This window comes from Chryseobacterium salviniae (assembly GCF_035819015.1).
Lineage (GTDB): Bacteria > Bacteroidota > Bacteroidia > Flavobacteriales > Weeksellaceae > Chryseobacterium > Chryseobacterium salviniae.
The window spans coordinates 171,099-228,769 of the sequence record NZ_JAYLAA010000039.1; the positions used below are offsets into that span (position 1 = coordinate 171,099).

General features: G+C 37.2%; 57 protein-coding genes and 1 tRNA gene (2 of these 58 cut by a window edge). 23 read left to right on the forward strand and 35 right to left on the reverse strand.

The window, feature by feature from the left end:
• The 7 genes from SOP96_RS11075 to SOP96_RS11105 all read left to right on the forward strand — a co-directional run.
• Positions 1-323, forward strand: partial view of a hypothetical protein gene (locus SOP96_RS11075; protein WP_326320998.1) — the 3' end only. The gene continues 1,222 nt to the left of window position 1, outside the view; the window shows 323 of its 1,545 coding nt (coding positions 1,223-1,545); the start codon falls outside the window, past its left edge; the stop codon is at positions 321-323.
• Between the two features lie 150 nt (positions 324-473).
• Positions 474-2,393 (forward strand): threonine--tRNA ligase, encoded by a 1,920-nt coding sequence (thrS, locus tag SOP96_RS11080; RefSeq protein ID WP_326320999.1) that lies wholly within the window; start codon positions 474-476, stop codon positions 2,391-2,393.
• Between the two features lie 149 nt (positions 2,394-2,542).
• Complete coding sequence (gene infC / locus SOP96_RS11085) at positions 2,543-3,043, forward strand: translation initiation factor IF-3 (RefSeq protein ID WP_326321000.1); 501 nt, start codon at positions 2,543-2,545, stop codon at positions 3,041-3,043.
• A 150-nt stretch (positions 3,044-3,193) separates the two neighbouring features.
• Positions 3,194-4,963: a glycosyltransferase family protein gene (locus SOP96_RS11090; RefSeq protein ID WP_326321001.1), complete on the forward strand. Its 1,770-nt coding sequence runs from the start codon at positions 3,194-3,196 to the stop codon at positions 4,961-4,963.
• A gap of 90 nt (positions 4,964-5,053) precedes the next feature.
• Positions 5,054-5,251: a 50S ribosomal protein L35 gene (gene rpmI / locus SOP96_RS11095; RefSeq protein WP_326321002.1), complete on the forward strand. Its 198-nt coding sequence runs from the start codon at positions 5,054-5,056 to the stop codon at positions 5,249-5,251.
• 120 nt (positions 5,252-5,371) lie between these two features.
• Positions 5,372-5,716, forward strand: a complete 345-nt coding sequence (rplT, locus tag SOP96_RS11100) for a 50S ribosomal protein L20 (RefSeq protein WP_283422862.1) — start codon at positions 5,372-5,374, stop codon at positions 5,714-5,716.
• 103 nt (positions 5,717-5,819) lie between these two features.
• On the forward strand, positions 5,820-6,992 hold the full coding sequence (locus SOP96_RS11105) for a M28 family peptidase (RefSeq protein ID WP_326321003.1): 1,173 nt from the start codon (positions 5,820-5,822) through the stop codon (positions 6,990-6,992).
• Positions 6,993-7,052: 60 nt separating this feature from the next.
• Here the strand turns inward: SOP96_RS11105 and SOP96_RS11110 are convergent, their stop codons facing one another.
• The gene (locus tag SOP96_RS11110) at positions 7,053-7,409 is read right to left on the reverse strand and encodes a YybH family protein (RefSeq protein ID WP_326321004.1); all 357 of its coding nucleotides are present in this window, start codon (positions 7,407-7,409) and stop codon (positions 7,053-7,055) included.
• A gap of 5 nt (positions 7,410-7,414) precedes the next feature.
• On the reverse strand, positions 7,415-8,014 hold the full coding sequence (locus SOP96_RS11115; protein WP_326321005.1) for an NADPH-dependent F420 reductase: 600 nt from the start codon (positions 8,012-8,014) through the stop codon (positions 7,415-7,417).
• Positions 8,015-8,120: 106 nt separating this feature from the next.
• Between SOP96_RS11115 and SOP96_RS11120 the strand changes: the two genes are divergently transcribed.
• Entirely contained in the window at positions 8,121-8,483 is a 363-nt protein-coding gene (locus tag SOP96_RS11120; protein WP_326321006.1) for a winged helix-turn-helix transcriptional regulator, read from the forward strand.
• Between the two features lie 274 nt (positions 8,484-8,757).
• Here SOP96_RS11120 and hisIE read toward each other — a convergent pair whose 3' ends face one another.
• From hisIE to amaB, 24 genes are all read right to left on the reverse strand, one after another.
• Positions 8,758-9,345 carry a bifunctional phosphoribosyl-AMP cyclohydrolase/phosphoribosyl-ATP diphosphatase HisIE gene (gene hisIE / locus SOP96_RS11125; protein WP_326321007.1) on the reverse strand — a complete coding sequence of 196 codons (588 nt, stop codon included), beginning with the start codon at positions 9,343-9,345 and terminating at the stop codon, positions 8,758-8,760.
• On the reverse strand, positions 9,342-10,094 hold the full coding sequence (gene hisF / locus SOP96_RS11130) for an imidazole glycerol phosphate synthase subunit HisF (protein WP_326321008.1): 753 nt from the start codon (positions 10,092-10,094) through the stop codon (positions 9,342-9,344). The genes hisIE and hisF overlap by 4 nt, the downstream gene beginning before the upstream one ends.
• The gene (gene hisA / locus SOP96_RS11135; RefSeq protein ID WP_326321009.1) at positions 10,087-10,809 is read right to left on the reverse strand and encodes a 1-(5-phosphoribosyl)-5-[(5-phosphoribosylamino)methylideneamino]imidazole-4-carboxamide isomerase; all 723 of its coding nucleotides are present in this window, start codon (positions 10,807-10,809) and stop codon (positions 10,087-10,089) included. Before hisA ends, hisF begins: the two co-directional genes overlap by 8 nt.
• 9 nt (positions 10,810-10,818) lie before the next feature.
• Entirely contained in the window at positions 10,819-11,397 is a 579-nt protein-coding gene (gene hisH, locus SOP96_RS11140; RefSeq protein ID WP_326321010.1) for an imidazole glycerol phosphate synthase subunit HisH, read from the reverse strand.
• Positions 11,397-12,491, reverse strand: coding sequence for a bifunctional histidinol-phosphatase/imidazoleglycerol-phosphate dehydratase HisB (gene hisB / locus SOP96_RS11145; RefSeq protein WP_326321011.1), 1,095 nt, complete (start codon positions 12,489-12,491; stop codon positions 11,397-11,399). The genes hisH and hisB overlap by 1 nt, the downstream gene beginning before the upstream one ends.
• 65 nt (positions 12,492-12,556) lie before the next feature.
• Positions 12,557-13,582 carry a histidinol-phosphate transaminase gene (hisC, locus tag SOP96_RS11150; protein ID WP_326321012.1) on the reverse strand — a complete coding sequence of 342 codons (1,026 nt, stop codon included), beginning with the start codon at positions 13,580-13,582 and terminating at the stop codon, positions 12,557-12,559.
• Positions 13,579-14,862 carry a histidinol dehydrogenase gene (gene hisD, locus SOP96_RS11155; protein WP_326321013.1) on the reverse strand — a complete coding sequence of 428 codons (1,284 nt, stop codon included), beginning with the start codon at positions 14,860-14,862 and terminating at the stop codon, positions 13,579-13,581. The genes hisC and hisD overlap by 4 nt, the downstream gene beginning before the upstream one ends.
• Before the next feature lies 1 nt (position 14,863).
• The gene (gene hisG / locus SOP96_RS11160; RefSeq protein ID WP_326321014.1) at positions 14,864-15,721 is read right to left on the reverse strand and encodes an ATP phosphoribosyltransferase; all 858 of its coding nucleotides are present in this window, start codon (positions 15,719-15,721) and stop codon (positions 14,864-14,866) included.
• Positions 15,722-15,970: 249 nt separating this feature from the next.
• Positions 15,971-17,065 carry a glycosyltransferase family 4 protein gene (locus tag SOP96_RS11165; RefSeq protein ID WP_326321015.1) on the reverse strand — a complete coding sequence of 365 codons (1,095 nt, stop codon included), beginning with the start codon at positions 17,063-17,065 and terminating at the stop codon, positions 15,971-15,973.
• Entirely contained in the window at positions 17,062-17,838 is a 777-nt protein-coding gene (locus tag SOP96_RS11170) for a polysaccharide deacetylase family protein (protein ID WP_326321016.1), read from the reverse strand. The genes SOP96_RS11165 and SOP96_RS11170 overlap by 4 nt, the downstream gene beginning before the upstream one ends.
• A gap of 1 nt (position 17,839) precedes the next feature.
• Complete coding sequence (locus SOP96_RS11175; RefSeq protein WP_326321017.1) at positions 17,840-18,769, reverse strand: glycosyltransferase family 2 protein; 930 nt, start codon at positions 18,767-18,769, stop codon at positions 17,840-17,842.
• Positions 18,770-18,774: 5 nt separating this feature from the next.
• The gene (locus SOP96_RS11180) at positions 18,775-19,944 is read right to left on the reverse strand and encodes a glycosyltransferase family 87 protein (protein ID WP_326321018.1); all 1,170 of its coding nucleotides are present in this window, start codon (positions 19,942-19,944) and stop codon (positions 18,775-18,777) included.
• A 29-nt stretch (positions 19,945-19,973) separates the two neighbouring features.
• Complete coding sequence (locus tag SOP96_RS11185; RefSeq protein ID WP_326321019.1) at positions 19,974-20,786, reverse strand: 2,3,4,5-tetrahydropyridine-2,6-dicarboxylate N-succinyltransferase; 813 nt, start codon at positions 20,784-20,786, stop codon at positions 19,974-19,976.
• Positions 20,787-20,870: 84 nt separating this feature from the next.
• Positions 20,871-21,443: a C40 family peptidase gene (locus SOP96_RS11190; RefSeq protein ID WP_326321020.1), complete on the reverse strand. Its 573-nt coding sequence runs from the start codon at positions 21,441-21,443 to the stop codon at positions 20,871-20,873.
• A 149-nt stretch (positions 21,444-21,592) separates the two neighbouring features.
• Positions 21,593-21,964: a hypothetical protein gene (locus SOP96_RS11195; RefSeq protein WP_326321021.1), complete on the reverse strand. Its 372-nt coding sequence runs from the start codon at positions 21,962-21,964 to the stop codon at positions 21,593-21,595.
• A 304-nt stretch (positions 21,965-22,268) separates the two neighbouring features.
• Positions 22,269-22,342, reverse strand: a tRNA-Ala gene (locus tag SOP96_RS11200).
• Between the two features lie 179 nt (positions 22,343-22,521).
• A complete protein-coding gene (locus SOP96_RS11205; protein ID WP_326321022.1) occupies positions 22,522-23,937 on the reverse strand; it encodes a TolC family protein in 1,416 nt (471 codons plus the stop codon).
• Between the two features lie 83 nt (positions 23,938-24,020).
• Complete coding sequence (locus SOP96_RS11210) at positions 24,021-27,164, reverse strand: efflux RND transporter permease subunit (protein ID WP_326321023.1); 3,144 nt, start codon at positions 27,162-27,164, stop codon at positions 24,021-24,023.
• 3 nt (positions 27,165-27,167) lie between these two features.
• Complete coding sequence (locus SOP96_RS11215; RefSeq protein WP_326321024.1) at positions 27,168-28,355, reverse strand: efflux RND transporter periplasmic adaptor subunit; 1,188 nt, start codon at positions 28,353-28,355, stop codon at positions 27,168-27,170.
• Position 28,356: 1 nt separating this feature from the next.
• Complete coding sequence (locus SOP96_RS11220) at positions 28,357-28,809, reverse strand: transcriptional regulator (protein WP_326321025.1); 453 nt, start codon at positions 28,807-28,809, stop codon at positions 28,357-28,359.
• A gap of 117 nt (positions 28,810-28,926) precedes the next feature.
• Positions 28,927-29,439: a GNAT family N-acetyltransferase gene (locus tag SOP96_RS11225; protein ID WP_326321026.1), complete on the reverse strand. Its 513-nt coding sequence runs from the start codon at positions 29,437-29,439 to the stop codon at positions 28,927-28,929.
• A 255-nt stretch (positions 29,440-29,694) separates the two neighbouring features.
• The gene (locus SOP96_RS11230) at positions 29,695-29,925 is read right to left on the reverse strand and encodes a DUF2007 domain-containing protein (protein ID WP_326321027.1); all 231 of its coding nucleotides are present in this window, start codon (positions 29,923-29,925) and stop codon (positions 29,695-29,697) included.
• A 62-nt stretch (positions 29,926-29,987) separates the two neighbouring features.
• Positions 29,988-31,310: an L-lysine 6-transaminase gene (gene lat, locus SOP96_RS11235; protein WP_326321028.1), complete on the reverse strand. Its 1,323-nt coding sequence runs from the start codon at positions 31,308-31,310 to the stop codon at positions 29,988-29,990.
• Between the two features lie 110 nt (positions 31,311-31,420).
• Positions 31,421-32,971 (reverse strand): L-piperidine-6-carboxylate dehydrogenase, encoded by a 1,551-nt coding sequence (gene amaB / locus SOP96_RS11240; RefSeq protein WP_326321029.1) that lies wholly within the window; start codon positions 32,969-32,971, stop codon positions 31,421-31,423.
• A gap of 387 nt (positions 32,972-33,358) precedes the next feature.
• On the opposite strand from amaB, the gene SOP96_RS11245 reads away from it, so the two are divergent.
• A complete protein-coding gene (locus SOP96_RS11245) occupies positions 33,359-33,667 on the forward strand; it encodes a type II toxin-antitoxin system RelE/ParE family toxin (protein ID WP_326321030.1) in 309 nt (102 codons plus the stop codon).
• Here the strand turns inward: SOP96_RS11245 and SOP96_RS11250 are convergent.
• From SOP96_RS11250 to SOP96_RS11265, 4 genes are all read right to left on the reverse strand, one after another.
• Positions 33,647-33,943 (reverse strand): hypothetical protein, encoded by a 297-nt coding sequence (locus tag SOP96_RS11250; protein WP_326321031.1) that lies wholly within the window; start codon positions 33,941-33,943, stop codon positions 33,647-33,649. The genes SOP96_RS11245 and SOP96_RS11250 overlap by 21 nt on opposite strands.
• A gap of 52 nt (positions 33,944-33,995) precedes the next feature.
• On the reverse strand, positions 33,996-34,184 hold the full coding sequence (locus tag SOP96_RS11255; protein ID WP_326321032.1) for a type II toxin-antitoxin system antitoxin: 189 nt from the start codon (positions 34,182-34,184) through the stop codon (positions 33,996-33,998).
• A gap of 45 nt (positions 34,185-34,229) precedes the next feature.
• Positions 34,230-35,096, reverse strand: coding sequence for an SPFH domain-containing protein (locus tag SOP96_RS11260; protein ID WP_326321033.1), 867 nt, complete (start codon positions 35,094-35,096; stop codon positions 34,230-34,232).
• A 305-nt stretch (positions 35,097-35,401) separates the two neighbouring features.
• Positions 35,402-38,647, reverse strand: coding sequence for a cytochrome c biogenesis protein CcsA (locus SOP96_RS11265; RefSeq protein ID WP_326321034.1), 3,246 nt, complete (start codon positions 38,645-38,647; stop codon positions 35,402-35,404).
• Positions 38,648-39,067: 420 nt separating this feature from the next.
• Between SOP96_RS11265 and SOP96_RS11270 the strand changes: the two genes are divergently transcribed.
• The 5 genes from SOP96_RS11270 (at position 39,068) to SOP96_RS11290 (ending at position 45,631) form a co-directional block, all read left to right on the forward strand.
• Positions 39,068-41,578, forward strand: coding sequence for an FtsK/SpoIIIE family DNA translocase (locus tag SOP96_RS11270; RefSeq protein WP_326321035.1), 2,511 nt, complete (start codon positions 39,068-39,070; stop codon positions 41,576-41,578).
• A 150-nt stretch (positions 41,579-41,728) separates the two neighbouring features.
• Positions 41,729-42,376 (forward strand): LolA family protein, encoded by a 648-nt coding sequence (locus SOP96_RS11275; RefSeq protein ID WP_326321036.1) that lies wholly within the window; start codon positions 41,729-41,731, stop codon positions 42,374-42,376.
• 87 nt (positions 42,377-42,463) lie between these two features.
• On the forward strand, positions 42,464-43,924 hold the full coding sequence (locus tag SOP96_RS11280; RefSeq protein ID WP_326321037.1) for an LptF/LptG family permease: 1,461 nt from the start codon (positions 42,464-42,466) through the stop codon (positions 43,922-43,924).
• Between the two features lie 95 nt (positions 43,925-44,019).
• On the forward strand, positions 44,020-44,658 hold the full coding sequence (locus tag SOP96_RS11285; protein ID WP_326321038.1) for a hypothetical protein: 639 nt from the start codon (positions 44,020-44,022) through the stop codon (positions 44,656-44,658).
• A gap of 109 nt (positions 44,659-44,767) precedes the next feature.
• Complete coding sequence (locus SOP96_RS11290; RefSeq protein WP_326321039.1) at positions 44,768-45,631, forward strand: hypothetical protein; 864 nt, start codon at positions 44,768-44,770, stop codon at positions 45,629-45,631.
• A 68-nt stretch (positions 45,632-45,699) separates the two neighbouring features.
• On the opposite strand, the gene frr is transcribed toward SOP96_RS11290, so the two are convergent.
• The gene (frr, locus tag SOP96_RS11295) at positions 45,700-46,254 is read right to left on the reverse strand and encodes a ribosome recycling factor (RefSeq protein WP_326321040.1); all 555 of its coding nucleotides are present in this window, start codon (positions 46,252-46,254) and stop codon (positions 45,700-45,702) included.
• 135 nt (positions 46,255-46,389) lie between these two features.
• Positions 46,390-47,097, reverse strand: coding sequence for a UMP kinase (gene pyrH, locus SOP96_RS11300; RefSeq protein WP_326321041.1), 708 nt, complete (start codon positions 47,095-47,097; stop codon positions 46,390-46,392).
• Positions 47,098-47,499: 402 nt separating this feature from the next.
• On the opposite strand from pyrH, the gene porQ reads away from it, so the two are divergent.
• The 5 genes from porQ to SOP96_RS11325 all read left to right on the forward strand — a co-directional run bounded on the left by porQ (position 47,500) and on the right by SOP96_RS11325 (position 50,668).
• A complete protein-coding gene (gene porQ / locus SOP96_RS11305; protein ID WP_326321042.1) occupies positions 47,500-48,492 on the forward strand; it encodes a type IX secretion system protein PorQ in 993 nt (330 codons plus the stop codon).
• 171 nt (positions 48,493-48,663) lie between these two features.
• Entirely contained in the window at positions 48,664-49,338 is a 675-nt protein-coding gene (gene cmk / locus SOP96_RS11310; RefSeq protein ID WP_326321043.1) for a (d)CMP kinase, read from the forward strand.
• A 94-nt stretch (positions 49,339-49,432) separates the two neighbouring features.
• On the forward strand, positions 49,433-49,780 hold the full coding sequence (locus tag SOP96_RS11315) for a YtxH domain-containing protein (protein WP_326321044.1): 348 nt from the start codon (positions 49,433-49,435) through the stop codon (positions 49,778-49,780).
• Between the two features lie 78 nt (positions 49,781-49,858).
• On the forward strand, positions 49,859-50,167 hold the full coding sequence (locus SOP96_RS11320; RefSeq protein WP_326321045.1) for a phage holin family protein: 309 nt from the start codon (positions 49,859-49,861) through the stop codon (positions 50,165-50,167).
• Positions 50,168-50,170: 3 nt separating this feature from the next.
• Positions 50,171-50,668 (forward strand): phosphoribosyl-ATP pyrophosphatase, encoded by a 498-nt coding sequence (locus SOP96_RS11325; RefSeq protein ID WP_326321046.1) that lies wholly within the window; start codon positions 50,171-50,173, stop codon positions 50,666-50,668.
• 80 nt (positions 50,669-50,748) lie between these two features.
• Here the strand turns inward: SOP96_RS11325 and SOP96_RS11330 are convergent, their stop codons facing one another.
• Positions 50,749-51,480, reverse strand: a complete 732-nt coding sequence (locus tag SOP96_RS11330; protein ID WP_326321047.1) for a TrmH family RNA methyltransferase — start codon at positions 51,478-51,480, stop codon at positions 50,749-50,751.
• On the opposite strand from SOP96_RS11330, the gene tamL reads away from it, so the two are divergent.
• Positions 51,466-54,063: a translocation and assembly module lipoprotein TamL gene (gene tamL / locus SOP96_RS11335; protein ID WP_326321048.1), complete on the forward strand. Its 2,598-nt coding sequence runs from the start codon at positions 51,466-51,468 to the stop codon at positions 54,061-54,063. The two genes, SOP96_RS11330 and tamL, sit on opposite strands and share 15 nt — an antisense overlap.
• Here tamL and SOP96_RS11340 read toward each other — a convergent pair.
• The gene (locus SOP96_RS11340) at positions 54,060-54,677 is read right to left on the reverse strand and encodes a SanA/YdcF family protein (protein WP_326321049.1); all 618 of its coding nucleotides are present in this window, start codon (positions 54,675-54,677) and stop codon (positions 54,060-54,062) included. The two genes, tamL and SOP96_RS11340, sit on opposite strands and share 4 nt — an antisense overlap.
• A complete protein-coding gene (locus tag SOP96_RS11345; RefSeq protein ID WP_326321050.1) occupies positions 54,674-55,798 on the reverse strand; it encodes an iron-sulfur cluster-binding domain-containing protein in 1,125 nt (374 codons plus the stop codon). Before SOP96_RS11345 ends, SOP96_RS11340 begins: the two co-directional genes overlap by 4 nt.
• 28 nt (positions 55,799-55,826) lie before the next feature.
• Between SOP96_RS11345 and SOP96_RS11350 the strand changes: the two genes are divergently transcribed.
• The 3 genes from SOP96_RS11350 to SOP96_RS11360 form a co-directional block, all read left to right on the forward strand.
• The gene (locus SOP96_RS11350; protein ID WP_326321051.1) at positions 55,827-56,381 is read left to right on the forward strand and encodes a TlpA family protein disulfide reductase; all 555 of its coding nucleotides are present in this window, start codon (positions 55,827-55,829) and stop codon (positions 56,379-56,381) included.
• A 13-nt stretch (positions 56,382-56,394) separates the two neighbouring features.
• Complete coding sequence (locus SOP96_RS11355) at positions 56,395-57,366, forward strand: iron ABC transporter permease (RefSeq protein ID WP_326321052.1); 972 nt, start codon at positions 56,395-56,397, stop codon at positions 57,364-57,366.
• A gap of 241 nt (positions 57,367-57,607) precedes the next feature.
• Positions 57,608-57,671 carry the start of an ABC transporter ATP-binding protein gene (locus tag SOP96_RS11360; RefSeq protein ID WP_326321053.1) on the forward strand. 860 nt of this gene lie beyond the right edge of the window, so the window shows 64 of its 924 coding nt (coding positions 1-64); its start codon is at positions 57,608-57,610; its stop codon lies off the right edge, out of view.

Sequence of the window (57,671 nt, forward strand, 5' to 3'; positions counted from 1 at the left end):
TGGCAAAGTATGAATCGGGAAATGATGAAGATTACGATGATTTTATAAAAGCTACTTTAAAATTCACTAAAAAAATGAAAAAGCCGGATGAATTCCATTTTGAAAGCATCAGTTTTTTTAAAAATTTAAATAATAAAACTCCGCAGCAGCAGATTGAATCTTTTCAACAATTCGACAAAAAACTGGAACTTTTTTCCCAAAACGAATACTACAGGAGATCATTGCTGTACATTGATATTCACGGATGGGTACAATCCAGGCTAAGAAATGTAGATGTTATTGAAATTATCAAACAAAAAGTAAAATATAAAAGAAAGCTTTAAACTTTTATAACCGGTTTTTTTGACGTAGGCTTAATCATTAAAAACGGAATTCTATGATTTTTAGTATTAAATATTGCTTCAAATATGTGGGAATATAGCATTTTAAATAAAAATTCTGTATTTTTGCATCTTAAAATTTCTTAGTAAACAATGATAAAAATTACACTTCCAGACAGTAGTGTCAAAGAATTCGAAGCAGGAGTTACTCCGCTAGACGTGGCAAAATCTATAAGCGAGGGATTGGCTAGAAACACCATTTCCGCAATTGTTAATGACAGACAAGTAGAGACGACCACGCCTATCACCACGGATTCTACAATACAGCTGCTTACCTGGAATGATGATCTTGGAAAGAAAGCGTTCTGGCATTCTTCTGCGCACCTTTTGGCGCAGGCAATCCTTGAATTTTATCCCAATGCTAAGTTAACCATCGGTCCTGCCATCGAAAGCGGATTCTACTATGATGTAGATTTCGGGGACGAAAGCTTATCTGAAAAAGACTTCGAGAAGATTGAGAAAAAAGTATTGGAAAATGCTAAAAAAGGCTCAACATTCTCGTTATATCCGGTTTCTAAAGAGGAAGCTTTAAAAGTATACGCAGATAATCCTTATAAGGTAGAACTGATTTCCAATCTCAACGACGGAGAAATCACTTTTGTAACCCACGACGACTTTACAGATCTTTGCCGTGGGGGGCATATTCCGAATACAAGTATCGTAAAAGCTGTGAAAATTTTAAATGCAGCCGGAGCATACTGGAGAGGAAATGAAAAAAATCCTCAGCTGACAAGAGTGTACGGTATTTCTTTCCCAAAACAGAAAGAGCTGACCGAATATCTTGAAAGATTGGAAGAAGCTAAAAGAAGAGACCATAGAAAATTAGGTAAAGAATTAGGAATTTTTGCTTTTTCTGAAAAAGTGGGAGCTGGCTTGCCGCTTTGGCTGCCCAAAGGGACCGCTTTGAGAAGAAAATTGGAAAATTTCCTTTCTGCAGCTCAGAAAAAAGGAGGCTATGAATTTGTAATGTCGCCACACATTGGCTCCAAAGAATTGTATGTGACTTCCGGGCATTGGGATAAATACGGTGCAGACAGCTTCCAGCCAATCAAAACACCGAATGAAGGTGAAGAATTCATGCTGAAGCCGATGAACTGCCCGCATCACTGTGAAATTTATAAAACTTCACAATGGAGTTACAGAGATTTACCAAAAAGATATGCAGAATTCGGAACGGTTTACCGATATGAGCAATCGGGAGAACTTCACGGATTGACCAGGGTTCGTGGATTTACTCAGGATGATGCGCACTTATTCTGTACCCCAGATCAGTTGTTGGGAGAATTTGAAGCGGTAATCGATTTGGTATTGTATGTTTTCAGATCGTTAGGTTTTGAAGATTTTGTTACCCAGGTTTCTTTGAGAGATCCTGATAACAGAGAAAAATATATCGGTTCTGATGAGAACTGGGAAAAAGCAGAAAATGCAATCATCACCGCAGCAAAAAACAAAGGTCTGAAAACTGTTGTTGAGTATGGTGAAGCCGCATTCTACGGTCCGAAACTTGATTTCATGGTGAAAGATGCGTTAGGAAGAAAATGGCAGCTGGGAACGATTCAGGTAGACTATAACCTGCCGGAGAGATTTGATCTTCACTACATAGGTAACGATAATGAAAAGCACAGGCCGGTAATGATTCACAGAGCCCCGTTTGGTTCTATGGAACGTTTTATTGCTATTTTGCTTGAAAACACCGCAGGAGACTTCCCTCTTTGGCTAAGCCCGGATCAATTTATTATTCTTCCCATCAGTGAAAAATATGCAGATTATGCTAAAAAAGTTTCAGAATTTTTAGAAAATCACGATATTAGCGGTCAGATTGATAACAGAAACGAAAAGACCGGGAAAAAGATCCGTGATGCGGAATTAAATAAAATCCCATTCATGCTGGTTGTAGGAGAAAATGAAGAAAAAGATGGCACAATTTCTGTAAGAAGACGGGGTGAAGGAGACCTGGGCGTAATGAATTTAGAAGATTTCGTTTCTTATTTCAAAAAAGAATCTGCGATATAAAAATCAAAGATTTAAAATTCAGAATTAAAATAAATTTTTGAGTTCTGAATGACAATTAAATTAGAATTAACCAATAAAATTATAATACAATAGCACAAAGATTTAACAACAGGGGCCCACAGAGACGTCCGGTACAGGAGGACGCTCACTTGATCAACGATAAAATTCGTGTGAGAGAGCTTCGTTTAGTGGGCGATAACGTAGAGCCGGGAGTATATCCTACAGAAAAAGCAAAACAGATTGCCCAGGAGCAGGAACTGGATCTGGTGGTGATTTCTGATAAGGCTGAACCGTTTATTGCTAGAGTTTTGGACTATAAAAAGTTCTTATACGAGCAAAAGAAAAAACAGAAGGAACTTAAAGCCAAGCAGGTGAAAGTAGTAGTGAAAGAAATTCGCTTCGGACCTCAAACCGATGAACACGACTACGAGTTTAAGAAAAAGCATGCTGAAAAATTCCTTGAAGAAGGTTCAAAGCTAAAAACCTACGTATTTTTTAAAGGACGTTCGATTATCTTTAAAGACCAGGGAGAAATCCTTCTTTTAAAGCTTGCCCAGGAACTGGAGCACGTTGGAAAAGTAGACCAGCTTCCTAAGCTTGAGGGAAAAAGAATGATTATGATGATGAGTCCTAAAAAACCGGCTAAATAATCAATAGCAGGGATCATTTGATCCGAAAAACATATCAACTGTAAACCGCTTCTTTACTGAAGCGGTTTTATTTTGAATTGTACTTTTTATTTTTTGTTATTTTGCATTCTGATCTTAAAAAGCTTAAGAAATTTATTATAATTCAATTCCATGAAAGCAGGGTATCATTCCTTTTTCTTATTCATCCTGATTGTTTTTGCGCTGGGCTGTTATTACCATTACCCTTTTCTTTCTGATGACAGTTTAATATCGCTTCGATATGCACAGCGTTTTATTGAGGGAAAAGGACTTACCTGGAACGACGGACATCCTGTAGAAGGCTATTCCAATCTGTTGTGGATTCTCATGATTTCTCTTTTAGGAAAATTGGGAATGAATCTTATCCTTGCAGCAAGAATATTGGGAATTGCATGTTCAGTAGGGACGCTTGCCGTAATCTTTTCTTATTTTACAACAAAAAATATAAGGAAAGAATACGTTTTTGCCGCTATATTTCTATTGGCGACCACACCGTGTTTTACGGTTTGGGCGATTGGCGGACTGGAGCAGCCGCTCTACATTCTTCTGCTTACGCTCACTTTAGTTAAAGTTTCAAAGATCATTAACGATAAAAATAAAACAGCCATTTACTTTCTGGCTTTGTGGCTCGGTCTTTTGGCAATTTCAAGGCCGGATGGTTTTCTGTTTACCATTTTAACAACATTATTTTTAGGAGCTGCTTTCAGAAAGAACAGAAAATATCTTATCCTGATTTTTATTTTCGCAGGTGTTGTTCCGGCTTTATTTTTATTGGGTCAGCTTATTTTCAGGTATCAGTTTTATGGAGAACTGGTTCCGAATACAGCGTTGGTTAAAGTGAAAATAACTTTACATCATGTTTTACGGGGTGGCTTTTATATTTTTAAAGCTTTTTTCGGAACATTATTATTGTCTGCTCTTGGACTGTACTGTTTATTTTATCTCGCTTATAAAAAGAAAAATCTTTTCGGGTTTTACTTGTTGCTAAATATTGCAGCATGGACCGCTTATGTAGTTACAGTTGGCGGTGATATTTTTCCGGCTTTCCGTCATTATTACGTAGTGTTAATTTTATTAATTTTTGCGATTATTTTAGGGTTAAATGAAATGCAGTTCAGCTTTAAAACAAAAAGCATTCAAACAGGATATATTGTTATTTTGCTGATTAATCCTTTTATCCAGCTGCTGATTCCTGATAATCAAAATGCAATTGACGAACGCTGGGAATTCCGCGGGATGAAACTTGGGGAAACATTAAAAAATACATTTCCTGAAAATACTTTGATCGCTGTTACCGCTGCCGGATGTATTCCCTACTCGTCTGAGCTTCCAACCGTTGACATGCTTGGCTTAAATGATTACTACACGCCCCGCCATCCACCAAAAAATTTTGGAACCGGAATGCTGGCTCATGAATTGGGCGACGCCAATTATGTACTCGGAAGAACCCCGGATATTATTATTTATCACATGGGTACTGCTCCCCGATTTAATGTGGGAGATCAGATGAAAACCCATCCGGTTTTTATTACTCATTATGTTGAAGTTCTTGCCCGACAAAGTAATGACGAACATATTTTATACTTTAATAAATATGGAAAAAGTACCGGAATCAGAAGAGAAGAAAATAAAATTGTCATTCCGGCTTACCTTATAAGCTCAGATACACATAATGAAAGCATTTTTAAAGGTAAAAAATTACTGAAGCATCTTGAGAAGGGAAAAATCTATATTCTTTCTTTAAAAAACCCTGATAATGAACAATGGGAAATTAGCAATTCGGCTACCAGCTTATTTTCTACCGAGCCTACAATAAGTTATGAAAATGATACAATGATCATTACTGTTATTCCGAATAAGGAAATATTTTTAGAAAGTCTGGAATTGCAAAGGAAATATTAATAATTTTTTGTAATTTTGCACCCTATTATTTCCGGGAATCTACGGAAACCGATAACAGATATTGATAACAAAACAATAAAAAGCAAAACAATGCCAAAATTAAAAACGAAATCAGGTGCTAAGAAACGTTTTGCTCTTACCGGGTCTGGTAAGATCAAAAGAAAAAACGCTTACAAAAGCCACATCTTAACAAAGAAAGAAACGAAGCAGAAGAGAAATCTTACGCAAACTTCTTATGTTGCTAAAGTGGACGAGAAAAGTGTTCAACGTCAATTAGCAATTAAGTAGTTTTTATAAATCTATATCCGGTTTATAAGAATTCAAAACAAATTCAACATTTTAACCCTGAAATGGAGCACCTAAGAGTAATGAAAAAAGTACCGCACATTTCAAAAAAACAATTTAATTATGCCAAGATCAGTAAATTCGGTAGCTTCAAGAGCTAGAAGAAAGAAAATTTTTAAGCACGCTAAAGGTTATTTCGGAAGAAGAAAGAACGTTTGGACAGTAGCTAAAAACGCGGTGGAAAAAGCAATGCAATATGCTTACCGTGGTAGAAAAGAGAAGAAAAGAAACTTCAGAGCACTTTGGATCACTCGTATTAACGCAGGAGCCAGAGAGCACGGAATGTCTTACTCTCAGTTTATGGGAGCTCTTAAGAAAAACAATGTGGAGCTTAACAGAAAAGTTTTAGCAGATTTAGCAATGAATCATCCTGAAGCTTTCAAAGCAGTTGTAGATCAAGTAAAATAATGTAAAATTTTTGTTATCAATATTAAATCCCGGTTTTTTTGCCCGGGATTTTTTTATTATTTACATTTGTTGAATTATTAAATATATAAAAATTTATCTAAGGGTGAAAAAACTAACTACTTTTCTGCTTATTTCTTTGGTTTCTTACAACCTTCATAGCCAAAGTTTTATTCAGGCATATAAAAACAGGGCAGACCAGGTTTCCCAGACCAATATTACCACGATGCTTCAGGAATTTGAAAATCTTGGGGTAAAAACTACAGGTTCTGTCGCCAATACCAATGCCCTGAACTGGCTTAAAGCAAAATACCAGTCGTACGGCTATGCTGTGAGCCAGATGGTGGAAGATCCTTTCACTTTCGGCAGCACCACCTCAAAAAATCTTGTGATTACGAAAACAGGAACATTGTATCCTAATATTTATGTGATTATCTGCGGGCATTACGATACGATCACCGGAACCGGTGTGAGTGACAACGGAAGCGGAACATCCATTATCCTGGAAGCAGCAAGGATCTTAAAGGATATTCCTACGGATTATTCCATCAAGTTTATTCATTTTTCCGGGGAAGAACAAGGGTTGATTGGAAGTACGCATTATGCTGATAATGTTGTGTTCCAGAATAATGTAAGACAGCTGAACATCAGAGTAGTTTTTAATATTGATCAGGTTGGAGGCAAAATCGGGAACAACAATAATGCGATTAAATGTGAGAGTGACCAGTCCGGACAATCCGGAAACAATGCCCAATCTCTTTCTTTTACCCAGCAGCTGGCCAATTGTACTACATTATATTCTCCGCTACAGACTGTAATGTCTAATGCTTATGCTTCAGATTATATCCCTTTTGAACAGAACGGAGATATTATTACCGGGTTTTATGAAAATGTAAGAAGCTTCAATGAGCATACGGTAAATGATACTTTTGCGAATGTAGATCCGGCTTATGTTTTCAATGTAGGAAAAGCGGCTGTTGGGGCATTACAGCATTTTGCAACGGCTTCGACCACCCTATTGGCTACGGAAGAAATAAATATGAACAGCCTTGAAACAGTAAAAGTTTATCCGAATCCTGCAAAAGATATCCTGAACATCGAACTTCCGAAAGATATTAAAGATTTCAATATTGAAATTACGGATATGAATGGAAGGCTTATCCTAAGTAAAGCAAATGAAACGAAAATAAATGTTTCAGGCCTGGCAAACGGAGCTTATTTAGCAACGATAAAAACCAGAGATAATAAGGCAGTCAGAAAAATAATTATCGGAAAATAATTTTTTGTATAAATTAAATCCTGAGTTACTGCTCAGGATTTTTTATTGAAAGATTTATGATTAATACTTAATCGGCATCGACCAGGTATGACATTGGATTTTCCATATTGAATTTTCCAGAACCCAGGTGACAGAATAATGACCTTTCCCCAATACTTTCCCATCAGATAATTCTGCATCTTTAAAAATTCCGTGTTCAAAAGCTAACGTTTCAGAAATCATCAATTCTTGCGGTTCAAAAAATACGTCTACTTTTCCCAAGCCTCCTTTCATAAAATCCAGGATATTTTCATTTCCCTGGACAACAGGCTTATTAGGAGGAAAAATCAAAGCATTATCTGCATATACATTTTTGAAATTTTCCGGCTCTGAATTTCTCCAGCTTTCTGTCCAGATTTGCATTGTCGGATTTTCCATTTCTTTTAATTTTTATTTTGAACATAAATAAATCCGGCATCAGTTCCACCGCCGCTCAAGGCAACCGCAATATTTAAATGTGCCATTGCTTCCAGATGCCTTGCATTTTTAATTCCTCCCACTATCAAACCGTTGAAACCTGCATCATCAGCTAATTTCTTTACCGTAAGTGCAGCTTCCTGATCATCAGAAGCAATAAAAGCGGTTAATTTTTGTCCGTTAAACTGTTTATCCAACTTCATTGCATCTGCAAAAATGGTGTTGAATGCTTTTACAACCTTACTTTCAGGCACCAACCGTGCTGTCTGTTCTCCCCCGCTGTCTTCCCCTAAAAATACGGGTGACCAGTCTGAAATATTAATGGCATTGGTGATGTCTACAACAATTTTACCTTTCAGATGCTCTCTGTTCTCTGTTAAAACTTCTTTCATCGCAGAAAAAGGAATAGCAAAGCAGATAATTTCGCCGAAAGAAATTGCATCTCCCACAGAAAGCTGATCATCTTTAGGTTGATGTGTTCCGAATCGTACCGAATGACTTGCATTCGTAAATAAATTCCCAAGATTGGATGCTACATTTCCAGCACCGATAAAACTTATATTCATGAGTTTAATATTATTAAAAAAATTAAAGTTGCAAACTTAGTTTTGTATCTTTACTTTTGCAAGTAGTTACCTAATTGTATGGTAGTTACCAAAAAGTAAGTGTCAAATGATGAGAAAAGAAAGTTCTGTAAACCTGGAAAACGAAAAGACTTTGGAAGCAGAATGTCCGTTTATATTTGCATTATCATTAATGGGTAAACGCTGGAAACCCGCCATATTATGGAAAATGACGGAAGGAATTTGTCGTTTTGGAGAAATGAAAAGAGCAATCCCACAGATCAGCGAAAAAATGCTCGCCCAACATTTAAGAGAGCTGGAAACAGACGGACTGATTACCAGAACCGTTTATCCCGAAATGCCGCCACGCGTTGAATACGCATTAACAGAACTGGGATTATCGCTTCAGCCGATTTTGAAACAGCTGAATGATTGGGGAGAAAACACTAAGAAAATAAAAAACATTGCATAGAAAAAGCCAACCGAATTTTTTGGCTGGCTTCTGATTTATACGGTTCTTATGTGATTTTAAAGATAGCGTTCCTACGGAACGCCAAACATTTTCCGAATATGATTTCTACACAGATAAAACTCCATAGAGTTTTCTTTTTAAATTTAAACAATTTTATATACAATCATTAAGAGCTTAAAATATTAACTATGAAAATAAGACTTTGCGTCTGAAACTTCTAATGAGAATGAAAAAAATTTAAAATAGATTTAAACCTTAAATATAAAAAACAACTTTATCGGTTTCTGGACAGCAGAATTTCCTCAATATCTTTTAGCGTAAAATTTTTAGCTTTCAGTAAAATTAAAAGGTGATACAGCAGATCTGCGGCTTCATTTTTAAACAGATCGTCATTGCTGTCTTTGGCTTCGATTACCACTTCTACCGCTTCCTCTCCCACTTTCTGAGCCATTTTATTGATTCCTCTCTGAAACAGTGAATACGTGTAGGAACCTTCGGTCTTTTCATCAATTCTCCGGCTTATTTTCTCTTCAAGCTCATACAGAAAACCTTTGGACTCCCTTTCCCCGAAACAGCTGAAGCTTCCGGTGTGGCAAACAACATTGGTCGGAATTGCTTTAATTAAAATAGTATCCTGATCACAGTCTACAGAAATATTTTTAACGGTTAAAAAATTTCCCGACTCCTCACCTTTTGTCCAGAGTCGGTTCTTGGAACGGCTGAAAAACGTTACAACTCCTTCTTTTTTAGTTTTTTCAAAAGCTTCTTCGTTCATATAGCCCAGCATCAAAACCTGCAAGGTTCTGTCATCCTGAATAATCACCGGAACCAAGCCTTCGCTTTTATTAAAATCGATATTCATCGTACTGCCAATTTTTTAAATTTTAAATTACTTTTAAGATCCTCAATCTGTACTTCTCCAAAATGGAAAATACTTGCAGCCAAAGCGCCTGTTGCTTTGGTCTGATTAAAAACTACCTCAAAATCTTCCAATTTTCCGGCACCCCCGGAAGCAATGACGGGAATGTTGATGCTTTCGGAAATTAATTTTGTGATTCTTAGATCAAAACCATTTTTCGTGCCGTCACCGTCCATCGAAGTAAGAAGAATTTCTCCGGCTCCCAGTTCTTCCGCTTTTTTTGCCCAGTCTAATGTCTTCAGATCCGTTATTTCCCTTCCCCCTTTCACATGAACCCAATCTGATCCGTTTACTAATTTGGTATCAATAGCAACCACAATACACTGACTTCCAAATTCTTTTGATAAATCTGAAATTAGTGCCGGATTTTTAACCGCCGAAGAATTAATGCTGATCTTATCGGCTCCGGCTTCCAAAAGTTTTCTTACATCTTCAATGGTAGAAATTCCACCACCAACGGTGAATGGAATACTCAGTTCCGCTGAAATTTTCTGTACAAGTTCCGCAAAAGTCTTACGCTCTTCTATCGTTGCGGTAATATCCAGAAAAACCAATTCGTCTGCACCTTCTTTTTCATATTTTTTGGCAAGTTCTACAGGATCTCCCGCATTTCTTAGTCCTTCAAAATTAATTCCTTTCACCGTAGTTCCGTCTTTGATATCCAGACACGGAATGATTCTTTTTTTAAGCATTTTCAATACAATTTTGGAGTTGCTGCAAACTGATTCTGCCTTCATAAATCGCTTTCCCGATAATGATTCCGGAACAGCCTATTGTTTTCATTTTAGATACATCTTCCATACCCGAAATTCCGCCGCTTGCAATGAGCCGGATGTTTGTTTTTTGTAGAATTTCTTCATAAAGTTCATCCGAAGCGCCCTGAAGCATTCCGTCTTTGGAAATATCCGTACAGATCACGTTTTTAATTCCTTTATTTTTATATTTGAGAATAAAATCAATCACATCAAGCTGACTTTCTTCCAGCCAGCCCGAAGTTTTTATCTTACGGTTTTCGCAATCGGCTCCGAGAATGATTTTATCCGGACCATATTTTTCAATCAGATCAAAGCAAAAATCGGGATCCTGAACAGCAATGCTTCCAATCGTAATCTGCTTTGCTCCTGAATTAAAAGCAATTTCAATATCTTCTAAAGTCTTCAGTCCGCCCCCGAAATCAATTTCCAGAGAAGTCTCTTTTGCAATGGTTTCCAAAACTTTTTGGTTAACAATATGCTTAGATTTTGCACCGTCAAGATCCACCAGATGAAGATATTGTATGCCAAAACTTTCAAATTCTTTGGCAACTTCAAGAGGGTTTTCATTGTAGATTTTTTTAGTATCATAATCTCCTTTCGACAAACGGACGCATTTTCCGTCGATAATATCTATAGCGGGAATAATTTTCATATTCAGGTTTTATTGTTTTAAAAAGTTTTCCAGTAAACGGCTTCCCACATCTCCTGATTTTTCGGGGTGAAACTGCATCGCATAAAAATTATCTTTTTGCAGAGATGCACTGAACGGCAGAATGTAATCGCATATTGACGTCGTATTTTCCGATAATTCGCAATAGAAACTGTGAACGAAATATACATCGCTGTTTTCTTCAATCCCCGAAAATATCCCGGATTTAAAATCTGAAATCGTATTCCATCCCATGTGCGGAACAATATTCTTTGCAGGAAATTTTTTTACATTGATGTCAAAAATTCCCATCCCGACTGTATTTCCTTCTTCATTGTTTTTACACATCAGCTGCATTCCCAGACAAACGCCTAAAACCGGTTGTTTTAAGGTTGGAATTAGCTGATCCAGGCCTTTTTCCTTTAGTAATTTCATGGTGGACGAAGCTTCACCCACTCCCGGAAAAATCACTTTGTCGGCTTTTCTTATCATGTCAAAATTATCGGTTACCACAGATTCTACATTTAATCTGTTCAATGAATTTTGTACGGAACTGACATTTCCGCCGTTGTATTTGATGATGGCAATCATTATAAACTTCCTTTGGTTGATGGTAAATTAAAATTCGTATCCGTCTGCTTTACGGCCATTTTCACCGCTTTGGCAAATGCTTTAAACACAGATTCGATCTTGTGGTGTTCATTGTCTCCTTCCACTTTAATGTTGAGATTGCATTTTGATGAATCGGTAAACGATTTAAAGAAATGATAAAACATTTCTGTGGGAACATCTCCAATTTTTTCACGGTTAAAGTCTGCTTCCCACATCAGCCACGGTCTTCCTCCAAAATCGATCGCCACCTGTGCCAGACAATCATCCATTGGGAGGAGAAATCCGTAACGTTCAATTCCTTTTTTCTTTCCCAACGCTTTTAAAACAGCTTCGCCAAGAACAATTCCCGTGTCTTCAATGGTGTGGTGTTCATCAACCTGCAAATCTCCTTTGACGTTAATTTTTAAATCTAGATTGCCATGTTTAGAAATCTGCTCGAGCATGTGATCAAAAAAGTGTAATCCGGTTGAAATTTCAGATGTTCCGCTTCCATCAAGATTGATTTCAATTTCAATTTCTGTTTCATTGGTTTTTCTTAAAACTTTTGCTTTTCGTGGAATATTCGCCAAAAATTGTGCGATTTCGCTCCAGCTTTCCGTTGTTAAATCAGCTTCCTCATTTTGGATTTTACTGATCAATATGGATTTTGACCCTAAGTTTTTTGCCAGCTGAATATCTGTAAGCCGATCACCAATCACAAATGAATTTTCCAGATCGTAATTTCCATAAATATATTTTGCCAACATTCCGGTTCCCGGCTTTCTTGTGGGCAAATTTTCGTTTTCAAAGCTTTTATCAATCAGAATATCACTGAAAAGAATTCCTTCATTTTCAAATGCTTTCAGCATTTTTTCCTGTGGTTTGATGAAATCTTCGTAAGGAAAACTTTCAGTTCCCAAACCATCCTGATTGGTTACCATTACCAGTTCAAAATCAAGTTCTCTGGCAATTCTGGAAAGATTCTGGAAAACTCCGGGATAAAATTCGAGCTTTTCAAGAGAATCAACCTGAAAATCTGTTGGCGGTTCTATGATTAATGTTCCGTCGCGGTCTATAAATAATACTTTTTTCATTTTACTTTTCTTTTACTTTTTCTACACCTCACAGGTTTTAAAAACCTGTGAGGTTCCAGATTTAATTAAATACTTTTTAAGACGTTAATCAGCTTATTGTTTTCTTCCCTTTTACCCACATTAATTCTAATGCAATCCGGAATCTGAGGACTTCTTTTGCTTGTCAGTATTTCATTTTTCAGTAACTCCTGGTACACATTTTCTGCGTTGTTAAATTCAATTAAAAAGAAATTAGCATCTGTAGGAAATACTCTTTTTACACATTCAATATTAAGCAATTCATGTTTTAATCTTGAAATTTCACTTAAAGTATTTTTTATATTTTCTTCTATAATATTTTTATAATTAATTAATTGCATGATTTTATTTAAACTTAATGAATTAACGTTATAAGGTGATTTCACGGTATTAATCAGCTTTATGATTTCTTGCAATGCATAGGCAATACCCACTCTTGCTCCGGCCATTCCCCATGCTTTTGAGAAGGTCTGAAGAACAATCAGGTTGGGATATTTTTCCAACAGCTCAATGCAGGATGTCTGTTCTGAAAATTCAATATACGCTTCGTCCACAACAACAATTCCATCAAAATTCTGAATGTAAAATTCAATATCTTCAATAGAATTTCCGGTAGGATTGTTGGGAGAACATAAAAAGAAAACTTTTGGTTTTTCTTCGTTTGAAATTTTTAAAAACTCTTCTTTATCAATTCCAAAATTTTCATCCAGATTCAGTTTGATCACTTTATTTTCATTCACAGAAGCATAAAATCCGTACATCGCAAAAGAAGGATTCATCATCAGAATAGCATCTTTCTTCGGTTCACAAAAAACTTTCACGATAAGATCGATCAGCTCATCGCTTCCGTTTCCTACTGCAATCTGTTCTGCCAAAACATTTTTCAGTGCAGCCAATTTCTCTTTCAATTCTTTCTGGGTAGAATCCGGATAGCGGTTGCATTCTCCGAATGCGCTTTCATTCGCATCCAGAAAAACAGGGTTTTCAAATGTATTGTTGTCCCTGAAACTCACATAAGGCTGAAGTTCCAGAATATTTTTTCGTACTAAATCTTTGATATTAAATTCTTTCATTTTTGTTTTTTTAATCTGATACTTACTGCATTTTTGTGAGCGAATAATCCTTCAGCTTCCGCCATCACTTCAATGGTTTTTCCTAAATTTTTCAATCCCAGTTCCGACAGATTCTGAAACGTGATTTTCTTTACGAAACTGTCGAGAGACACACCACTGTAGCTTTTTGCAAATCCGTTCGTCGGAAGGGTGTGATTGGTTCCGCTAGCATAGTCTCCTGCGCTTTCACAGGAATAATTTCCTAAGAATACAGAGCCTGCATTGTGAATTTTCGGAATATAATTTTTAAAATCATTGAGTGCTAAAATCAAGTGTTCCGGAGCGTACAAATTGCTGAATTCCAAAGCCTCATCAATTGAATTAAGCAAAATAAAATAACTGTTTTTTAAAGATTCTGCTGCCATTTCATTTCTTGGAAGTGCTTCAAGCTGTTTTTGGGTTTCCAAAATCGTTTCATTAAGAATTTTCTCATCTGTGGACAGGAAAATCACCTGACTGTCACTCCCATGTTCTGCCTGAGAAAGCAAATCTGCTGCACAGAATTCAGGAACTGCCTTTTCGTCGGCAATCACAAGGACTTCACTCGGTCCGGCAGGCATATCGATCGCAACATTGTAATTTTGAGCATATTCTTTCGCCGCTACAACATATTGATTTCCGGGGCCGAAAATTTTATACACATTCGGAATGCTTTCTGTTCCGAATGTCATTGCTGCAATCGCCTGCGCGCCTCCTGTTTTGAATATTTTTGTAACTCCGCACAATTTTGCGGTGTATAAAATGGCAGGATTTACGTTTCCGTTTTTATCGGGCGGCGTACAGAGAATAATTTCTTTACAACCCGCCAACTGAGCCGGAACGGCAAGCATTAGAACCGTGGAAAACAAAGGAGCTGTTCCGCCCGGAATATAAATTCCTACTTTTTCGATCGCACGGTTTTCTCTCCAGCATACTACTCCTTTCGTCGTTTCTATTTTTTCTATACCGGAAATTTGAGAAGCGTGGAATGTAGTGATGTTTTCTTTAGCTTCCTGAATCGCTGCTTTCAGTTCTTCGCTGATCAGATTTTCAGCGGTTTCAATTTCTTCTTCAGAAATTTTAATGTTGTTTATTTCAGCGGAATCAAATTTTTTAGCAAAATCAATCAGTGCCCGATCTCCGTTGTTCTTTACTTCATTAAAAATTCCGGCAACTATTTCGGTTAGCTGTTCTCTTTTTATAATAGGTCTTTTTGTTAATTCAGACCATTTTTCCCTTTCAGGATATATTTTTACCTGCATATTAAATCACCATTTTATCGATTGGAATTATTAAAATATCCTGCGCTCCTTTATCTTTCAGTTCATCAATCACTTCCCAGAAACGCGCTTCATCTATCACGGAATGGATGCTGCTCCATCCTTCTTCCGCCAACGGAATCACCGTCGGACTTTTCAGCACAGGAAGCGCTTTTGAAACTTCTCCGATCTTGTCGTTCGGAACGTTCATGAGAATATATTTTGAATTTTTTGCTTTAAGGACGGCTTTAATTCTGAAGAGAAATTTTTCAAGAATTCTGGTTTTTTCTTCATCCAGCCTGAATGTTTTTGCCAGAACAGCTTCAGAAGTAAGAATGGTGACGGTTTCTCTTAATCCGTTTTTGAAGAGGGTGCTTCCTGAGCTAACAATATCGCAGATTCCGTCGGCAAGTCCGATGTTCGGAGCGATTTCTACAGAGCCAGAAATGATGTGGATTTCTGCGGAAATATTGTTTTTATCCAAAAAGTTTTTCAGGGTATTCGGATAAGAAGTGGCAATTTTTCTTCCCTGAAAATAAGTCAGGTCATTGGTTTCAATTTCTTTCGGAACTGCCAGAGAAACTCTGCATTTTGAAAATCCTAAAGGCTGAACGATTTCAATTTTTTTCTGTTTTTCTGCCAGAAGATTTTCTCCAACAATGGCAACATCTACTACTCCATCTTCCAGATACTGAGGAATATCCGAATTTCGGAGGTACATAATTTCCATGGGGAAATTATCTACGGAAACTTTAAGCTGGTCTTTTCCGTTGTTAACGAAAATACCGCAGTCTTTCAGTAGCTGAAGTGATTCTTCGTAAAGCCTGCCGCTTTTCTGTATGGCTATTTTTAATTTACTCATTTTACTTTTTGTTGTGTCTGAGTAAAAAAGGGTGGTTTGGAAATAAATTGCCCGGGATGAATTTAGAAACAAAAAACCGCCTGTTTACTCAGACGGTTTTAATTATTTTTGATTTTTAACATAAGTACCTATCAATCAATTCCGTCTTAGCAGAGATGATGATAATGATGTACTGTTAAAAAATTCGGTTTCATTTTGTTTGAATTGTATGATGCAAATTTAAGCCAATAAATTTTAATAATGCAAATATTATTTTAAAATATTTTCATAAAGTTTTATTAATTGTTGTGCAATGGGCTGATCATTAAACTTTTGCACAAACTCAAAACCCTTTTCAGCACGGCGTTTCCTTTCGGATTCGTTTTGCCATAAAAATTTAATTTTTGCCTGAATATCAAGATGATTATTGGGATCTACGTACACAGAATCTGGTCCGCCGGCTTCCGGCAAACAGCTTGTATTGCTGGTGATCACCACGGTTTTGGAAAATAATGCTTCGATCACAGGAATGCCGAATCCTTCAAATAAACTTGGATAAATGAAGATATCTGCGAGCTTGTAGATTACAGCTAATTCATTCATTGAAACATCTTCCAGAAAATAAGCTTTGATTTTATTATCACGGACAAAGCGTTCTACTTTTTTGGAATATTTTGTTTTTTTGCCAACTACCACCAGTGGAATTTCCGTGCCTTTTAAAGCTTTAACAACGCTTAATAAATTTTTACGTTTTTCAATGGTTCCTACATTCAGAATGAAACGTTCGGGAAGATTGAATTTTTCCTTTGTTTGCTGAATAAATTCGCCAGATTGCTCTTCTTTAAAAGCTTTATGACAGCCCTGGTAAATCACCTCAATTTTAGATTCCGGAACGTTGAGGAAGTGAACGATATCGCTTTTCGTCTGTTCGGAAATCGCTATGATTTTATCTGCTGAATCTGCGGCTCTTTTAAATTTCCAAAAATGAATTTTACGGTCGAAAAAGGAATAATACTGCGGAAAACGCATGAAAATAAGATCGTGAATGGTAACGATTTTTTTAATAGGTTTTTTATCCCATTTTAAAGGCAGCTCGCCCGATAATCCATGAAAAATATCGGCGTTTTGATGCTGTGCATCTTTCCCCATTTTCAGCTGGCGGGAAAGGCTTCCTTTTGTTGTTTTGATGAAGTCGACGTTGGGAAGATCCAGAATATCAGATCCTCTTTCGGATTTGTTCTTATTTAGCAAAAGATATTCATTTTCAGGAAAATAAGTTGCCAGAATTCTTACGAAATCTCTCGAATAGTTCCCTAACCCGGAAGTGTTGTGGAAAAAACGTTTTGCGTCGAAAGCTATTTTCATGAGCTGATCTTTTTTTGAAATTCCTGAAATGTACCGAATGTATAGTTTTTACTTTTTAGCCAGGATAGAAATTCGTCGAAACGTTTTACCATATCCTGTCCTGAATTTTTTACCGTAAAGCCCGGTAATTTAAAGGCTTCTTCCTTAATTTCCGCAAACTCCCAGGGATGAAAATAGATGTTGAGATAGTTGTCTTTTTTTAAAGTATCTGAAGCCAGTTTTTTATAAAAAGATAAAGGGAAATTATGAAAGCTCAGCCAGAATAAAGGAATTCTGAAATTGGGCGAAACCGAAGCGGGAATCTGCATCACATTTCCTTCTATGAAGTACGTTCTGGATACTTTCAGATTATTATATCTTCCCGGAAGAAAAGTGGGATTGATGGAGGAATTATACGAATATCCCGCATTTTCAACAGCATTTTTACTTACCGGCATCATTCTGGGCATTCTCAGTCCGGTCACTTTTGTGCTGAATAATTCTTCAAGTTTTTCCTTAGACTGCTTCAGGTGTTCTTCTTTAAAATCCGAATGGTACCAGGTGTGAGAAGCCAGTTCGTGGCCTTCATTCAATAATCTTTCGATTAAATGTTTACTATTTTCTGCAAACACAACGGTTGAAAAAAAAGTTGCTTTTGCATGATGTTTTTTAAGAATATTTAAAATATTTTCCAGTCCTTCCTGAGAAATGGAGATCTGTTTCTGAAAAGAAATCTCCCCTTTGTATTCCAATGGCATATCAAATTCCTCGATGTCAAAACTTAATAAAACCATGTTAAAAATTTTTGTTTTTGATGATATAGTTGGGTCTGTTTTTTACCTGCTTAAAGATTTTACCTAAATACATTCCGATGATTCCCAAAATGATTAACTGCAGTCCGCCAAAAAAAACGATCGTCATAATCAGTGATGCCCATCCGGAAATTTCTGTTTTGGTAATGAAAGAATGGATGACATACACTGCATATCCGATCACTGAAATTCCCGAGAATAAAAATCCCAGATAAGCGGCAATGTAAAGCGGTTTCACGCTAAAAGCCGTAATTCCGGTAAAGGCAAAGGTAACCATCTTTTTAAGATTGTAGCTGCTTTTCCCGGAAAGCCTTTCATTCGCGGTAAAACTGATTCCGATTTGTTTGAAGCCCATCCAGCTGGTGAGTCCTCTTAAAAAAAGATCATCCTCATTGAGATTTCTCATGACTTCTACGGCACCGGCATCCATCAGTCTGAAATCTGAACCACCGCCTTTTGTTAAATCAACATCCGATAAGCCAGATAAAATTTTATAGAAAAAATCCGAAGTTTTTCTTTTGAATACCGAAATTTCTTTAGGGTATTTTCTTACCGTGAATACAATATCGTAGCCTTCTTCCCATTTTTTAATCATCTCCGGAATAAGTTCGGGAGGATGTTGAAGATCGCCGTCCATCGAAATGACCGCATTTCCGGTGGCGTTGTCCATTCCTGCTTTTACCGCTGGCTGGTGTCCGAAGTTTCTTGAAAATTCAATAAATTTTACTTCTTCATGCTGTTGTGATAGCTCCTCCAATTTTTGCTGGGTATTGTCCCTGCTGCCGTCATTAACGAATATGATTTCAAATGTGTAATGCTCAAGACTATCAAAAACTTCCTTTATTTTTTGATGGACCAAAGCAACGTTCCCTTCTTCGTTATGTGCAGGAATGACGATTGAAATTTTCTTCATACTGATTATTCAAGGCTGTAACTTTTCTCAAAATCTTTGGTGAGAAGCTCATAGGTAATTCTCAGCCAGACTACGATGCAAGGTACGGCTTTTAAAGAATATTTGATGATGTAGTTATGCTTTACATATTTCGGGAACAGATCGGAAGTTGAGAAGCAGGTGAAAATAATGACGAATACCAATAACCCGATAACGAGAGGTGTTCTTTCTTTCTTAAGGAAAAACCAGATCAGTACGCCAACAATAGCAATGATATACGTCGGAGATTCCGAACTTGAGCTGAACAATACCAGAAACAACAATGTTGAAGCGAGAATCATCAGCTGAAAAGCATAATGTTTGTATTGTTTAATTCTAAAATATGGCGCTGCAAAAAGCGGTAATCCGAAAGCAAGAAATACTAAATTTGAAATGGAAGCATCACCCAAAATTCTTCTGAAGAAGCCCATTAGCGAAATATCCTGCATATTTCCCAACACCTGGTTTTCATTGTTTTTTTCTACGATAGACTGAAACCAGTCTGCATAACACTGAACAACAAATTTGGGGCTTGAATAGGCCATAGGCAACACAAAGAAAACTGCGGCAATAACTAATCCTGAAAGAATAAATTTCGTTTTATTTTTAATAAAGAAAAACTGAGACAGTCCTACAATTCCGTAGATTTTTACGAAAACTCCGATCAATATTGCCGTTACCGATTTAACTTCTTTTTTCTCGTGAATATATACTGCTGATAAGAGTAAAAGTCCGGTTAAGGCAACATTAAATTGCAGACTTAAAGCTGCCGTGATGTATTCCTGCAGACAGAATAAACCGAATAATGCTTTTTTGGAATCTGAAAATGGAAGCTTATAAATACCATAAATAAGGATAAATGTATTGGCGGCATTCCACAGCGATATACCAAGCCAGTCGGGCATTACGGCAAAAGGGGCAATCAGCACACTGAAAAATACGCCGTAATGGTTTAAATCAAAATAAAGATCGGGATAATGAATGAACAGGTTTTTCTGATGAATGGTATTGTAAAATACATTTTTAAAAATCAGGTAATTGTTAATCGCATAATCTCCTCTCAAATATTTGGAAATGGAAGTAACCACCGATATAATAAGATAAACCCCAAATATATATTTAGGGTTTAACAGTATTTTAAGAAATTTTTCTTTCAAAATGTTTGGTATTGGTTTAAAATATATTCTTAAACGGCAACATTATTATCTCTCAAAGCATCATTTAAAGACGTTTTTTTGTCGGTAGATTCTTTTCTCTGACCGATGATCAAAGCACAAGGAACCTGGTATTCTCCGGCCGGATACTGTTTCGTGTAACTTCCCGGAATTACTACGGAACGAGCAGGAACCCTACCTTTAATTTCAACCGGTTCAGAACCCGTAACATCAATAATTTTTGTAGAGGCTGTAAGAACGACATTCGCTCCCAAAACAGCTTCTTTTTCAACGTGCACTCCTTCTACCACGATACATCTTGACCCGATAAAACAGTCGTCTTCTATAATTACCGGAGCTGCCTGAAGCGGTTCTAACACCCCGCCGATTCCTACCCCGCCGCTAAGGTGAACATTTTTACCGATCTGCGCGCAGCTTCCTACGGTTGCCCAGGTATCCACCATTGTTCCGGAATCTACATATGCTCCGATATTCACATAAGAAGGCATCATGATAACACCCGGAGCGATATAAGCCCCTTCTCTTGCCACGGCATGCGGTACAACTCTTACGCCTTTTTCAGCATAATTTCTTTTCAAAGGCATTTTATCATGAAATTCAAACGGACCAACTTCAATAGTTTCCATTTTCTGGATCGGAAAATATAGTACCACTGCTTTTTTCACCCATTCATTTACCTGCCATCCGTTTTCGGTAGGTTCAGCCGTACGAAGCTCTCCCTTGTCCACCAAAGCAATAACCTCTCTGATCGCCTTCTGGCTGTCCTCATTCTGCAATAATTCTCTGTTGTCCCAGATATTTTCAATTGTTTGTTGTAACGACATGTTTGTAGTTTAAAATTATGTGCGCCAAAGATACAAAAGTTAAGGGAAATTTTCTGAATGTAAATTAATCTTCGAGGAAGGTTGTTAAAGAATTCTTTTTGCGTGGAGATATGCCTTATTCCAGTATTTTTCTTTGAGAGATGAAATGATAACACCTTTTGTGGTTGATGCATGAATGAATTTTACCTCGCCGTCATTACCGATCTCATGAACGATCCCGACATGGGAAACCCTTGTTCCGCCGGCGGTTGCAAAGAATAAAAGATCTCCGGGCTTCACTTCTCTGATGTTGATTGTGTTTCCGGTTTCGGCCTGGTCTGCTGATCTTCTTGGAAGCTTATAGTTGTTTTCTTCAAAAACCTTTACGGCAAATCCTGAACAGTCGAACCCGGCTGATGTATTTCCTCCGAATTTGTAAGGAGCACCAAGGTATTTTTCGGCGTCTTTGAGTAACTCATTGGTAGACTTGGAAATTTTGCCGCTAAAATTAGAATCCAGATTTCTTAAATTTTCAGATTTAGAGACAGCTTTGGCGCCTGTACTTTTACCTGAACTTACTTTTTTTGAACTTCCGCATGAAACAGTAAGTAATGATGCAAGGAGTACACTATGAATTATGTTATAACTTACAATTTTAGCATTCAGACACTTCTTCATATTTCTTTGGTTTATAAGGCAAACGTGATACAAATATAAATAAATTATGCTTTTGTTTGTCTCATTTCATGGTATGGAATACTTTGAAGTTTAAGAAAACAAAAAAGCTATTCGGATGAATAGCTTTGTATAGTTACTGAATGATTGTATTAATTGGATGTTTTTTCACCTTTCCATGTTCCGGACCTGTCGGGAGTCGGGAGTGCATTTACCCATGTTCCGCTTGCTGTTTTTGTTCTGGTGAGCGTTCCTTTAAATTCTCCATCTTCAGGAGAACCGATGGTGGCATTAAGCTCCCCTGATTCGGAAAGAGTACCTGAAATGTAATAATTTTCTGTAGTCTGCTCAGAATCCAATGTCCCGGTTACTTTACCGTCGCTTGCCACAACGATGTTCCAGCTTCCTTTTTCCGTTCCTGCATAGGTTCCGGCCCAGGTGCCGATGAAGTCGTAGATGGTATCTTCATCTTTACAGCCGATGAATAAAAAAGCGGTGAATACAAGTAAAAATAATTTCTTCATAGTCTTGTTTTATAAACAAAATATAGAGAATGCAGGGTTTTTAATAAATCCTTTTATCTCCTGATTAATAATTGGTTGTATTTTAATTTTATTGAAAAAACAGTTAGTTTTAACTGTTTTTATTTTATTTTTAATTATTTTCAAAGATAATAAAATATCTGAAATGAACTATTGTTGCTGAATTTTTTTAGAAAAAAGTTTTTAATAATTGGTTTATATGAATAATTTGATATTCAATAATTAGTAATAAAATGTTATTATAAAAAAAAGAGTTACAATTTAATAATGTAACTCTTTATAAATGTGGAGAATACGGGGATCGAACCCGTCACCTTTAGACTGCCAGTCTAACGCTCTAGCCAGATGAGCTAATTCCCCTTCTACTGTTTAAAGCGGTACAAAAATAGCTATTTAAACAACATTTGCAAACATTTTATTAAATTTTCTTCAGTATTTATAGCTAACCAACATTATTTCAGGCATTTCAGATTAATATAAACAAAACGCACATTATGGTAACATGCGTTCTGCTTTTAAGTGGTTTTACTAGCTTAAAACTATTTCCATCCTCCGCCAAGAGCCTGATAAAGCTCAACGGCAGCTTTCATTTTGCTGTATTCTGCGTTGGCAATATTCAGTTCTGCATTTAAGGAATTTACACTGGCATTCAGTACTTCAAGATAATTTGCCATTCCATAGTTCACCAATTCCTGGGAATACTCAACGGAATTTTTGTAAGCATTCAGCTCTTTTTGTTTTAATTCAATAAAAGAATCCTGAACAGAAAAAACTCTTATGGCATCAGAAACTTCTTTTCCGGCTGTAAGAACTGTTTTCCTGAAATTCAGATAGGCTGTTTCCTGGTTGGCAAGGCTTACCTCATAATTCGTTCTGATGGCTCTCCTGTTTAAAATAGGCTGTGCCAGACCGGCCACAACATTGGCAAACAGTGAGTTTACGCTAAACAAATGGTCAATGTCCACAGATTGCACACCTCCGCTTCCTGTAATGCGTAAGGTAGGATAAAACTGCGCTTTCGCTGAATTGGTTAATTCAAAAGCGTTGACAAGGTTGTATTCTGCCTGCATCACGTCCGGACGGTTAGCCAACAATTGCACCGGGTACCCAAGCTTTACATCGATTGGCAGATTTTGGCTCTCAAGCGTAGATCTTTCGATGGTGTGGGAAGGTTCTCCCATCAGGAGGCTCATGGTGTTTTCCAACAGCTGGATCTGGGTATCAATATCAATCAGTAAAGATTTTGCATTAAAAACCAAAGCTTCACTCTGCTGTACCGCTACTTCCGTTAAAGTTCCTGCTGTTTTTAGGGCTCTCGTTGTTTCAAGATTTTTCTCACGAACTGCAATGGTTTCGTTGATGATTCTTTTCTGTGCATCAAAAGTAAGAAGCTGATAATATGCCGAAGCAACTGATGCTACGAGATCACTTTTCACCGCTTTATGTGCTGCAACTGTTCCAAGATAAGAGGCAAGACGTGCTTTTTCTTCCGCTTTTAATCTTCCCCAAATGTCTGCTTCCCAGCCGATACTTGCCGTAATATCAAACTGGTTGATGTATCTTCTTTCTCCGATGATCTGCCCGAACTGTGTATTGATAGACTGTGTCTGAAAAGTATAATTGGGTCCGATGGATAAAGTCGGCAGGTACGCCGCTTTGCTTTGTTTCAGGTATGATTCTGCCGAAGCAATGCTCTGCAAGGCAATTCTGATATCAAGATTATTTTCCAGCGCTTTTGAAATATGCTTCTGAAGGATAGGATCGGTAAAGATTTCTTTCCAGGAAACGTTGGCGATATTGGTGCTGTCTGAAGGAAGCATATCTGTACGGTACAGCTTTTCATCCACCACATTATTGGGGCGGTTGTATTCTTTTCTCACCATGCAAGATGATACCACTGCCAGAAGTACCACTGAGAAAGAGATTCCTTTTATAATATTTAAAATATTCTTCATTTTGAAGTTTAAGGTTTTAAAGTTCAGGGCTTCGTTCTTTTTAATATAAATTTAAAATTTAACCAAACCCTAAACAAGCTTAATTATTCTGCTAAATTGATGTCTTTTTGTTTGATAGGTTTTACTTTTTCCTGAAGGTATTCGAAAATAACATACAGAACAGGAATTACAAAAAGCCCTAAAACAGTACCTATTAACAATCCTATGGCTGCTCCCGTAGCGATGGATCTGTTTCCTACCGCCCCGATTCCGCTTGCCAGTACCAACGGAAGAAGTCCGAAGATGAATGCAAATGAGGTCATCAAAATTGGTCTTAACCTCGCTTTAGCTGCATTGATGGCAGACATGACAATAGTTTCTCCGTGATGTCTCCTTTGAACGGCAAACTCCACAATCAAGATGGCATTTTTCGCCAGGAGTCCGACCAACATAATTAAGGCAATCTGGAAATAAATGTTATTCTCCAAGCCCATAATTTTCTGTCCGAAATACGCTCCCATTACTCCAAGAGGCAATGAGATCACTACGGCCAGCGGAAGGATATAGCTTTCATACTGAGCCGCCAGGATAAAGTATACAAAGATCAAACTCAGTGCAAAAATCAATACTGTCTGAGAACCTGAAGACAATTCTTCTCGTGAAAGGCCCGTAAATTCTACATCGTAGTTTTTATCTAACGTTTCACCGGCTACCTGTTGTACTGCTCCAATGGCGTCACCTGTACTGTATCCTGCAGCATTGGCTCCGGTTATTTTTACGGAGCTGAAAAGGTTATAACGTCCTACCGATTGCGGCCCATAAGTTTTCTTCAAAGTGACAAACTGTGAAATCGGTGACATCGCTCCTGAACTTGTACGAACGTATAATTCATTCAGATTGCTTACATCTTTCCTGTTTTCCGGTAAAGCCTGAATCATAACACGGAATTGTTTACCGTATTTCGTGAAGTCGGCACCGTAGATACCTCCGATATAGCCCTGCATTGTTTCCAGAATGGTGTTTACGGAAACTCCTGTCTGCTTGGCAAGAGGCACATTAATTTCCATCTGGTATTGAGGGTATTTCGTGTTGAAGGAAGTCTGGGCAAATTCTATCTCAGGCCTTTTCATCAGATTCCCGATGAACTCTCCTGTTTTAGCATCAAGATTGGCAAAATCACCTCCGGACTTATCCAGCAATACCATTTCAAAACCGGCACTGTTACCAAATCCCGGAACACTTGGCGGTTGGAAAAATACCACTTTTGCATCCGGAACTTTTCCTGAAAGCCCAAATAGTTGTTTGGTAATATTTTCTGAGCTTAAATCTCCTTTTCTTTCGTCAAACGGCTTGAGTTTAATAAAAGCCAACCCGTTATTGCTACCGTTCCCGGAGAGAAGCCCACGACCTGTAGAAATTGTTACGTTTTGAATTCCCGGAATTTTAAGAGCTTCTTTCTGTATGGTTTTTAACACATTGTAGGTTCTTTCCATAGATGCGCCCGGAGGAAGCTGAACATCGGTAAAGATAATTCCCCGGTCTTCAGTAGGTACGAAACCTTTTTTCATGGTGGCACTCGCCCAATACAAAATCCCTCCGGTAACGGCAAAGATAATAAGGGTAACCCATTTGTGTCTTAAAAGGAAGATAAATCCTCTTCCGTAACGTTCTGTTGTTGTCCTGAAGGCTATATTGAATTTATAGAAAAATTTCTGGATGAAATTCAAATTTTTATATTCTTTATGATGTGCATCGTGAGGCTTTAAAAATAAAGAACATAAAACCGGGCTCAACGTTAATGCATTGATCGCAGAGATAAAAATAGCCACAATTAATGTAATACCAAACTGCTGATAGAAAACTCCCGTTGGTCCAGTAATGAATGTCACCGGAATAAACACGGATGCCATTACCAATGTAATTGAAATAATTGCTCCTGTAATTTCATCCATTGCTTCAACGGTCGCTTTTTTAGCATCAGAAATTCCGTTTTCCATTTTGGCATGAACGGCCTCGACGACGACGATAGCATCATCCACCACAATACCAATAGCGAGAACCAAAGCAAATAGTGTTAATAAGTTTAGGGAGTATCCGAATAAATTCAGGAAGAAAAAAGCTCCTACGATAGAAACCGGAACGGCAATAGCCGGAATCAGCGTCGATCTGAAATCCTGTAAGAATATATACACTACGATAAATACGAGGATAAACGCTTCAATCAACGTATGAATTACTTTTTCAATAGATGCATCCAAGAATTCATTGGTATCGAAGTTGAAGGTATATTTTACCCCTTCAGGATAGCTGCTTTCATTCGCTTTGAGCTGTGCTTTTATATTTTCGATAATCTCCTGCGCATTGGATCCCGGTGTCTGGAAAATCCCCATACTGATGGAAGGGTTGTCACCATTTTCACCAACTCCGCTGTAGGATAAACCGCCCAATTCTACTTTGGCAACATCTTTCAGCATCAGGTTTTGTCCGTCCGGTAAAGCCTTAATGATGATATTGTCATACTGTTCTTTATCGCTGAATTTTCCGACATATTTAATAATATATTCGAAGGCGCTTCCGCTGTTTTGGCCTAAAGAACCAGCCGCAGCTTCTCTACTCTGCTCATTAATTGCTGTAGTAACATCTGTTGGTGTTATTCCGTATGCTGCTAATTTGGCAGGATCGAGCCATACTCTCATCGAATAGTTCTTTCCTCCGAAAACGTTGGCCTCACCAACCCCGTTGATTCTTTGCAGGTCAGGAATTACATTGATATTCAAGAAGTTTTGAAGATAAACATCATCAATATTTTTATTTTCGGAATAGAAAGAAAGATACATCAAAGCACTGGTCTGCTGCTTTTGTGTCACAACCCCGGAACGGGTAACCTCACTTGGTAAAAGCGGTGTTGCCCTTGATACACGGTTCTGAACGTTTACCGCAGCAATATCGGGATCAATTCCCTGCTTAAAAAATATTTGTATCTGTGCCGAGCCATCATTTCCTGCCGTAGAAGTGATGTAGTCCATTCCCTCTACTCCATTAATCTGCTCTTCCAAAGGCACTACGACACTTTTCATCACTGTTTCGGCGTTGGCTCCTGTGTAATTGGCTCTTACGCTTACTGTAGGCGGTGCAATGTCCGGATACTGTGTCACCGGAAGTGCAATCAGTCCCAGTACCCCGAGTATCACAATGAGAATTGAGATTACGGTAGATAAAACCGGTCTGTTTATAAAATTTTTAATCATTTTTTAGAATTTCGGTTTTACAGATTGAACAAGACTATCCATTTTTACAGGCTGCTTTTTAACGGCAGTTCCTGGTTTAAGCGAGCCGGTTCCTGCTGCGATAATCGTTTCTCCTTTGTTTACACCGGATTTAATTAATGCCAAATTGTCGATTCTGTCAATTACATTTACCACAACATTTCGCGCTGTATCGCTTTTATCTACTTTATAAACGTAAACAATTCCCTGCTGTTCGTAGGTTGCGCTTTCCGGAACAACCAGAACATTGTCATAACGTTGCGGGAATCTGATGGTTCCGCTGTTACCGTTGCTCAAAAGTTTCTGTGCATTGGTGAATGAAACCCTGAACTGTATTGTTCCCGTTGTAGGATCAATTTGTCCGGTGATGGCTTCAATTGTTCCTTTTTCAGGATAAATGCTTCCGTTGGCCAATTGCAACTCAACCATAGGAAGATTTCTGATTTTTTCCGGCATGGTAGCACCGGGAGATTTTTCAAGGAAATCGAAATATTCCTTTTCGTTCATAGAAAAGTAAGCGTAAATTTCCGAAGTATCTGAAATGGTTGTTAAAGGGGTCTGATCTGACGGTCCTACAAGGCTACCGACTTTTAAAGGAAGTCTTCCGATCACTCCTGAAATGGGCGCACGGATAATGGAATATTCGATATTCGCTTCCACACCTTTATAGTTGGCCACCGCCTGGCTTTTAGCCGCCTGCGCCTGCTTCAGCTGTGCCTGCGCCTGTGAAAGATTGGCCTGTGCTGTCTGCAGCTGAACATTGCTGATGATATTTTTCTGTACAAGCGGTTTCAGCTTGTTTACTTCAACATTGGCGGCATTTACTGCTGCCTGTGCTGCGGCAATATTGGATTCTGCGGCGCTGATTCCTGCTTTTGAAGCTGCTGCATTCTCGGTCAGGATATTGGTTTCAAGGCGGAACAAAGGCTGCCCTTTTGTTACATACTGGCCTTCATCTACCAAAACCTGGGTAATATATCCCTGGATTTTAGCGCGTACATCGTTGTTAACCTTCCCCTGAATGGTAGCCGGGAAAGTCTGATATCCCACAATATTTTTCGCTTCCACATTTACCACAGGATATGGTTTCGGACCATCCTGTTTCGGAGCTTCTTTTTTGCAGGCTGCTAAGGAAAGGGCCGCAACAGAAAGTATAATTAGCTTATTGTTCATTTTATAGTTTATTAAGAGATTCCTGAATATTTATTATATTTTTATTTAAAAGCGCTTTATATGCTTCTATTTTTTCATCGTATCCATTGTGGTTTTTCTTAAAACGGTCCAGGTCGTCCAGTAGTTTTAATTCGTCTTTCATTTTCTGTACTATTTTTTCAAATCTGATTTTCTTGTAACCGTCATTGATGAAAAAATACCGTTTCCGCTCGTCCATTTTGTTGTGGTCGATAATCAGTTCAGCATTTAGTAATAGTGAAATACTTGTGGATACTGAGCTTTTACTGGCCGAAAATACTTCTACAAATTCATCAAAAGGAATACCTACTTTATCATAATCAAATAGCAGGTACGCATATATTTTTGATGCCAGCGGCGGTATATTGAAAATGGTACCATAAAATTTTACGGCATCCTGAAAAATTTTTTCATCAATTTCTATACTCTTATACATTGTATATAAAATTTGGACAAAATTATTAATTAGTTCTGAACTAAACGAACAAACTTGATAGAGTTTATAAATTTCACATTTTTAAAAAAATCAATGAAGTTTGATTTAACTTTAAGACTAAATTATAATCTTCTCAAATGCTTTTCTGATTCCTCCGGCCAAATAAACTTCCCCACAGTAGGTGTAGCCTTTGCTTTCAAGAATCTTCAACATTGCTGCATTGTCAAAATTGGTATCAACTTTAACACTTTGTATTCCATGAGATTTTGTGAATTCCTCGATATGATCAAACAGTTTTTTAGTCATGCCCTGTCCTGCAAATTTTTCATCAACTGCTACTCTGTGTACCACAACAAACTCGCCGTTACTCAGCCAGGCTCCGTCAATAGTACTGTAAGCGGGTTCGTCATTCAAGATCAAGGCTGCGTAAACAGCAATTTCTCCGTCGACGGTCATTACGTAACCAAATCCTTTTTTAATATCACTTTCCACGGTGTTGAGATTGGGATATCCCTGCTGCCATTGGGTACTTCCGTCTTTTCTTCTTCTTTCTATGGCCTGCTGTAAAATATTCCAGATCACATCTCTGTCTGTCATTTCCGCTTTTCTTAATTGGGTTTCTGAATTCATTATTGTGAAAAATTTTAATTAAAAAATGTTTTTTGGTTAAATTTTTAAGGGTGTGTGCCTTTAAATTATTTTAAAGCTTGGATGATGCTTCGGCAGGCTCAGCATGATATTGCTAATACTGAAGCTTATTATGATTTTATTTTGATGATACTTACGGTAAGTATGAATATAAATGAATTTTAACCAAAAAAACCGAAAACTAATTGAGATTAATTTTCGGTTTGAAGTAGTAAAATTTAAAATTATGAAATTGTTTTATTGATTTTCATTTTGCTGGAGATAAGCATCAATTACTTCAAATGCTTTTTTTTCATCTTCCAGTTTTACCATTACTTTCAATGACGTTGCTGTTGGCGTAGTTGTAAAAGTTAGGTAATTGTTTTCAACGGCATTCGTAATATTCGCATCATCCAGTTTAGATTTAATCAGCTGAATTTCTGCGGGTTTGTCACTTTCAAAAACTGATACTCTTGTACTTCTTTCCATAGTTCTGTTACGTTTGAGTATCTAAATTTATGACATTTTTTTTAAAATTACAAATCCGTAATTTAAATTTTATTAATGTTGTTTTCTATTTTGTCGAGTGCAAGCCGGATTTCTTCCTTGCTTACATTAAGGTGCGGCCTGAAGCGCAAAGACTGTTCTCCGCACGTCAGAATAATCATTCCGTCCTTCCATAGTTCTTCTCTTAATGCATTTCTTTGCTCTCCTGAAGCGAGATCTATGGCACACATTAATCCTCTTCCTCTGGCGTTTGATAATTTTTCCGGATATTTCAGGGCCAGATTCTGCAGTCCTTCGAGAAGATAATTTCCTACCACTCTGGCGTTTTCAACAAGGTTTTCTTTTTCAATGACTTCCATTACCAACTGGAAACGCAGCATATCGATAAAATTCCCGCCGAAAGTAGAGTTGATTCTTGAGCTTTCCCTGAAGACATTCTGCGGAACTTCATCAAACTTTTCTTTGTTGGCTAAAATACCGCAAACCTGTGTTTTTTTACCGAAAGAAATGATATCCGGTTTTGCGGTGAAGTGCTGAAATGCCCACATTTTTCCGGTAATTCCGATTCCGGTCTGCACTTCATCAAAAATAAGAAGAACCTCATTCTCGTCGCAGATTTTTCTTAGCCCTGATAAAAATTCATCCCTGAAATGATTGTCACCGCCTTCTGCCTGAATCGGTTCTATGATGATGCATGCTACTTTATCCGGGTTCATTAAAATCGCTTCTTCAATATTTAGTAAAGCTAATCTTTCGTTTTTAATGGTTTCTTCCAGGTTTTCTTCCGTAATGGGGAACGTAAGCTTAGGATTCAGGATTCTCGGCCAGTCGAACATTGGAAAGTACTGATATTTTCTTGGGTCTGCCGTATTGGTGAGGCTTAATGTATAGCCGCTTCTTCCGTGGAATGCCTGTCTGAAATGAATACAGATTCCAGCTTCTATATCAAGACCTTTTTCAAAATTTTTACGGGTTTTCCAGTCGAAGCATGCCTTCATGGCATTTTCAACAGCCAGTGCGCCACCTTCTATAAAGAAAGCATACTGCAGTTCTTCCGGGATCACTACTCTTTCGAAAACTTCGAGAAAATGAGCGTATTCTTCAGAATATACATCGGCAAGTGTCGGTTTGTTGAGTGCCATTTTTCCCAGCCATGCAGATTTTTCAACCAGATAGGGATGATTGTAGCCGATGGATGCCGAGGCAAACATAGAGAACATATCCAGATATTCCCTGTTGGTAAGCTTATCGTAAAGCCATGATCCGTGAGATTTTTCAATATCCATCACGAAATCGAATCCGTCTGCCAGAACGTGCTTTCCTACTATTTCTTTTACTTTGTTTACTTGTATGTCAATTGTTTCCATTTTAATTAATCTTAGGGGGATTAATAATAAAATTAAATGATGTTGAAACAAAGAGATTTATATTTAAAGCTGACAATTTTTAATTTTTAAATCTCTGAATTTCTTGTTTTTTAAAGGTCAAACTTGATTCCCTGTGCCAAAGGAAGGTTTGTAGTATAGTTGATGGTGTTCGTTTGTCTTCTCATGTAATATTTCCAAACATCTGAACCGGATTCTCTTCCGCCTCCGGTTTCCTTTTCTCCACCGAAAGCACCACCGATTTCCGCACCGGATGTTCCAATGTTGACGTTAGCAATACCGCAGTCTGAGCCTGCATGGGAAAGGAATAACTCGGCCTCTCTTAAATTCTGGGTCATGATTGCAGATGATAAGCCTTGCGGAACATCATTCTGAATAGCGATGGCTTCTTCCAGCGTTTTATATTTAATGAGATATAAAATCGGGGCAAAAGTTTCGTGCTGTACGATTTCGTAGGAATTTTTTACTTCTGCGATACATGGTTTCACGTAGCACCCGGATTCGTAACCTTTTCCTTTCAGTACTTCTCCTTCTACGACGAATTTCGCACCTTCTTTTTTTCCTTTTTTAATGGCTTCCTGATACATATTTACGGCATCTATATCAATAAGAGGCCCAACATGATTGGATTCGTCAAGAGGATTTCCGATTTTCAGCTGTCCATATGCTTTTACCAATCTGTTTTTTACTTCATCATAAACGCTTTCGTGAATGATAAGCCTTCTTGTGGAAGTACATCTTTGTCCGGCTGTACCTACCGCTCCGAAAACGGCTCCGATGATTGACATATTAATATCGGCATCCTGGGTAATGATAATCGCATTGTTTCCTCCAAGTTCAAGGATAGATTTCCCAAATCTTTGCGCCACGTTTGCGGAAACCATTCTTCCAACTCTTGTAGAACCGGTGAATGATATAAGTGCTACTCTTTTATCATCAACTAATTTTTGACCGATCTCATGATCTGCAACCAGAACGTTTGAAATTCCTTCAGGAAGATTGTTTTCTTTTAAAACTTCATTCATGATATTCTGGCACGCAATGGCACAAAGCGGTGTTTTTTCAGATGGTTTCCAGATGGTAACGTTCCCGCAGATCCAGGCTAAAGCGGTGTTCCAGGACCATACGGCTACCGGAAAATTAAAAGCGGTAATAATCCCTACAATTCCCAGCGGATGATATTGTTCGTACATTCTGTGTCCCGGTCTTTCGGAATGCATGGTGTACCCGTGAAGCTGTCTTGAAACTCCGACTGCAAAATCGCAGATGTCGATCATTTCCTGAACCTCGCCTAATCCTTCCTGCAGGGATTTCCCCATTTCATAAGAAACAAGCTTGCCCAGATCGTCTTTGTACTGTCTTAATTTCTGGCCGAGCTGCCTTACGATTTCCCCTCTTTTGGGTGCGGGAATAAGTCTGAATTCTTTAAATGCATTTTGTGCAGTCTCAAGAACTTTTTCGTAATCAGACTCCCCGGAAGTTTTTACCTTCGCAATAAGATTTCCGTCTACCGGAGAATAACTTTCTATGGTTTTCCCTGATGCAAAGTATTTTCCGCCGGTTGAAGTTCCTTTATTTTCATCCTTAATTCCCAGATTTTTGAGTGTCTTTTCAATCCCAAAATCTTTTACTTTTTTAGACATAAAAATTTTACTTTTCGTTTTCCCTAAAGTTAAAAATATTAACCGAACTGCAAAATTTAAATTTTTTTAACGGATTTTTTATTTGGACTAATTATAAACATAACTATATTTGTAAGGTAATCTTTTGACAATCAGAAATGGAAAGCTCTCAGGAAAATAATTCGAAGTTTAAGAAATGGTTTAAACGTGTTGGATGGGCGGGATTTGCCTTTTTTACGATAAAAGGGCTGATTTGGCTGGTCATCTTTTACTTCGGGGCAGATACGCTTCAAAGCTGTATAAAATAAAAAGCTGAGAAATTTTCCTCAGCTTTTTTGTTAAAATTTAGTTTTTATAGTGCCTTAGATTACTTTTTACATCTGTTTTTATATTTTTGGAAAAACAGCAATGATGAAAAAAGTAGTATGGTCGAGCAAAGCACAAAAAAATTACAGAGATAATTTGCTTTATTTAAAAGAATTTTGGACCAAAAAAGAAATTAAAAGATTTATATTTTTGGTGGATAAAGCGGTTCATGCTATTTCTCAAAACCCATACATCGGATCAGTTTACGAAGAAAATTACCGTTATAGGAAATATCTCGTTACAGAACAGATATATCTTTATTATAGACTAACACAAGAAAATGAAATTTTACTGGCTTCTTTCTGGAATAATTATCAAAATCCTGATCAACTAAAGGAATTCCTGCTTTAACTGATCCGTAAATTCTCTGTGTTCTATTACATTACCCTCCAGATAATCTTTCTCTGCATCCTCAAGTTCCATCAACAGAGCTTCTTTAGGAAATAATGCTTTGGTTAACAGCTCAATTTCTTCCATAGAAAAAGAATTTTCTTTCAGCTTTCTATAGTACGTAGGAGTTTTCAGCCCCAATAATTTTATAAAATATTGTGTCTTATAATCAGAACTCTGGATAAGATGAGGGATGCTATCTTTGTATTTCTTAAATTCATACACTATATTTATCATATTATGAGAATTATTTTACACAAAAATATATAAATTTTTTCAAATCCAAACATTATTCTTTCTTTTTCCTTCCGGAATGGATTAAGCTTTGATGAAGCAGAAACTCAATCTGCCCGTTCACACTCCTGAATTCATCATTGGCCCATTTTTCGAGAAGCTTGTATGTAGGCTCGTCTATCCTCAGAACAAAAGATTTTTTGCCTTTATTTTCGGAAGAATTCTGAGTTTTTTCTGATTTCATTTTTACTTTTCTGATATTTTGCCTTTCAACTAAAGTTTAATTGATTTAATTATATAGTGTTCCGGCGTTTAAAATTGGTGTTGCCGCTTTTTCACCGCAAAGAACAACCATTAGGTTACTCACCATAGCTGCTTTTCTCTCGTCATCAAGCTCTACAATATTCTCTTCAGAAAGTTTCTTTAATGCTAAATCTACCATTCCTACTGCTCCTTCCACGATTTTAGTTCTGGCGGCTACAATTGCGGTAGCCTGTTGTCTCTGAAGCATGGCTCCTGCGATTTCTGAGGCATAAGCAAGGTGTGAAATTCTCGCTTCCTGAATGATAATTCCTGCTTTTGAAAGCCGCTCTGTAAGTTCCTGTTCCAAAATAGCATTGATTTTTTCTCCGCCTTCTCTTAATGTAATCGGTGCGTGATCGTCTTCAAGGTTATCATAAGGAAAGCTCATCGCTAAGTGGCGTACCGCTGCTTCGCTCTGCATTTTTACAAAATCCGAATACCGTTCAACATCAAAAGCAGCTTTATAAGTATCGCCGACTTTCCATACGATAACAACTGCAATTTCGATAGGATTTCCCATTTTGTCATTTACTTTCAAAGTTTGTCCCTGCAGGTTTTCAGAGCGAAGACTGATTCTCTGGGAAGAGTATAAAGGATTGATGAAAAACAAACCGTTATCTTTTACAGTTCCTACATATTTCCCGAAAAAGTTCAGCACTCTTGAATGGTTCGGCTGAATGATCATCAGACCTTTCAGAAAGAAACAAAAGGCAATAAAAACAATTATTGAAAGAATAACAAAAGTAATGTTTTCGTCAACACCAATTGCGAAAAGATAAATTGAAGCAATGAAAAGTCCAAGGCAGATCACCAATGTAACATAACCGGACATCGGTTTTAGAATTTTTTCCATGATATAGATTTTTTTAGTTTGATATTATTTTGATATCATAAAGATATAATTAAATTTTTATTTCCAAATATTTTTTCTAAAAATAACCTGATATAATATTAAGGCAAATGATATATGGAGAGATTAGGGTAAAAGAGATTTAAACCATTAAGAAAAATGGAGATTATAAGTTTAGATAAAGACAAAATTAAAGATTTTGAAGCAAAAAATGTTTAAAATAAAATTCTTAATAAACTTTAATAGCTGAGATTTAAACAAAAAATCCCGGAAGCTAATTCCGGGATTTTATTTTATAATTATAAAATTTATTTTTTTGTCAGCATTTTAAATTTAACATAAGATGCAATTGCTAAGGTCAGCATGGTTGCAAGTCCGATATATACCCAAGCCGGAACCGGAACGGGATCTCCTGCTGCATATGAGTGAAGTCCGCTCAGGTAATAATTCACGCCAAAATACGTCATTACCATTGAACAGAATGCAAACATCGTTGCCACGTGGAATGCCCATCTGCTTCGTAAGCCCGGAACAAGTCTCATGTGAAGAACAAATGCATACACCATAATGGAGATAAATGCCCATGTTTCTTTCGGGTCCCAGCTCCAATATCTTCCCCAGGATTCATTGGCCCAGATCCCTCCTAAAAAGTTTCCTACGGTAAGTGCAAAAAGTCCTATTGTTAAAGACATTTCAGAAACAATGGCCAGCTCTTTCAAAGTTGTATCGTGGTGAATTTTATAGGCATCTTTATTGGATATGATATAAAATACAAGGTTAATAATCGCAATAATCATCGACAGCGCAAAGAAGCCATAACTTGATGTAATAATGGCAACGTGTACAATCAGCCAGTAAGATTTCAATACAGGAACGAGCGGTGTGATTTGAGGATCAAGCGCTGAACCTCCGTGAGCAAATCCCATCATGATAACGGCTACCATAAATCCGGCAGCCGGAATTAATGCGTTTGAGTTTTTGTATAATATCAATCCGGCTGTGATTCCTACCCACGAAATGAAGATAATGGCTTCATATCCATTGCTCCAAGGCGCATGGCCGGAAATATACCATCTTGCGACCAATCCCAGGAAATGGAAGAAATATCCTGCGGCACCGATTATAATAATTGCTTTGATGGTTTTATTTAAAACTTTATTTGGCTTAAATAGTTCAATGAAACCTAAAATTAATAACAATCCTCCGATTAATGTATAGAAAATCAACAATTTGAAATTGATATTCACCTTATTCATAAAAACTTCAAGGTCAACTTTGGATTTGGCAGGAACTACCGCTTTTCCCCATTTCTGCTGATAGTCTGAAAGTTTTGTCAACTCCGAATCTGCTTTGCTCCAGTCTCCGGTTTGCTGTGCTTTTAAAACTTCTGCAAAATACGGTCCCATTACCTGCTGGGATTCCATATCCGGTTCCATTTTCTGGTCAAGCCATGAATGCCATGTATGATTCGGATCATTTTTCACAGGAACAATTCTCATAAACTGTCCGCTAAAAAATTCATTGAAAATCTGAACCCTTTCGTTTACAGCAATTACTTCTTTATCATAATTGGTCTGCTCAGCTGGTTTTTTACGGAATGCGGTGTTATAGTCGCTTTCGAGGATATATTTTAAATTTCCGTTGGCATCTGCCGGAAAAAGGTTCATCAGTGAAGTATATCCTTCTTCATTGGCTTTCGTCTTATTTTTTAACTCGTCACCGCCTTTTGTTCCCACCTTGATCATTGGAACCATCGTCCAGCTCGGCGTATCGATATTTACGGATAAGAACCATTGATTTGCAGTGAGCGAGTTTCCGTCTGTTCCTTTGAACTCGTCTTTTTTGTAAAGTTTTCTTAAAACATCCAGCGCCTGCGTATTGATCGGAACAATTCTCCCTTCAAAATTTTGTACCAGAAGATATCCGAATTTATCAGCATGTTCTTTATTTATTTTGTTTCTGGCAATAATTTCGTCTGCGGAAACCACTTTCATTTTGGTAAAAGGCTGTGCTCCTTGTGGGTTAACTGTTTCAGTTGCCGGAGTGTGATTGTGGTTTTCACCTTCTATATGAATGTGTTCTCTGCTTCCGTCCGTTGTTCCGTGCGTTTCTATTTTCTGAGCATTCAACCCGAAGCTTAACAGCAGTAAAAGTACGGTTACTGCTCTTTTTTTATTAACGTCTTTCAGCATTTTATTTAATTTCCAGAAATGAGTTCCTTTCCAGAAGAATATAAAGAACATTCCCCCGAATAAAAACGTGTAGCCGATGTAAGAGATCAGTGTTCCCCAGAAATCGTGGTTCACAGAAAGTACCGTTCCCATTCTGTCCGGATCAAAACTCGACTGGAAAAAGCGGTATCCTTTATGATTCAAAACGTGGTTCATGTAAATTTTATAAGGCGTCTGTTTTCCTTCATCTATGATTTTAATATGGCTTTCGTATGCACTCGGAGATGAGCTTCCGGGATACGTTTCCATTACGAAATCGTCAAGCTTAAGGGAAAACGGTGTATTGTAAATTTTCGGACCAAAACCGATCATGATGTTCAATCCGTCCATTGTTACCTGCTTGTAGGCATTCGGGTTTCCTTTTTCAACGGAAAGATCTACAAGCTGTTTTGTTTTCGGCCCCTGAATTTCAACCGTAAGCATATCCGGAACAGCCTGATCTTTTTTCCGGTCACCTTCAATGGCTATTAATTTCCCTTTTTTAAGACCTTCAGGAACAACCAGTTTTAATTCGTTAATTGAATATAAACTTCTTAAAACCAGAGGCTGGAATTCATCTTTCTTGGTATTGCCCGTAGCCTGCGTTGCCATCGTCATGTAGCTTGCATCCACCGGTGTTTTAATGAATAATTTTCCGCCTTCATTTTTAAATTCCACAGCTCCTTCAATGGCTCTGTTGAAAGTCACCAATGTACCGTTGATTGATTTTGTTTCTCCGGGTTTGATGAAAATATTCTGTCTTCCGGTTTGTCCCGTTGATACTAAATGAAGATATTTAGCACCATTCGGATCAGCAATAAGACTGTCTTTTTTCCTTTGAACATATTCTTTTGCCACCACTTTCACTTCTTTTCCGTGAAAATCGTACGTGGCCTGCAAATTTTTGTGTAACGGAGACATTAAATAGGGAATATCCTTATAATTCAGGACATCGCCTTTTTCTTCAATCTGTATTTTAAGAAAGTTTTTATCCGTTACGATTTCATTGGAAGTTTCTCCTTCACGGATGTGCATGGTGCCTTCAAAACTGATATACCTTGTTATGGCGCCACCAATAAAGATGAGTACGAATGCAAGGTGGAAAACCAGTACCGGCCACTTTTCTCTCTTCCAGAGTCTGTATCTTCCGATATTTCCAATGAAATTGAGGATAAGCAGAAACATGATTAATTCAAACCACCATGCCTCATAAATTAATGCTTTTGCTGTTGGAGTTCCGTAGTCGTTTTCTAAGAACGTTGCATATGCCATCGCAAATGCGTACACCAGTAACAACACAGCCATTGTCCTGGTCGAGATAAGAATATCCTGGATCTTCTTCATGATATATATACTTGATACGCAAAAATAAGGATGATAAACTACAATGCCGTTAAAAAAAGCTGTTTTTTATCACTTTAAGGATGATAAGTGTTATTTTTAAACGTTCTTAATAATATTAAATTCAATGATAAAAACACAATGCTTGAATGCTATTGATTAAAAATTTACTCCTTAATTTCAGGATTGCGGTAAGTTTATTGAAATCAAACTGTGGTACCTCTTTAAAATTAATACATTGCTATAATTTTATTAACAAAAACGTTGGTGAAAAATTTAAATCAGATTTGAATTATTTTAAATATTTTAGTTTCTGAAAACCGGAAATCACATTAATAATTTTCGAATAAATAAAATTAAATATTCTTCCCGGTAAGACACCTTTTTTAATGTTGAAAAACATTAAATTTGCCACAATACATTATGGATAAAAACACACAAAAAAAACAGCAGGAGTTGCCTGAAAAAGGCAGATTTTTATCGAAGCCTAGAGTATTCTTCGGGCTTATTTTCATACTTTTTTCCATCATCCTTACCTTTTCATTTGTCTCTTACCTGATGAATTGGAAGGCAGACCAGAGCCAGGCCGGAACCATGCTGGATAAAAGCATTACATCTTCCAACCTTTTCGGAAAGTTGGGCGACTGGCTGGGAAATATTTTTATTTTCGAAAGCATTGGGGTGGCCTCATTTATCATTGCTTTTTTGTTTTTAGTGTTCGGAACCATTATTCTTAAAAAGAAAATGTTCAAACCGTGGAAAACGATTGGCCATTCTCTGTTTTTTATTTGCTGGCTCCCTGTTTTTTTTGGAGCGATTACCAAAGGACAAGGGGTTTTGAGCGGAGTGTACGGATATCAGATCATGGATTCCCTGAATACAATTATTGGTTCATACGGTCTCTGGCTGGTTTTAATTTCAAGCATTGGGTTGTATTTTATTTTAGAATTTAACCTTCGTCCGAGTTCCATTAAATCGAAACTGAATGACCTTAATGAAAATACCATCGGAAGAGTAAAAGCCATGATGCCAAGCTCTGATGAAAATTTTGAAGCCGATGATGAGCTTATTGAGGAAGCTGAAAATGCAGAAATCAATCCGTCCAGAATTACCGTTACCGAAACCGTAAAGCCCGGTAAGGATGATCGTGAACCTCTCGCTATTAAAGTTGAAACCATTGTAACCCCCAACAAAACTTCTTTCGAAGAAGATAAAAATAATTTCTCGCAACCGTTACACGTAGATCTTAATCCTAAACCTTTTGTTCCAATGCCAAGTCCGGAACAGGCGTTTGATATTAAGCCGTCAACAACTACAACAGCTACAGCAGAAGACGATATTAAATTTAAGGTGGAAGTTGCACCTGTTGTTGATATTCTTGATGATTCCGACAGAAAATCCCAGGAACTGGTAGAAAAGCACGGCCTTTACGATCACAAATTAGATTTAGCCAATTTTCAGATGCCGACGGTTGATCTTCTAAAGGATTACGGAAACGAGGAAATTTCCATCAACAAAGAAGAACTGGAAGAAAATAAAAATAAAATTGTAGGACTGCTTAAAAATTTCAATGTAGGTATTGCAGAAATTAAAGCAACGATTGGCCCGACTGTAACTTTGTACGAAATTGTTCCTGAAGCAGGAATAAGGGTCGCAGCCATCAAGAAACTGCAGGATGATATCGCCCTGAATCTTTCCGCACTGGGAATCCGGATTATTGCTCCGATGCCGGGTAAAGGAACCATCGGGATTGAAGTGCCTAGGAAAAATCCTACCATGGTTTCCATGCGTTCGGTAATCGCTTCGCACAAATTTCAAAATACAGATATGGATCTTCCGGTGGTATTCGGGAAAACAATTTCCAACGAAATTTTTATGGCCGACCTTTCCAAAATGCCTCACCTTTTGATGGCCGGTGCAACGGGACAGGGAAAATCTGTGGGCATTAATGCGATTCTTACTTCGCTTTTATACAAGAAACATCCGAGTGAGCTTAAATTCGTAATGGTAGATCCTAAAAAAGTGGAACTTTCATTATATTCAAAAATAGAAAGACATTATTTGGCAAAACTTCCGGATGCAGAGGAAGCGATCATTACCGATACGAATAAGGTAATCAATACCCTGAATTCGCTTTGTATCGAAATGGATACAAGATACGATCTTCTGAAAAACGCATTCTGTAAAAATTTAAAAGAATACAATAAAAAATTCTCGGAAAGAAAACTTAATCCTGAAAACGGACACCGTTATTTACCATACATTGTTCTGGTAGTGGACGAGTTCGCAGATTTGATCATGACGGCAGGAAAAGAAGTGGAATTACCAATTGCAAGACTCGCGCAGCTTGCCAGAGCAGTGGGAATTCACTTAATTGTTGCTACCCAAAGACCATCTGTAAATGTTATTACCGGTATGATTAAGGCTAACTTCCCGGCAAGGGCTGCTTTCAGGGTAATATCCAGTGTAGATTCCAGGACGATTCTGGATTCTCCGGGAGCGGATCAATTGATCGGTAAAGGAGATATGCTGTATTTTAACGGAAATGAGATTTTAAGACTTCAGTGTGCTTTCGTAGATACTCCGGAAGTAGAAAGACTTGCTGAATATATCGGTGAGCAGAAAGGATATGCTTCGGCTTTTATTCTTCCTGAATATGTTTCCGAAGATTCTGCAAGTACAGTAGGCGCTTTCGATCCTAATGAGAAAGATGCTTTATTTGAAGAAGCGGCAAGGATTATTGTTTCTACGCAGCAGGGATCTACTTCGATGCTTCAAAGGCAATTAAAGCTTGGTTATAACAGGGCCGGAAGAATTATGGATCAGCTGGAAGCAAGCGGAATTGTAGGCGGATTTAACGGAGCAAAAGCAAGAGAAGTACTCATTAGCGATCTTCACTCGCTTGAGCAGTTTTTGGAGGATTTAAAAGGGTAAAATCATTTAATGTTGTTTATCAGTAAAACAATTAAGCAAAATAAAACAATATTCTTTGGAACAGTTTTTGAAAGATTTGCGCAGTTAAAACCGGTAAGGGTTTAACTTTGAACAGTAAAGCAAGTCTAAAGTTTAAAGATTTAAATAAAAATGAAAAATAGTATTTCAAAAATTATAGTAAGTAGTATGGTGGTGGGCGTAGTTGGATTTGCCAATGCCCAGAAAATTGATGCGAAGGCTAAAAAAATACTGGATGATATTACGGCAAACTATAATTCCAAGAAGAATTCTTATTTTAAATTTTCTTTCGGAACAGGAACCAACGGACAGGTTTCAAAAACGGAGCCGGGAATTTATTATGCTGCCGGAGATAAGTACAAGCTAAAGATCATGGAAATAGAACAGATCTTTGACGGAAATAAAATCTACAATATCAATACGGAAGATATGGAAGTAACGGTAGCCAAACCCAACGGAAGCGGCTCTATGTTCTCCCCCATCAATTATCTTTCTACTTACAGGAATGATTATAACGTAACATATAACGGAAAGAAAAATGTAAACGGAGTAAATACAGATTTTATTAAATTGACGCCTGTAAAATCCAATGGAATACAATATGTGTATTTGTTTGTAGACCCGGTAAAAAAGCAAATGGTAAAGCTTGAGCAGCACGGAAACAATAAAGACGTTGCGGTAATTGCCATTAAAGAATACAAAGAAAACCAGAATCTTGATGCAGGAATGTTTGTTTTTGACAAAAATAAATACAAAAATTACCTGATTACAGAACTTTAAAAGTTAATTGTTTTAAAGATTGTAAAAATTTCATAAAATATAATTGCCGCAAAGGAAACTTTGTGGCTTTTTCATTAATTTTGGCAGATGTTAAAAATACTAGACCGATATATTATAAAAACTTTCTTCGGACCGTTTTTCTTTATATTCAGCGTGCTGTTTTTCATATTTATTGTGAATATCATCTGGGTTCAGCTGGGGCAATTTATGGGAAAAGGGCTCAGTACCTGGCAGATTCTTAAGCTTCTTTTTTATCTGGGGGTAAGCGTTATCAGTATGGTATTGCCGCTTACGATTCTTCTGGCAAGCATCATGTCCTTCGGAGAATTTGGGGAACGTTATGAGCTTGCAGCTATGAAAGCCGCGGGGATTTCCCTTACAAGAGTAATGCTTCCTTTGTTGGGAGTAACGGTTATCATGTCGGTCATGCTGTATTTTTTCTCCAATAATATTATTCCGGATTTTCAGCGGAAGGCAAAAAATATGCTCTTCAATATTGCACAGACAAAACCGGCACTTAACTTTACACCGGGTCAATTTATTGATCAGATTCCTGGATATATGGTGAAGTTTGATAAAATAAGCGGTGAAAATGGTGAAAATATCGACGGGGTTTTTATCCATAAAAAAGCCAGCAGCTACGACAACCAGCAATCGATTGTAGCAGAAAAAGGAAAATTTGTACCCGCTGCCAATAAAAATTATCTTAAGCTTGTCCTTTATAACGGATATGTTTATGAAGATAATTTTGCAGGGAAACCAGAAAATGTACGCCTGAAACAGCCTGACCAGGCCATAAAATTTGATTCGCTGACTTCACATTTTGATGTAAGTGAAATTATTAACAAAGCTATTGAAGAAGAAAGAATTACAGACGATTACCGTTTCCAGACTTTCAATCAGCTTAATAAAACCATAGATCAGACTAAAAAGGATAACGGTAAATTTTTCAACAATATTAATATTGATGTTCTGGGGCAGACCAATTCAGTGATAATGTATATGGATTCTAAACAGAACAGATCAAAAGCAAAACCCAAGCAGCTTTTAAAGCTTGATACGTTAAAAAAAGAAAAAAAGCTGGAGATCATTAATAATGCTTACAGCCGCCTCGAAAATCTTAAAGCCACTATTGACGGTAAAAATAATGAGATTGATCCTGTAGTGAAATATTATAGTAAGGTGGTGATCTACCAGCAAAGAATTGTTACGTATTCATTTACCTGCATTATTTTCTTCCTGATCGGGTCAAGTCTCGGATCTATTATCCGAAAAGGAGGAATGGGCCTTCCTGTGATTATCGCAATTGTTATTTTCATTATATTTTATGTGATTAACGTTGGGGTTGAAAACATGGCCTGGTCGGGTAAAGTAAATCCTTACCTTGCTGCCTGGATACCTAACCTCGTGCTTTTTCCTTTCGGGATCTGGATGACTTACAAAGCGCTTACCGACTCGCAGCTGTTTGATGCCGAAAAATACAAAGCGTTCTTTAAGCCTGTCACGAAGCTGTTTGTTAAAAATAAAGAACATAAAAGATATCAGTAAAAATAAGGTCCGAAGTTTTTCGGATCTTTTATTTGAACTATACATGACTGGATAGCATGTTTTTGCAGTCATGAGACAGCCAAAACCATTTAAATATGAAAAATATATTGACTGTTCTAAGTCTTATCATGATCTTTTCCTGCAAGAAGGAAGATGCAAAAACAACTGAAAAAAATCCATCTGAAAATCAAACAACAATCAATAACACTTCTTCGATAACCACAAATGATTCAATAAAAACAATTGACGATATAAAGAAAGAGTATGCTAATATCAATAGGATGCTAACTTCAAAAAAATTAGATTCAACCCAATTCAGCTATAATTGTAATGAAAGAGAAGGTGAAGTTACCCTTTACTATAAGGACAACAAGCTTGCAGCGGTGAAGGATTTTTATGCGGAATACAGCCATTTTTCATCTTCAACAACTTATTTCGTGAAGAATGATCAGGTATTTTTTATTTTTAATGACGAAACCGTTTGGAGTTTCGATGGTGGAACACCGGAAAAACCCGAAACCAATGATGATATTAAAGAAAAAAGAATTTATATTTTAGATAATAAAGCCGTTCAGTGTTTCGAAAAAAACTATTCGATACAATCGAAAGGAAATAATAAAAATCCTGAAAATATATCGAACCACGAGACCGACTGTACTGCTATTGAATTTATAAAAAGATATGAACTTATCTTAAAAAATAAAAACATGAAAGATAAAATACAATGTTTATAATGCAGCATTAATGCCCTTCTGACTTATATCATATAAAATTACGTGCATAAAATTGTACATCATTTTTTGAATATCTATTTTTGTACAGGTTTATTCAAATATAAGTGAAATGTATAAGAAAATTTTTACACTGTCTTTAGCAGGTTTATTGTTTTTTTCATGTTCGGAAACCGAAATTATGGATACAAATCCTACAGAAGAGGCGCAAATAAAAAACGATCCTAATTTAACAGATCTGGGACTTAAAATAACTGCTGATAAATCCAGTGCAAATATTTTTGAAGGAGTTATATTTAAACTAACACAGAAAAATCAATCGATCTATTTCGGAGCACTTGCAGACTATCTGGATATCCTTGTTTTCAGGATTTCAAATACGGAAGGAGAAAAAATTATTTTTCAGAAATTTACGAATGGAAATTCGGGAACAATAAGCTTTAATCATAATTTCTATTATCCGGGGAATTATACGGCTACTATCGAAGGTTTCAAAGACGGAAAGAAAATATATACCGATCAGACTTCTGTAAACGTTTCCGATAACAATGATTTTTTAGCGGTAAACTGGAACGGTTTTACGGCTACAGGTACATCTATAGGATATACTAATACGCTACAGAAAAACATGCTTGTTTTTTATAACGGTTTTGAAAATCAGCATCCTTTCGTTACAGTTACTAATACGTGGGATAATATGCAAGGTTATTCGGACAGCCAGATTAAGCAGATGGATAGAGAGTATCTTTATAATTATCTTGTAAAATATTATTCTAATCCTACCTATTCTGAAGGAAATGGTAATATTGACCTTAAAAATATTTATAATCAGAACTTTAAAAAATCTATTAAAAATGATATTCCGGTAAATTTATGGATTACAGCAAAAAACAAAATTGCTCTGATGAAGCAACATTCTCCTACCAATCCTTCATTATTTTATGGTTATATTATAACTGCGGAACCTAATAATTAAAATTACTTCAATATTATAAATAACAAAAGCGGCCTCAAAGCCGCTTTATTATTTGATAAAAACTGAAATTACACTTTCATAATTTCAGCTTCTTTTGCTTTAAAATGTTCATCACAAATTTTCACATACTTGTCTGTAAGAACCTGAATATCAGCTTCAATACCTTTGATTAGGTCTTCAGATACACCATCCAGTTTTTTAAGCTCTTTCAGTCCGTTTTGCCTGGCATTTCTCACTACAACTTTCGTATCTTCCGTTTCAGCTTTGGCCTGTTTTGCAAGCTCTCTCCTTCTTTCTTCCGTTAGAGGCGGAACATTAAGAATGATATTCACACCGTTGTTGGAAGGAGCAAAACCAAGATTGGAATTAATGATCGCTTTCTCAATATCATTAATTGCTTTGGCATCCCAAGGTTGAATAGAAATCGTCATGGCATCCGGAATAGAAACATTCGCTACCTGGTTGATGGGAGTGAGTGCCCCGTAATATTCTACCATTACATCCTGAACCATGTTTGTAGACGCACGTCCCGCTCTGATTCTTTGAAATGCATGATCCAGGTGCTTAACAGCTGCTTCCATATCATGTTGCACAGACTCTACTATAAGATCTAATTCTTCCATTATATAATAAAAATTTGATAAGTTGCACATTTATTGAAGATTCAAGTTAGAAGTAAAGCCTATCTAGTACAAACTTCATCACCGGTTTTACTTTGGCTTTTTTCACTTCTCACTTTTTACTTCTTACTTTTTAAATTACAAATCAACTAAAGTACCAACATTTTCTCCGTCTACAATTTTTTCAAGATTTCCGTCCTTATTCATATCAAAAACAATGATCGGCAATTTGTTTTCGTGGCTTAAAGTAAAAGCCGTCATATCCATTACTTTAAGATTTTTGGCGTAAACTTCGTCGAAAGATAATGAATTATATTTTATGGCATTTATATTTTTTTCGGGATCACTGTCATAAATTCCGTCTACCCTTGTTCCTTTTAAAATAACATCGGCTCCAATTTCGATTGCTCTTAATGTCGCTGCAGTATCCGTAGTGAAATAAGGATTTCCCGTTCCGGCTCCGAAAATTACCACCCTTCCCTTTTCAAGATGTCTTACCGCTCTTCTTTTGATGAAAGGTTCCGCTACTTTATCCATTTCGATGGCAGACTGTAATCTCGTTTTGATGCCGGCATCTTCCAAAGCTCCCTGTAGCGCCATTCCGTTGATTACCGTTGCAAGCATTCCCATATAATCTCCCTGAACTCTGTCCATTCCTTTTGCAGCTCCGGCCACACCACGGAAAATATTTCCTCCTCCAATTACAATGGCAACTTCACAGCCCTTATCCACTACTTTTTTGATCTCAGCTGCGTATTCCTGAAGCCTTTCATTGTCAATACCATATTGTCTGTTTCCCATTAAGGCTTCACCACTAAGTTTCAGAAGGATTCTTTTATATTTCATTTTTATTTTTAAATAAATTTTATCGGTTGGTTGGTCAGAAATTTGACTTTGCAAATATAATCATTAATAAGGTTGGTTTTTAATTCTGGATTAAATTTTTAAATCTTGTATTGGAAGCCGTTTTAAAGTGATCCATCGGATTACCTTGAAAACAATATTTGAAGCTTTTTACTTCGTAGAATTATTTGTATTTATTTTTATAAGGAGCTTTTTCCCGCTTTCCACTATATCTTTTCGGGTACGGGCTCCGCTCTGCTCCGCCCGCACCCTAAAAGGATGCCGTTTCAATCGGGGCTAATAAAACCACGATTTTCAAAAAACTTAAAATTTACCGCTAAATAATGTAAGAAATATTTTGAAAAGTACGAAAAAGGATTATTTTTGCATTACTAATAAACTGAATTGAAGAAAATTGTCATTTTTTCATTATTTCTGTCAGGAATTGTTTCTTATGCGCAAACAGGAACAAACGTTTACCCGTTTTTGAACATTCCGGTTTCTGCGAGACAGGCTGCACTCGGTGGTGATGCAATTTCCGTAAGAGATCATGATGTTTCCTTTGCCATTGCAAACCCTTCGTTGCTCAACAGAGATTCCGATAACCAGCTTTCCGTGAATGCTGCCGCATACCTTGCCGACTCAAAATACGGAACAATAGCCTATGCCAAAGATTTTGATAACGGTCATATGGCAACGATCAATGCACGCTACATGAGTTACGGAGATATTCCCAGAACCGACGAAAGCGGTTTCGAAAACGGCACTTTCAAAGCTTCCGACGTTGCAATCGGTGCAGGATATGCCTATCAGTTTGAAGAAGACTGGACCATTGGCGGCGGACTAAATTTCATCACTTCCAAAATTGATAACTATACTTCTTCTGCCATTTCAGGTAATGCCGGAATTACGTATCACAATAAAAAGAACAAAGAAACAGCTTCCCTCGTATTCAGGAATTTCGGATATCAGTTCCAATCATTTAACGGAACAAGGGAAAACCTTCCTTTTCGCATAGATTTAGGATATACCCGGATTTTAAAAGCAATTCCGCTGGCCATTACCATTACCGCGCACGATCTTCAGGAATTTAATATTTCTTCGCAATACAATGTAAACGGGCAGGAAGTAAATGTGGGAAGAAAAATTGCCGACCATTTCTCTGTGGGAGCAGAATTGTTCCCTGAAAGAGGGTTCAACATCAGGCTTGGATATAATGTAAAACGTGGAAACGAACTTGCCGTTGCAGATCAGCGAAACTTCTCCGGGCTTTCTGCCGGTTTCGGGATTAAATTATCAAGGTTCCGGATCGATTATGCCCATGTAAGATATCACAATTCTACCAATGTAAACCAGATTGGTGTTTCCATAGATCTTGTAAGCCACGCCGGAGAATAAGTAAAAACAAATCAATTATGATAAATACATCCCTGAATTTTTCGGGGATTTTTATTTAAAAGTTTGATGTAAAGCAGGTTCTGGAACATATATCTCACTAGTTACAAAATCATCGATAAAATCCGCTCTAATTTTACTTGGTTTTTGATAAAAAATCTGGAAATTTGCGTTATGAAAAAACCTGTTATAGCAATCGATGGGTACTCGTCTACCGGAAAAAGTTCAATATCTAAGATTATTGCCCAAAAGCTCGGGATTATCCATCTGGATACCGGTGCTCTTTACCGGGGGGTTACCTGGTTTGCTCTTCAGAACTGCCTGAATGATGACGGGTCAATCAATCTTCAAAACCTGTTTTCTTCTTTCGATCAAATAGAGCTTGAATTTAAAAATGACAATGGCGAGCTGGTTCTTTTTTTGAATCATATTGATATCTCAAAAGCAATCCGCACCAATGAGGTGTCAGAAAATGTAAGTTTTGTCGCAAAACAAAAGGAAGTACGGGATTTTCTCCTGCAGTCGCAACGCTCTTTGGCAGAAAAAGGCGGTATTATTATGGACGGGCGTGACATCGGGACAGTAGTTCTGCCAAATGCGGACTATAAATTTTTCCTTACAGCAAGCATCGATGAAAGAACAAAAAGACGCTATCAGGAACTGTTGAGCCTGGGCATAGAAGCCAATGAAGAAAAGGTAAAAGAAAACCTTATTATACGCGATAAGATCGACAGTGAGCGGGAAATAGCCCCTCTTAAACAGGCAGATGATGCTATTGTTATTGATAATACCAGTCTTACTAAAAGAGAAACCATTGAGAGTATTCTTTCCTACATCAAAAATATTTAACACTTTTTAATAGATGATTTCCTCCTTTGGTATATTAATTGTACAAATATTTAGCAAGTAAAACTAGTATTATTAACTATTAAAAAAAACGAAAATGTCTAAGAAAAACAATACAGCGGGTATTTTGGCAGGGCTTCTTGCAGGTGCTGCAGCAGGTGTAATTTTAGGAATGCTTTATGCTCCTGAAGAAGGTAAGGAAACCAGAAAAAAGATTAAAGAAAAAGCCAACGATATTAAAGATCAGGCTAAAAACAAATATGGAGAAGTTTCTGAAAAGGTGAAAGACCAGTACAGCAATATTTCTTCTACCTTTAAAGAAACAGCAAACAACGTAGCTCACACAGTGAAAGACGGATACGATAAATACAAAGATCAGATTGTTTCAAAAACTGCAGATGTAGTAAAAAATGTAGAATCTGAGCTGAATGATCTAAAACATTAATATAATTTATTTCAGGTAAATTATGAGAAGGAACTTTATAAGCAAAAGTTCCTTTTTTTGTAACTTTAAATAAAAACAATGATTGAAACTATTAAAGAATACGCATCGAAGAGAATTGACCTCCTGAAAATTGAAGCTACGGAAAAATCTTCGCTTTCAGCCGGAGTTGTTACCTATCTTGTATTAATGTTGGTAGCCTTTGGTTTTTTCATTATCCTGTTCAACTTTGGCATTGCATTTCTTATCGGAAAAGCATTGGGAAACAGTGCTTACGGATTTCTGATTGTGGCCGCATTTTATTTATTGCTGATGCTGCTTCTGATGATATTTAAAAAGAAAATCGTAAATTATGTCGCAGATCAGGTTATTAAATTTTTAAATCATTAAACTATGGGCAGAAAGTATGAGAGCTTAGAAGAATTGAGAAGAAAGAAAAAACTGTTAAAGCAGGAAATCGATGAACTCGAAGATCTTCTTACATTCAAGAATACAAAAGAAAGTTTAAGTGCATTCACCAATGGTTTGACAGATCAGTACCTTGAAGAAAAGGTAGATGAAGACGGCGATGAAAAAGTAGTCCTTAAAAAAGACGTTATCGCCAAACAGATCACTTCCGAAATAAAAGGAGCACTTATCAATAAAAATACGGCAATGGGCATTGCAGGATCTGCTTTTAAAGGAGATGCAGTGGATATGCTGATTAAGCTTGGCGTTACTGCCATTGTAGGAAACTATGCCAGGAAAAGCCTTAAAAGCTCAAACTGGAAAAGAAAAGTTGCCGGCGTGGCATTAATCTATCTTGCTCCGATTGCACTAAGGTTCATCAGAAAGAAACTCGAAAATTACCAGAAAAACCAAAGTGTTTCAAGCATGGAACAACTTATATGAGTTGGAGTGTGGGAGCGTTTGAGTGTTTTTTGATTATTTCAATGTTTTAAACTCATCAACTCTCCCACTCTCAAACCCTATTACCCATTTTCGCTGAACAGCTGTCCTAAAATAATACCTGCTGCCATAGAAACATTCAGGCTTTCCGTAGATTGGGATTTCCCAAATCTTGGTATCATCACACTTTTTTCTAAAAATTTTTCTGTTTCAGGGCGCATTCCGTTTCCTTCATTTCCGAGAATCAGGTTCATTTTTTCCGGTCTGTTAAATGAATAAATGTTCTCTCCTTCCATATCTGTCCCGATATTCATGTTTTCCGTCCCGGAAAGATATTCAGCTAAATCTGTATACATAATATTTACCCTTGTAAAAGATCCCATACTGGCCATGATTACTTTCGGATTATAAAAATCAACCGTATCATTGCTGCAGATGATCTGCTCAATACCGAACCAGTCGGCTAAACGAATGATAGTTCCCATATTTCCCGGATCCTGAATTCCGTCTAAAACAAGCTGAAGATTTCTGTCTTCCGTTTTTTCCTCATCTTTAAGATAACAAACAGCAACAGAATCTTTGGGATTTTGCAGAAAGCTTATCTTTTTAAGCTCATTGTCAGAAATATGGGTTACGGCAACATCCGTACGGTCCAGTTTTTGCGGATCGGTAGAAAATATTTCTTTAATTTTAAAGTTAGAATTGAAAAGTTCAGTGATGGTTTTATTGCCTTCAACCAAAAACAAATTGTATTTTTGCCTGAACTTCTTTTTATCCAAAGATTGTAAAACTTTTATTGTATGAGCTGTAAGCATTATAAGAATTCTCCTCAAAAGTATTATAAAATTATATCATTTGCAACATTTGTAGGGCTCCTTTATGCTTGTAGCACCACCAAAAAGGTTCCGGACGGAGAATATCTGCTTGTACAGAATAATTTTGAATTTGACGATAAAAAAGCGCCGTTTGATGGAGAACTGAAAGGATATGTGCAGCAAAAGCCCAATAAAAGGCAGTTTCTTTTTATGCCGCTCAGTTTATGGTTGTATAATGCGGCCAACCCTAAGTACGATACGCTTTTGAATGAATACATGACGTATCCCAATGAATTGAGAAATCAGAAACTGAGAGATTCTCTTTTCATTAAATACAACATGAAAAGCAGTGTAGGCAAAAGTCTTTTTTTCGACAGATTATATCACAATTGGGGTTCAGCGCCTGTAATCCTAGATCAGACTAAAACAGAGAAAAGTGCAGAATCCATTAAGAAAAGACTTACTTATCGCGGATATTGGGATGCGGAAGTGAAATTTAAACATGATCTTGATTCTGCAGCGAAAAAAGCAGCAGTAACTTATTTTATTACCCACAGAGATCCTACCCACATCAAAGAATATTACTATAATATTACAGACCCTGCCGTAAAAAATATTTATCAGCAGAAGATCAGAGAAAGCCTTATTAGACAGGGACAGATATTGGATCAGACGGTTCTTGAAAAAGAAGTGACCAGAATCAATGATCTGATGAGGGATTACGGCTATTATAGATTTAATAATCTTGGAGATGAAATCTATTTCGTAGCAGATTCCATCAAAAGCAGAAAACAGGTTCCTTTAACACTTGAGATTCATAAAGACTCTCTGGATAGTCCATATAAAGTTTCCACTATCGGGAATATTGATGTAGCCATTGTAGATGAGGTAGGAGATTATCCTAAAAATACAAAAAAAGATAGTTTACGGGGAATCCGTTTTCATAAGGTCGATAATCAATATGATTCCAGAGCAATATGGAGGGCTATCACTGTCGGAAGTAAACAGGTGTATGATCAGAAAAAATTTGATCTTACCAGACGGAATCTTCTGGCTATGAATAATTTCAGTATCCTAAAGTCTAGGGATTCTTTAAGACATGGAGGCGGTGCTGCTCCAAACGATAGCATCATTGATGTAATGTATGTTCTTAAACCACTCCCGAAATACGAACTGAAGCTCGGTACAGACGTCAATTATTCCCAGCTGCTGAATCTTGGGGTTTCCCCTTCTGTAGATCTTACGACAAGAAATGTTTTTGGCGGAGCGGAAAACCTTTCTACCAGCCTTTCGGGAACTTTCGGATCAATCAGAAGTACTAAAGATATTAACAGCAGGGTTTTGGCTTATGAAATTTCGGCGCAGGCTTCATTGAATTTTCCAAGGCTATTGCTGCCATTTGATTACTACAAACTGCTCCCGAAAAGGTACAGTCCTACTTCATCCATCGTGTTAGGGGCTTCAGTACAGAATAATATCGGTTTGGGAAGGGTGAATTTTAACACAGGGTTAAATTATCTTGCTACCGTAAATGATAAAGTTTCTCACAGACTTACGATCTTCAATACACAGCTGAGTTTAACCAAAAATAAAGATGCTTATTATGAATATTTCGTTAATGATGATGAAGTAAGAAGAGAAGTATTTGATGATTATTTTGCATTCAACCCTTCTCTGGCGCAGCAATTTGCTTCAGGACAGAAAACGATAGACGAAGTTTCCAAAGAAATTGTATTAGATCCGGATTATGTTTCAACACTCAATCAACAGGAAGCTGACAAATTTTTAGCATTTTTGGGAACGCTTGTCAATAAAGACCGCCAGACTCAGGATGTTTTAATTTCTTCCTTTATTTACAATTTTGTATATAATGAAATCGGGAAAAAAGATTACCCAAACTCATTTTATTTTAATGGTAAAGTAGAACTTGCAGGAAATATTTTCAGCATTTTTAATCAGAAAAGAAATGACGGCGGAGTCATTACCAGTCCGGAAAGAACTATTTTCGGAGTTCCGTATGCACAGTTTGTAAAGTTCGATTTCGATATCAGAAAATATTTTAAATTTAATAAAAATACACTTGTACTGCGGCAGTTTGTAGGACTTGGGATTCCTTACGGAAACTCTTCCAGCATGCCGGTTATCAGATCCTATTTTAATGGTGGAGCCAATGACATCAGAGCGTGGGTTCCTTTCGGCGGGCTTGGTCCTGCAGATTCTCAAATCGACGAACGCGTGCGTACCTACATTACAGAAAACCTGAAGCTTACCACGAATGTTGAGTTGAGGGTGCCGTTCAATGACACTTACGAAGGCGCATTATTCACGGATATTGGTAATATCTGGTCTTTAAATAATTCTAATGAAGCAGGCGGGGATGAATTTAAGCTTAATAAATTCCTAAAACAGGTCGGTATCGGTAGCGGTGTCGGATTAAGGGTAAATATTGCTTACATTACTTTAAGGCTCGATCTTGCTTATAAAATGTATGACCCGAACAAACCTGAGGGCGACCGTTGGAGGCTGAAATATTTCCAGCCGTTTAAACCAACACTGAATATTGCATTCGGGTATCCGTTCTAATCAGGAGAAATTCCTAAAGCAAAATAAACGACAGCAACCGTTCTGGCTAAAATTTCCCGGAACTGGTTTCTGTAGTAGCTTTCTGGTTTGGTAACGTCACGTGCATCAAATCCCAATGCATTCATATTGTTGTTTCTTGCAAAAAGCAATGCCCGGAGATTATGAAATCCTTGGGATACAATAATCACATTGTCTTTTTTATACACATCTTTACAGCGTAAAATGCTTCGGTAGGTGTTGAATCCTTTAGGATCTTCAATGATGATCTCTTCAGGAACTCCTTCCTGGTAGATCAGGTAATTCTTCATGGCTGCAGGCTCATCGTATCCCCTGCTTTTTTCACCGCTAACAAGGATTTTTTTTATTTTTCCGTGGTGATAAAGCAAAGCAGCCGCATCCATTCTTTTGGTAAAATACGGATTCGACAGTCCGGAACGCATTTTGGGTGAAGTTCCCAGCACCAGAGCGACTTCCCGTGGAGGAATTTTAGAAATTTTGTTGTACGTTCTGCCGTCTGTGAGGGCAAAAACCCAGGCATTCGCAAGGCATATCAGCAGAATCATAATTTCCACTGATATTAAAATAAGGTTAAATATGTTTTTTATTATTCTCAACTCAGATCAAAGTTAAGCTTTATTTTCTCGCTTTTGGCAATAGACATGCAGGCAAGGATATGCCCTTTTTCTTCCTCACTTTCCGTAAGGTATTCGTTTTCCAGCAGCTCTACTTCACCTTCTTCCAAAATGCATTCGCAGCTTCCGCAAATACCGGATTTGCAGGAATACGGAACCGCAAACTTCTGGATCAGCAACTGTTGCAATATTCTTTCCTTATTATCCGGAAGTTCTGTCGAATATTTTTTTCCAAGCATGCAAAATTCCACATCAATATTTTTAATGATGGGAAATTCTTTTTCTACAGGATAAATATCGTCATTATATTCCTCAAAAAGCTCAAAATGAATATTTTTCTTAGGAATTCCGTGATGGTAGCATGCATTTGCCAGTGTCTTAATCATATCCCCTTTTCCACAGATCAGCACTTCGTCAACGGCATCCCAGATTGTAGATTCTTCATCCGTATCATCCAGATGCAGAATCTGGTTGATGATAAGGCTCAGTTTTTTATCATCCAGTCTTCCGTGAAAGAAACTGTTTGAAGTTTTTTCTTTAGAAAAGAAATAAAAAATCTGCAGCCGGTCGCCACAGTTTCGGGCAAGATTATCAAGCTGTTCGCGGTAAATCATATCCTCAGAAGATTTGTTTCCGAAAAAAAGGAAAAGTCTTGTCCTGGGTTCTGTATGGAGGATGTTTTTAAAATGACTGAGAATAGGTGTAATTCCAATACCTGCAGCAAAGCCTACAATGGTTCTGAATTCGCTGGGTTTTGAAATCAGCGTAAATCTTCCGGCAGGTTCGCTTACCATAAGAAGATCACCGATATTATAATTTCTGAATAATTCTGCAGTGTCTCCTTCCGGCGAATTGATCTTTATGCCCAAAGCAATTTTCTCTTCATATGGTGCGGAAGTCATTGAATAATCTTTGATAACTTCTTTCCCGTAAGACCTGAATTGTACACTGACATACTGCCCTGCTTCAAACCTGAAATTCTCTTTCAGCTCCTCAGGAATTTCAAGCTCCAGAGAAAAAGTATTTTTGGTAAGTTCTTCCTTTTTCGTTATTTTTAGCCCATGAAACTTTGTAAGTTTCCCTTTATAGATTTGTTGTTCCATACTTCAATTCAAAAATAGATAAAAAATAATGAAAAAGATAATCTTATCCACTCTTTTCCTGATTTCAGTTTTCAGTTGTAAAAAAGAAAGCGCCAAGACGGAAGACGGAATGGCCGTGCAGGATTCTGCTTCCGTACCGGAACTTGCCGAAGCTCCTGCTGCCCTAAAAATGTTTAATGCTGAACAGACTTCCGAGTTTTTAGGTAAAAAAAATGACACGCTGTATGTCACCAATTTTTTTGCGACATGGTGCGGACCGTGTGTGAAGGAAATTCCTCATTTTAAAAATAAAATACAGGAACTTAACGGGAAGCCTGTTAAAATTACGTTTGTAAGTGTTGACAGCAAAAATGACTGGAATACAAAAGTTCCTCATTTTGTAGACGAGCAGGGAATACGCAATAATACGGTTTTGCTTGACGGACAGCAGTTAGGCGGCGATTTTTTTGCAGCTAATTTTAAAGAATGGGACGGCAGCGCAATTCCTTTCACATTTATGAGAAGAGGTGATAAAACTGACGAAACATTGGGAATGATCAGTGAAGAACAGCTTACTGAGAAAATCAATTCTCTTTTAAAATAAACGTCAGACTTTTATGTCAGATCAATTTAAAATCCTGTGTTTGGTTTTATTTTTTGCCGTCTTATTGGCAGCGATCATGAACCTGAACACAGGATTTTTAAGTTTACATTTTCAGGATTTTTTTTCAGCATCATCGAACAGCCAGATTGCGGAGATTCGTGTAAACCGTGTTCTGGTAATACTCCTGGCGGGGATTTCTATTCCGACTTCAGGGTTTCTTATGCAGGAATATTTTCAGAATCCTCTTGCCGGGCCGGATATTTTGGGAATTACTTCCGTGGCAAGTTTATCAGTTGCATTTTATATCTTTTTATCGCACGATTTTCTGATTCCGGAGATTCTTCAAAACAGCTTTTTAAGTTTATCAGCCATTGGAGGAAGTTTACTGTTGATGCTTGTTTTCCTTTCCGTTACCAGGAAATTTCAGGATAAATCGTATTTAATTATTTTCGGGTTTCTGATATCGGCTTTTTCAGGAGCTGTTGTTTCATTGCTTCAATTGTATGCAGAAGATCAAAGTTTAAAAAATTATATTCTGTGGTCTTTCGGGGCAAATAATATGGTTTCCAGAAATCAGATTTATATATTGTCGGTTTTAGTATTAGCCGGTTTAGGGGTTTGCTTTAAAACGATAAAGCCCCTGATCGGAAATTCGCTGGGAACTGCTTACGCGCAGAGCCTGGGTGTTAATCTGAATCAGCTTAAAATATTTGTTATTGTTGCTTCTTCCCTGCTTTCGGCTTCGGTAACCGCTTTTTTAGGTCCGGTTTTATTTATCGGAATTATTGTTCCGCACTTCTGCAGATTAATTTATAATCCGGCAAAACTCTGGCAGCAATGGATTTTAAACATGTTTTTAGGAATGCTGATCATGTTGATTTTCTCCATCACGGCAGAAAAAACACAAATACCTCTGAATGTGATAAGCTCAGTTTTTGGAATCCCGGTGATTTTGGGAATGCTTTTGAAGCAGAATAAAGTATGAAAGTGAATTGTGAATGAGTAAATTGTTAATTTTAAAATTCTCTCGTGGATTTTGCAGATAGCGCAGATTTTTAAGTATACTTTTTAATTTTATTCCAAGTTTGTCATTCCGTAGGAATCTAAATTAACTTTGTAGAGATGCTTTCAGTATGACAAAATCAATATAAAAATCAAGCATATTATTTAGTAATAGATTAAAAAATCTGTGGAAATCCGCGAAATCCTCGGGAAATAAAAACAAAATGCACCTACAAATCAAGCAAGCAAAAATAGGCTACAACAAACCATTAATTTCAAATGCAGACA

Excerpts from the sequence above, each read along its gene's own strand:
- SOP96_RS11225 (WP_326321026.1), bottom strand. The coding sequence starts at position 29,439 with ATGAATTCAGAAACCCAATTAAGAAAAGCGGAAATGACAGACAGAGAT.
- SOP96_RS11275 (WP_326321036.1), top strand. The coding sequence starts at position 41,729 with ATGAAAAATAGTATTTCAAAAATTATAGTAAGTAGTATGGTGGTGGGC.
- lat (WP_326321028.1), bottom strand. The coding sequence starts at position 31,310 with ATGGAAACAATTGACATACAAGTAAACAAAGTAAAAGAAATAGTAGGA.
- SOP96_RS11250 (WP_326321031.1), bottom strand. The coding sequence starts at position 33,943 with ATGATAAATATAGTGTATGAATTTAAGAAATACAAAGATAGCATCCCT.
- SOP96_RS11290 (WP_326321039.1), top strand. The coding sequence starts at position 44,768 with ATGTATAAGAAAATTTTTACACTGTCTTTAGCAGGTTTATTGTTTTTT.
- SOP96_RS11215 (WP_326321024.1), bottom strand. The coding sequence starts at position 28,355 with ATGAACAATAAGCTAATTATACTTTCTGTTGCGGCCCTTTCCTTAGCA.
- SOP96_RS11280 (WP_326321037.1), top strand. The coding sequence starts at position 42,464 with ATGTTAAAAATACTAGACCGATATATTATAAAAACTTTCTTCGGACCG.
- SOP96_RS11355 (WP_326321052.1), top strand. The coding sequence starts at position 56,395 with ATGTCAGATCAATTTAAAATCCTGTGTTTGGTTTTATTTTTTGCCGTC.
- hisB (WP_326321011.1), bottom strand. The coding sequence starts at position 12,491 with ATGAAAAAAGTATTATTTATAGACCGCGACGGAACATTAATCATAGAA.
- SOP96_RS11315 (WP_326321044.1), top strand. The coding sequence starts at position 49,433 with ATGTCTAAGAAAAACAATACAGCGGGTATTTTGGCAGGGCTTCTTGCA.
- SOP96_RS11170 (WP_326321016.1), bottom strand. The coding sequence starts at position 17,838 with ATGGTTTTATTAAGTTTTGACATCGAGGAATTTGATATGCCATTGGAA.
- amaB (WP_326321029.1), bottom strand. The coding sequence starts at position 32,971 with ATGTCTAAAAAAGTAAAAGATTTTGGGATTGAAAAGACACTCAAAAAT.
- SOP96_RS11175 (WP_326321017.1), bottom strand. The coding sequence starts at position 18,769 with ATGAAGAAAATTTCAATCGTCATTCCTGCACATAACGAAGAAGGGAAC.
- SOP96_RS11230 (WP_326321027.1), bottom strand. The coding sequence starts at position 29,925 with ATGGAAAGAAGTACAAGAGTATCAGTTTTTGAAAGTGACAAACCCGCA.
- hisC (WP_326321012.1), bottom strand. The coding sequence starts at position 13,582 with ATGAAAGAATTTAATATCAAAGATTTAGTACGAAAAAATATTCTGGAA.
- SOP96_RS11255 (WP_326321032.1), bottom strand. The coding sequence starts at position 34,184 with ATGAAATCAGAAAAAACTCAGAATTCTTCCGAAAATAAAGGCAAAAAA.
- SOP96_RS11320 (WP_326321045.1), top strand. The coding sequence starts at position 49,859 with ATGATTGAAACTATTAAAGAATACGCATCGAAGAGAATTGACCTCCTG.
- hisG (WP_326321014.1), bottom strand. The coding sequence starts at position 15,721 with ATGAGTAAATTAAAAATAGCCATACAGAAAAGCGGCAGGCTTTACGAA.
- SOP96_RS11345 (WP_326321050.1), bottom strand. The coding sequence starts at position 55,798 with ATGGAACAACAAATCTATAAAGGGAAACTTACAAAGTTTCATGGGCTA.
- hisA (WP_326321009.1), bottom strand. The coding sequence starts at position 10,809 with ATGAAAATTATTCCCGCTATAGATATTATCGACGGAAAATGCGTCCGT.
- thrS (WP_326320999.1), top strand. The coding sequence starts at position 474 with ATGATAAAAATTACACTTCCAGACAGTAGTGTCAAAGAATTCGAAGCA.
- SOP96_RS11285 (WP_326321038.1), top strand. The coding sequence starts at position 44,020 with ATGAAAAATATATTGACTGTTCTAAGTCTTATCATGATCTTTTCCTGC.
- SOP96_RS11190 (WP_326321020.1), bottom strand. The coding sequence starts at position 21,443 with ATGAAGAAGTGTCTGAATGCTAAAATTGTAAGTTATAACATAATTCAT.
- tamL (WP_326321048.1), top strand. The coding sequence starts at position 51,466 with ATGAGCTGTAAGCATTATAAGAATTCTCCTCAAAAGTATTATAAAATT.
- SOP96_RS11270 (WP_326321035.1), top strand. The coding sequence starts at position 39,068 with ATGGATAAAAACACACAAAAAAAACAGCAGGAGTTGCCTGAAAAAGGC.
- pyrH (WP_326321041.1), bottom strand. The coding sequence starts at position 47,097 with ATGAAATATAAAAGAATCCTTCTGAAACTTAGTGGTGAAGCCTTAATG.
- SOP96_RS11245 (WP_326321030.1), top strand. The coding sequence starts at position 33,359 with ATGATGAAAAAAGTAGTATGGTCGAGCAAAGCACAAAAAAATTACAGA.
- hisIE (WP_326321007.1), bottom strand. The coding sequence starts at position 9,345 with ATGAATATCGATTTTAATAAAAGCGAAGGCTTGGTTCCGGTGATTATT.
- SOP96_RS11265 (WP_326321034.1), bottom strand. The coding sequence starts at position 38,647 with ATGAAGAAGATCCAGGATATTCTTATCTCGACCAGGACAATGGCTGTG.
- SOP96_RS11205 (WP_326321022.1), bottom strand. The coding sequence starts at position 23,937 with ATGAAGAATATTTTAAATATTATAAAAGGAATCTCTTTCTCAGTGGTA.
- SOP96_RS11115 (WP_326321005.1), bottom strand. The coding sequence starts at position 8,014 with ATGAATATAAGTTTTATCGGTGCTGGAAATGTAGCATCCAATCTTGGG.
- hisH (WP_326321010.1), bottom strand. The coding sequence starts at position 11,397 with ATGATTGCCATCATCAAATACAACGGCGGAAATGTCAGTTCCGTACAA.
- cmk (WP_326321043.1), top strand. The coding sequence starts at position 48,664 with ATGAAAAAACCTGTTATAGCAATCGATGGGTACTCGTCTACCGGAAAA.
- SOP96_RS11350 (WP_326321051.1), top strand. The coding sequence starts at position 55,827 with ATGAAAAAGATAATCTTATCCACTCTTTTCCTGATTTCAGTTTTCAGT.
- SOP96_RS11185 (WP_326321019.1), bottom strand. The coding sequence starts at position 20,786 with ATGTCGTTACAACAAACAATTGAAAATATCTGGGACAACAGAGAATTA.
- hisD (WP_326321013.1), bottom strand. The coding sequence starts at position 14,862 with ATGCAGGTAAAAATATATCCTGAAAGGGAAAAATGGTCTGAATTAACA.
- SOP96_RS11220 (WP_326321025.1), bottom strand. The coding sequence starts at position 28,809 with ATGTATAAGAGTATAGAAATTGATGAAAAAATTTTTCAGGATGCCGTA.
- SOP96_RS11210 (WP_326321023.1), bottom strand. The coding sequence starts at position 27,164 with ATGATTAAAAATTTTATAAACAGACCGGTTTTATCTACCGTAATCTCA.
- rplT (WP_283422862.1), top strand. The coding sequence starts at position 5,372 with ATGCCAAGATCAGTAAATTCGGTAGCTTCAAGAGCTAGAAGAAAGAAA.
- SOP96_RS11120 (WP_326321006.1), top strand. The coding sequence starts at position 8,121 with ATGATGAGAAAAGAAAGTTCTGTAAACCTGGAAAACGAAAAGACTTTG.
- rpmI (WP_326321002.1), top strand. The coding sequence starts at position 5,054 with ATGCCAAAATTAAAAACGAAATCAGGTGCTAAGAAACGTTTTGCTCTT.
- SOP96_RS11325 (WP_326321046.1), top strand. The coding sequence starts at position 50,171 with ATGGGCAGAAAGTATGAGAGCTTAGAAGAATTGAGAAGAAAGAAAAAA.
- SOP96_RS11260 (WP_326321033.1), bottom strand. The coding sequence starts at position 35,096 with ATGGAAAAAATTCTAAAACCGATGTCCGGTTATGTTACATTGGTGATC.
- frr (WP_326321040.1), bottom strand. The coding sequence starts at position 46,254 with ATGGAAGAATTAGATCTTATAGTAGAGTCTGTGCAACATGATATGGAA.
- hisF (WP_326321008.1), bottom strand. The coding sequence starts at position 10,094 with ATGCTTAAAAAAAGAATCATTCCGTGTCTGGATATCAAAGACGGAACT.
- SOP96_RS11090 (WP_326321001.1), top strand. The coding sequence starts at position 3,194 with ATGAAAGCAGGGTATCATTCCTTTTTCTTATTCATCCTGATTGTTTTT.
- SOP96_RS11165 (WP_326321015.1), bottom strand. The coding sequence starts at position 17,065 with ATGAAAATAGCTTTCGACGCAAAACGTTTTTTCCACAACACTTCCGGG.
- SOP96_RS11330 (WP_326321047.1), bottom strand. The coding sequence starts at position 51,480 with ATGCTTACAGCTCATACAATAAAAGTTTTACAATCTTTGGATAAAAAG.
- SOP96_RS11110 (WP_326321004.1), bottom strand. The coding sequence starts at position 7,409 with ATGGAAAATCCGACAATGCAAATCTGGACAGAAAGCTGGAGAAATTCA.
- SOP96_RS11195 (WP_326321021.1), bottom strand. The coding sequence starts at position 21,964 with ATGAAGAAATTATTTTTACTTGTATTCACCGCTTTTTTATTCATCGGC.